The sequence below is a fragment of the Janthinobacterium amylolyticum genome, assembly GCF_051380655.1.
GTDB lineage: Bacteria > Pseudomonadota > Gammaproteobacteria > Burkholderiales > Burkholderiaceae_D > Janthinobacterium.
On the sequence record NZ_JBNYXL010000001.1, the window covers coordinates 1 to 54162 of the forward strand.

The 54162-nt window shown below is 63.0% G+C and carries 53 protein-coding genes, 1 tRNA gene and 2 pseudogenes (1 of these 56 only partly in view); 28 read left to right on the top strand and 28 right to left on the bottom strand.

What is annotated here, in order from left to right; all coding sequences use genetic code 11:
* A pseudogene (locus ACQ4WR_RS00005) lies at positions 1 to 139 on the top strand (IS3 family transposase); the annotation flags it as partial.
* Positions 140 to 447: 308 nt separating this feature from the next.
* On the opposite strand, the gene ACQ4WR_RS00010 reads toward ACQ4WR_RS00005, so the two are convergent.
* A complete protein-coding gene (locus ACQ4WR_RS00010; protein ID WP_436484432.1) occupies positions 448 to 1359 on the bottom strand; it encodes a LysR family transcriptional regulator in 912 nt (303 codons plus the stop codon).
* A 214-nt stretch (positions 1360 to 1573) separates the two neighbouring features.
* Here ACQ4WR_RS00010 and aceB point away from each other — a divergent pair, with 214 nt between their 5' ends.
* Entirely contained in the window at positions 1574 to 3172 is a 1599-nt protein-coding gene (gene aceB / locus ACQ4WR_RS00015) for a malate synthase A (RefSeq protein WP_102294786.1), read from the top strand.
* Positions 3173 to 3296: 124 nt separating this feature from the next.
* Here the strand turns inward: aceB and gloB are convergent, their stop codons facing one another.
* Positions 3297 to 4106 (bottom strand): hydroxyacylglutathione hydrolase, encoded by an 810-nt coding sequence (gloB, locus tag ACQ4WR_RS00020; protein ID WP_436484433.1) that lies wholly within the window; start codon positions 4104 to 4106, stop codon positions 3297 to 3299.
* 19 nt (positions 4107 to 4125) lie between these two features.
* Between gloB and ACQ4WR_RS00025 the strand changes: the two genes are divergently transcribed.
* The 4 genes from ACQ4WR_RS00025 to ACQ4WR_RS00040 all read left to right on the top strand — a co-directional run bounded on the left by ACQ4WR_RS00025 (position 4126) and on the right by ACQ4WR_RS00040 (position 6419).
* Positions 4126 to 4902: a class I SAM-dependent methyltransferase gene (locus tag ACQ4WR_RS00025; protein WP_102294789.1), complete on the top strand. Its 777-nt coding sequence runs from the start codon at positions 4126 to 4128 to the stop codon at positions 4900 to 4902.
* Entirely contained in the window at positions 4895 to 5344 is a 450-nt protein-coding gene (rnhA, locus tag ACQ4WR_RS00030) for a ribonuclease HI (RefSeq protein ID WP_102294790.1), read from the top strand. The genes ACQ4WR_RS00025 and rnhA overlap by 8 nt, the downstream gene beginning before the upstream one ends.
* A gap of 202 nt (positions 5345 to 5546) precedes the next feature.
* A complete protein-coding gene (gene dnaQ, locus ACQ4WR_RS00035; RefSeq protein ID WP_436484436.1) occupies positions 5547 to 6263 on the top strand; it encodes a DNA polymerase III subunit epsilon in 717 nt (238 codons plus the stop codon).
* A gap of 81 nt (positions 6264 to 6344) precedes the next feature.
* Positions 6345 to 6419: transfer RNA gene (locus ACQ4WR_RS00040), tRNA-Val, on the top strand.
* Positions 6420 to 7020: 601 nt separating this feature from the next.
* On the opposite strand, the pseudogene ACQ4WR_RS00045 reads toward ACQ4WR_RS00040, so the two are convergent.
* Positions 7021 to 7284, bottom strand: a pseudogene (locus ACQ4WR_RS00045) (IS3 family transposase); the annotation flags it as partial.
* 109 nt (positions 7285 to 7393) lie between these two features.
* A complete protein-coding gene (locus ACQ4WR_RS00050; protein ID WP_436484438.1) occupies positions 7394 to 8863 on the bottom strand; it encodes a hypothetical protein in 1470 nt (489 codons plus the stop codon).
* Positions 8864 to 9031: 168 nt separating this feature from the next.
* On the opposite strand from ACQ4WR_RS00050, the gene yddG reads away from it, so the two are divergent.
* Positions 9032 to 9937, top strand: a complete 906-nt coding sequence (gene yddG, locus ACQ4WR_RS00055) for an aromatic amino acid DMT transporter YddG (RefSeq protein ID WP_436484439.1) — start codon at positions 9032 to 9034, stop codon at positions 9935 to 9937.
* 17 nt (positions 9938 to 9954) lie between these two features.
* Here yddG and ACQ4WR_RS00060 read toward each other — a convergent pair whose 3' ends face one another.
* The 6 genes from ACQ4WR_RS00060 to vioA form a co-directional block, all read right to left on the bottom strand.
* Positions 9955 to 11121 (bottom strand): MFS transporter, encoded by a 1167-nt coding sequence (locus tag ACQ4WR_RS00060; protein ID WP_436484440.1) that lies wholly within the window; start codon positions 11119 to 11121, stop codon positions 9955 to 9957.
* A gap of 91 nt (positions 11122 to 11212) precedes the next feature.
* Positions 11213 to 11794 carry a violacein biosynthesis enzyme VioE gene (gene vioE / locus ACQ4WR_RS00065; RefSeq protein ID WP_436484442.1) on the bottom strand — a complete coding sequence of 194 codons (582 nt, stop codon included), beginning with the start codon at positions 11792 to 11794 and terminating at the stop codon, positions 11213 to 11215.
* 9 nt (positions 11795 to 11803) lie between these two features.
* Positions 11804 to 12922, bottom strand: coding sequence for a flavin-dependent violacein biosynthesis monooxygenase VioD (vioD, locus tag ACQ4WR_RS00070; RefSeq protein ID WP_436484444.1), 1119 nt, complete (start codon positions 12920 to 12922; stop codon positions 11804 to 11806).
* Positions 12922 to 14211 (bottom strand): NADP-dependent violacein biosynthesis oxygenase VioC, encoded by a 1290-nt coding sequence (gene vioC, locus ACQ4WR_RS00075; protein ID WP_436484445.1) that lies wholly within the window; start codon positions 14209 to 14211, stop codon positions 12922 to 12924. The genes vioD and vioC overlap by 1 nt, the downstream gene beginning before the upstream one ends.
* Position 14212: 1 nt before the next feature.
* Positions 14213 to 17236 carry an iminophenyl-pyruvate dimer synthase VioB gene (gene vioB, locus ACQ4WR_RS00080; RefSeq protein WP_436484447.1) on the bottom strand — a complete coding sequence of 1008 codons (3024 nt, stop codon included), beginning with the start codon at positions 17234 to 17236 and terminating at the stop codon, positions 14213 to 14215.
* Positions 17233 to 18540, bottom strand: coding sequence for a flavin-dependent violacein biosynthesis tryptophan-2 monooxygenase VioA (gene vioA / locus ACQ4WR_RS00085; RefSeq protein WP_436484449.1), 1308 nt, complete (start codon positions 18538 to 18540; stop codon positions 17233 to 17235). The genes vioB and vioA overlap by 4 nt, the downstream gene beginning before the upstream one ends.
* Before the next feature lie 588 nt (positions 18541 to 19128).
* Between vioA and ACQ4WR_RS00090 the strand changes: the two genes are divergently transcribed.
* Both ACQ4WR_RS00090 and ACQ4WR_RS00095 read left to right on the top strand, forming a co-directional pair.
* Positions 19129 to 19365: a hypothetical protein gene (locus ACQ4WR_RS00090; protein ID WP_102294820.1), complete on the top strand. Its 237-nt coding sequence runs from the start codon at positions 19129 to 19131 to the stop codon at positions 19363 to 19365.
* Between the two features lie 309 nt (positions 19366 to 19674).
* Positions 19675 to 21906, top strand: coding sequence for an NADP-dependent isocitrate dehydrogenase (locus ACQ4WR_RS00095; protein WP_102294822.1), 2232 nt, complete (start codon positions 19675 to 19677; stop codon positions 21904 to 21906).
* Positions 21907 to 22000: 94 nt separating this feature from the next.
* Here ACQ4WR_RS00095 and ACQ4WR_RS00100 read toward each other — a convergent pair whose 3' ends face one another.
* The 3 genes from ACQ4WR_RS00100 to ACQ4WR_RS00110 all read right to left on the bottom strand — a co-directional run bounded on the left by ACQ4WR_RS00100 (position 22001) and on the right by ACQ4WR_RS00110 (position 24421).
* The gene (locus tag ACQ4WR_RS00100) at positions 22001 to 22444 is read right to left on the bottom strand and encodes a DUF411 domain-containing protein (RefSeq protein WP_436484452.1); all 444 of its coding nucleotides are present in this window, start codon (positions 22442 to 22444) and stop codon (positions 22001 to 22003) included.
* A 152-nt stretch (positions 22445 to 22596) separates the two neighbouring features.
* On the bottom strand, positions 22597 to 23019 hold the full coding sequence (locus ACQ4WR_RS00105) for a hypothetical protein (protein ID WP_436484454.1): 423 nt from the start codon (positions 23017 to 23019) through the stop codon (positions 22597 to 22599).
* Between the two features lie 55 nt (positions 23020 to 23074).
* The gene (locus ACQ4WR_RS00110; protein ID WP_436484456.1) at positions 23075 to 24421 is read right to left on the bottom strand and encodes a sensor domain-containing protein; all 1347 of its coding nucleotides are present in this window, start codon (positions 24419 to 24421) and stop codon (positions 23075 to 23077) included.
* A gap of 258 nt (positions 24422 to 24679) precedes the next feature.
* Between ACQ4WR_RS00110 and ACQ4WR_RS00115 the strand changes: the two genes are divergently transcribed.
* Complete coding sequence (locus ACQ4WR_RS00115; protein WP_436484457.1) at positions 24680 to 26302, top strand: hypothetical protein; 1623 nt, start codon at positions 24680 to 24682, stop codon at positions 26300 to 26302.
* 80 nt (positions 26303 to 26382) lie between these two features.
* Here the strand turns inward: ACQ4WR_RS00115 and ACQ4WR_RS00120 are convergent, their stop codons facing one another.
* Complete coding sequence (locus ACQ4WR_RS00120) at positions 26383 to 27747, bottom strand: amino acid permease (RefSeq protein WP_436484459.1); 1365 nt, start codon at positions 27745 to 27747, stop codon at positions 26383 to 26385.
* A 183-nt stretch (positions 27748 to 27930) separates the two neighbouring features.
* On the opposite strand from ACQ4WR_RS00120, the gene ACQ4WR_RS00125 reads away from it, so the two are divergent.
* On the top strand, positions 27931 to 28614 hold the full coding sequence (locus tag ACQ4WR_RS00125) for a YoaK family protein (protein WP_436484461.1): 684 nt from the start codon (positions 27931 to 27933) through the stop codon (positions 28612 to 28614).
* On the opposite strand, the gene ACQ4WR_RS00130 is transcribed toward ACQ4WR_RS00125, so the two are convergent.
* Entirely contained in the window at positions 28611 to 29048 is a 438-nt protein-coding gene (locus ACQ4WR_RS00130; protein ID WP_436484462.1) for an acyl-CoA thioesterase, read from the bottom strand. The two genes, ACQ4WR_RS00125 and ACQ4WR_RS00130, sit on opposite strands and share 4 nt — an antisense overlap.
* 134 nt (positions 29049 to 29182) lie before the next feature.
* Here ACQ4WR_RS00130 and ACQ4WR_RS00135 point away from each other — a divergent pair, with 134 nt between their 5' ends.
* From ACQ4WR_RS00135 to ACQ4WR_RS00145, 3 genes are read left to right on the top strand one after another with little or no spacing between them, the layout of a single operon-like run.
* A complete protein-coding gene (locus tag ACQ4WR_RS00135; RefSeq protein ID WP_102296796.1) occupies positions 29183 to 29932 on the top strand; it encodes a GntR family transcriptional regulator in 750 nt (249 codons plus the stop codon).
* Complete coding sequence (locus tag ACQ4WR_RS00140) at positions 29916 to 30689, top strand: SDR family NAD(P)-dependent oxidoreductase (RefSeq protein ID WP_180979508.1); 774 nt, start codon at positions 29916 to 29918, stop codon at positions 30687 to 30689. The genes ACQ4WR_RS00135 and ACQ4WR_RS00140 overlap by 17 nt, the downstream gene beginning before the upstream one ends.
* 24 nt (positions 30690 to 30713) lie before the next feature.
* Complete coding sequence (locus tag ACQ4WR_RS00145) at positions 30714 to 31406, top strand: aspartate/glutamate racemase family protein (RefSeq protein WP_436484465.1); 693 nt, start codon at positions 30714 to 30716, stop codon at positions 31404 to 31406.
* A gap of 33 nt (positions 31407 to 31439) precedes the next feature.
* Here the strand turns inward: ACQ4WR_RS00145 and ACQ4WR_RS00150 are convergent, their stop codons facing one another.
* Positions 31440 to 31913, bottom strand: a complete 474-nt coding sequence (locus tag ACQ4WR_RS00150; protein ID WP_102296791.1) for a heme-degrading domain-containing protein — start codon at positions 31911 to 31913, stop codon at positions 31440 to 31442.
* A gap of 95 nt (positions 31914 to 32008) precedes the next feature.
* On the opposite strand from ACQ4WR_RS00150, the gene alkB reads away from it, so the two are divergent.
* A complete protein-coding gene (alkB, locus tag ACQ4WR_RS00155) occupies positions 32009 to 32671 on the top strand; it encodes a DNA oxidative demethylase AlkB (RefSeq protein ID WP_436484467.1) in 663 nt (220 codons plus the stop codon).
* A gap of 140 nt (positions 32672 to 32811) precedes the next feature.
* Here alkB and ACQ4WR_RS00160 read toward each other — a convergent pair whose 3' ends face one another.
* The 4 genes from ACQ4WR_RS00160 to ACQ4WR_RS00175 all read right to left on the bottom strand — a co-directional run bounded on the left by ACQ4WR_RS00160 (position 32812) and on the right by ACQ4WR_RS00175 (position 34341).
* Positions 32812 to 33252 (bottom strand): hypothetical protein, encoded by a 441-nt coding sequence (locus ACQ4WR_RS00160; protein ID WP_102296803.1) that lies wholly within the window; start codon positions 33250 to 33252, stop codon positions 32812 to 32814.
* 39 nt (positions 33253 to 33291) lie between these two features.
* Positions 33292 to 33549, bottom strand: a complete 258-nt coding sequence (locus ACQ4WR_RS00165; RefSeq protein WP_102296787.1) for a hypothetical protein — start codon at positions 33547 to 33549, stop codon at positions 33292 to 33294.
* Between the two features lie 11 nt (positions 33550 to 33560).
* Complete coding sequence (locus ACQ4WR_RS00170) at positions 33561 to 33890, bottom strand: ArsR/SmtB family transcription factor (RefSeq protein ID WP_436484469.1); 330 nt, start codon at positions 33888 to 33890, stop codon at positions 33561 to 33563.
* A gap of 94 nt (positions 33891 to 33984) precedes the next feature.
* Positions 33985 to 34341, bottom strand: coding sequence for a VOC family protein (locus ACQ4WR_RS00175; RefSeq protein ID WP_436484471.1), 357 nt, complete (start codon positions 34339 to 34341; stop codon positions 33985 to 33987).
* A gap of 176 nt (positions 34342 to 34517) precedes the next feature.
* Between ACQ4WR_RS00175 and folE2 the strand changes: the two genes are divergently transcribed.
* The 6 genes from folE2 to ACQ4WR_RS00205 all read left to right on the top strand — a co-directional run bounded on the left by folE2 (position 34518) and on the right by ACQ4WR_RS00205 (position 41401).
* Positions 34518 to 35438, top strand: a complete 921-nt coding sequence (gene folE2, locus ACQ4WR_RS00180) for a GTP cyclohydrolase FolE2 (protein WP_436484472.1) — start codon at positions 34518 to 34520, stop codon at positions 35436 to 35438.
* A gap of 23 nt (positions 35439 to 35461) precedes the next feature.
* Positions 35462 to 35644: a hypothetical protein gene (locus ACQ4WR_RS00185; protein ID WP_102296777.1), complete on the top strand. Its 183-nt coding sequence runs from the start codon at positions 35462 to 35464 to the stop codon at positions 35642 to 35644.
* A 91-nt stretch (positions 35645 to 35735) separates the two neighbouring features.
* Positions 35736 to 36557, top strand: a complete 822-nt coding sequence (gene blaOXA / locus ACQ4WR_RS00190; RefSeq protein WP_436484474.1) for a class D beta-lactamase — start codon at positions 35736 to 35738, stop codon at positions 36555 to 36557.
* The gene (locus tag ACQ4WR_RS00195; protein ID WP_102296773.1) at positions 36554 to 36949 is read left to right on the top strand and encodes a hypothetical protein; all 396 of its coding nucleotides are present in this window, start codon (positions 36554 to 36556) and stop codon (positions 36947 to 36949) included. The genes blaOXA and ACQ4WR_RS00195 overlap by 4 nt, the downstream gene beginning before the upstream one ends.
* A gap of 339 nt (positions 36950 to 37288) precedes the next feature.
* Entirely contained in the window at positions 37289 to 39748 is a 2460-nt protein-coding gene (locus ACQ4WR_RS00200; RefSeq protein WP_436484476.1) for a penicillin-binding protein 1A, read from the top strand.
* Between the two features lie 111 nt (positions 39749 to 39859).
* Complete coding sequence (locus tag ACQ4WR_RS00205) at positions 39860 to 41401, top strand: cryptochrome/photolyase family protein (protein WP_436484478.1); 1542 nt, start codon at positions 39860 to 39862, stop codon at positions 41399 to 41401.
* 261 nt (positions 41402 to 41662) lie between these two features.
* On the opposite strand, the gene ACQ4WR_RS00210 is transcribed toward ACQ4WR_RS00205, so the two are convergent.
* Positions 41663 to 41833, bottom strand: coding sequence for a hypothetical protein (locus tag ACQ4WR_RS00210; protein WP_180979507.1), 171 nt, complete (start codon positions 41831 to 41833; stop codon positions 41663 to 41665).
* A gap of 646 nt (positions 41834 to 42479) precedes the next feature.
* On the opposite strand from ACQ4WR_RS00210, the gene ACQ4WR_RS00215 reads away from it, so the two are divergent.
* Together ACQ4WR_RS00215 and ACQ4WR_RS00220 are read left to right on the top strand one after the other, a co-directional pair.
* Positions 42480 to 42821, top strand: coding sequence for a sigma-70 family RNA polymerase sigma factor (locus tag ACQ4WR_RS00215; RefSeq protein ID WP_436484480.1), 342 nt, complete (start codon positions 42480 to 42482; stop codon positions 42819 to 42821).
* Positions 42822 to 42894: 73 nt separating this feature from the next.
* Positions 42895 to 43266 (top strand): hypothetical protein, encoded by a 372-nt coding sequence (locus ACQ4WR_RS00220; protein ID WP_436484482.1) that lies wholly within the window; start codon positions 42895 to 42897, stop codon positions 43264 to 43266.
* Between the two features lie 17 nt (positions 43267 to 43283).
* Here ACQ4WR_RS00220 and ACQ4WR_RS00225 read toward each other — a convergent pair whose 3' ends face one another.
* The 4 genes from ACQ4WR_RS00225 to ACQ4WR_RS00240 form a co-directional block, all read right to left on the bottom strand.
* On the bottom strand, positions 43284 to 44018 hold the full coding sequence (locus tag ACQ4WR_RS00225; protein ID WP_436484484.1) for a hypothetical protein: 735 nt from the start codon (positions 44016 to 44018) through the stop codon (positions 43284 to 43286).
* A complete protein-coding gene (locus ACQ4WR_RS00230) occupies positions 44018 to 44584 on the bottom strand; it encodes a hypothetical protein (RefSeq protein ID WP_436484486.1) in 567 nt (188 codons plus the stop codon). Before ACQ4WR_RS00230 ends, ACQ4WR_RS00225 begins: the two co-directional genes overlap by 1 nt.
* An 80-nt stretch (positions 44585 to 44664) precedes the next feature.
* A complete protein-coding gene (locus ACQ4WR_RS00235) occupies positions 44665 to 44952 on the bottom strand; it encodes a putative quinol monooxygenase (protein WP_102296761.1) in 288 nt (95 codons plus the stop codon).
* 140 nt (positions 44953 to 45092) lie between these two features.
* Positions 45093 to 45665, bottom strand: a complete 573-nt coding sequence (locus ACQ4WR_RS00240; RefSeq protein WP_436484488.1) for an FMN-dependent NADH-azoreductase — start codon at positions 45663 to 45665, stop codon at positions 45093 to 45095.
* A 162-nt stretch (positions 45666 to 45827) separates the two neighbouring features.
* Here ACQ4WR_RS00240 and ACQ4WR_RS00245 point away from each other — a divergent pair, with 162 nt between their 5' ends.
* Positions 45828 to 46223, top strand: coding sequence for a winged helix-turn-helix transcriptional regulator (locus tag ACQ4WR_RS00245; protein WP_102296799.1), 396 nt, complete (start codon positions 45828 to 45830; stop codon positions 46221 to 46223).
* On the opposite strand, the gene ACQ4WR_RS00250 is transcribed toward ACQ4WR_RS00245, so the two are convergent.
* Together ACQ4WR_RS00250 and ACQ4WR_RS00255 are read right to left on the bottom strand one after the other, a co-directional pair.
* Positions 46220 to 46675 carry a GNAT family N-acetyltransferase gene (locus tag ACQ4WR_RS00250; RefSeq protein WP_436484490.1) on the bottom strand — a complete coding sequence of 152 codons (456 nt, stop codon included), beginning with the start codon at positions 46673 to 46675 and terminating at the stop codon, positions 46220 to 46222. The genes ACQ4WR_RS00245 and ACQ4WR_RS00250 overlap by 4 nt on opposite strands.
* A gap of 133 nt (positions 46676 to 46808) precedes the next feature.
* A complete protein-coding gene (locus ACQ4WR_RS00255) occupies positions 46809 to 48278 on the bottom strand; it encodes an efflux transporter outer membrane subunit (protein ID WP_436484492.1) in 1470 nt (489 codons plus the stop codon).
* Positions 48279 to 48371: 93 nt separating this feature from the next.
* Here ACQ4WR_RS00255 and ACQ4WR_RS00260 point away from each other — a divergent pair, with 93 nt between their 5' ends.
* From ACQ4WR_RS00260 to ACQ4WR_RS00270, 3 genes are all read left to right on the top strand, one after another.
* Entirely contained in the window at positions 48372 to 48992 is a 621-nt protein-coding gene (locus ACQ4WR_RS00260; protein WP_436484494.1) for a TetR/AcrR family transcriptional regulator, read from the top strand.
* A gap of 83 nt (positions 48993 to 49075) precedes the next feature.
* Positions 49076 to 50191, top strand: coding sequence for an efflux RND transporter periplasmic adaptor subunit (locus ACQ4WR_RS00265; RefSeq protein ID WP_436484496.1), 1116 nt, complete (start codon positions 49076 to 49078; stop codon positions 50189 to 50191).
* Positions 50188 to 53265, top strand: a complete 3078-nt coding sequence (locus ACQ4WR_RS00270) for an efflux RND transporter permease subunit (RefSeq protein ID WP_436484497.1) — start codon at positions 50188 to 50190, stop codon at positions 53263 to 53265. The genes ACQ4WR_RS00265 and ACQ4WR_RS00270 overlap by 4 nt, the downstream gene beginning before the upstream one ends.
* Here ACQ4WR_RS00270 and ACQ4WR_RS00275 read toward each other — a convergent pair.
* A complete protein-coding gene (locus tag ACQ4WR_RS00275) occupies positions 53262 to 53654 on the bottom strand; it encodes a winged helix-turn-helix transcriptional regulator (RefSeq protein WP_034755697.1) in 393 nt (130 codons plus the stop codon). The two genes, ACQ4WR_RS00270 and ACQ4WR_RS00275, sit on opposite strands and share 4 nt — an antisense overlap.
* A 41-nt stretch (positions 53655 to 53695) precedes the next feature.
* Here ACQ4WR_RS00275 and ACQ4WR_RS00280 point away from each other — a divergent pair, with 41 nt between their 5' ends.
* On the top strand, positions 53696 to 54162 hold the 5' portion of the coding sequence (locus ACQ4WR_RS00280) for an NADPH-dependent F420 reductase (RefSeq protein ID WP_436484499.1). It continues 337 nt past the right edge of the window; only the first 467 of its 804 coding nucleotides appear in the window; the start codon lies at positions 53696 to 53698; the stop codon falls past the right edge of the window.

Below are 54162 nucleotides of genomic sequence, written 5' to 3' on the forward strand. Positions count from 1 at the left end.
GACGGCACAAGAAGCACAACGGGACATCAGCCATTACCTGATGCACCGGTATAACTGGATACGGCCGCATCAGTTCAACCAGGGACTGGCACCGGCCGTCGTCGAAGAAAAACTTAATATAGTGTCCGGGATGGGTTGACCACTACATCACCGCGCTCGTCGTAGGTCGGCTTAGCGCTTGCGCGTAAGCCGACATGCAGGTGTTTGCAGGATGGTCGGGCTGGTGGCGGCTTACGCTGCGCTAAGCCGACCTACGCCGACCTGCGCCTACCTATGCCACCGGGCCGGTATGGTTTCGGTCGCTGACGTCGCGACGCCGGACCAAACCGTCGCGAGCGGAAGGCGGAGTTGGCCGAGAGGCGCAAGCGTACTCGGTACCACGGGCACCGAGCCGGTGCGCATCGCAGGCCGCCTGTGCCGACGCGCGGCAGGTTTGGTCCGATGTCTTCAGATTGCCCGTTCGCGCCAGTAATCAGCTTGCGCATAGCTGTGCCGTAAAAAATCCACAAATGCCCGTATGCGCAGCGGCAAATGCCTGCGCTGGGCGAACACGGCGTAAATATCATTGCCGGGTGCCGCAAACTGGTCCAGCACCGTCACCAGCTGGCCCGATGCGATCTCGGCGCCCACTTCCCACATCGAACGCCAGGCCAGGCCCTTGCCGGCCAGGGCCCAGTCGTGCAGCACTTCGCCATCGTTGCAGACCATGTTGCCCGTTACTTTCAGGGTCACGTTTTTGCCGTTTTCACGGAAGGTCCAGCCCCGCTGGCTGCCTTCGCTGCTGATCGCCAGGCAATTATGCTTCGCCAGGTCGGCCGGGATGCGCGGCGTGCCCGCGCGTTTCAGGTAGGCTGGCGAACCGACCAGCACGCGTTGGTTGTCCGCCAGTTTTGTGCTCACCAGCGAGGAATCGGACAGGCTGGCGATGCGAATGGCCACGTCGATGCCTTCGCCGATCAGGTCGACCAGGCGGTCGTTCAGGTTCAGCGATACCGTCACGTCGCGGTGCTCGGCGACAAAAGAGGGGATCAATGGTGCCACGTGCTGGCGGCCGAAGCCGGCCGGCGCGGAAATGAGCAAATGGCCGCTGGCCTTCACGCTGCGTTCGGCCACTGCCGCTTCCGCTTCTTCCAGTTCCCCCAGGATGCGCTGGCAATCTTCCAGGAAGGCGGTGCCTTCATTTGTCAGGGCCAGCTTGCGTGTCGTGCGCTGCAGCAATTTCACGCCGAGGCGTTGCTCCAGCGCGTCGAGGCGGCGGCCGATCATGGCTGGCGCGATGCCCTCCGCGCGCGCGGCGGCCGAGAGGCTGCCCTTGGCAACCACTTCCACGAAGGTGGATATTTGTCTGAACTGACCCATGGCATGCTCCCGTTACGCACTCACTTGTGATAAAAACGCATAGATGAAGTGATTATTAGTCTCGTTTCCATGCTTTATAGTGCAATACTATAGAGCAAACGTAGCGCCAGGCAGAGTGTTTTTTGTCCTCGCCCGGCGTCTTGCCGCCATCGATGCGCATATACTTTGATCACCAGATTACTTTTGCTTATATTTACTAAAAACGGAGAACTTCATGACGCAGACGCACATCGCACTTCCCGAAGGCATGCAAATCACGGGTGAAATCAAGCCCGGCTATGAGCAGATTTTGACGCCGGCCGCATTGGATCTGATTGCCAAGCTGACGCGCGCTTTCGAACCGCGCCGCCAGGAATTGCTGGCCGTGCGCGTGGAGCGGGCCAAGCGCCTCGACGCGGGCGAGCGTCCTGATTTCCTGCCAGAAACCGCACACATCCGCGATGGCGACTGGAAGATCGCGCCGATCCCGAAAGCGCTGGAATGCCGCCGCGTGGAAATTACCGGCCCGGTCGAGCGCAAGATGGTGATCAACGCCTTCAATTCCGGCGCCGACAGCTACATGACGGACTTTGAAGACTCGAACACGCCAAACTGGGATAATCAGCTGACTGGCCAGATCAATATGTTCGATGCCGTGCGCAAGACGATTTCGCTGGAGCAAAATGGCAAGTCGTACAAGCTGAACGACAAGATTGCCACCCTCGTCGTGCGTCCGCGCGGCTGGCACCTGGATGAAAAGCATGTGCTGGTCGACGGCAAGCGCATTTCCGGCGGCATCTTTGATTTCGCCCTGTTCATGTTCCATAACGCCAAGGAGCAACTGGCGCGCGGCGCCGGCCCGTATTTCTACCTGCCGAAGATGGAATCGCACCTGGAAGCGCGCCTGTGGAACGACATCTTTGTCATGACACAAAATGAGTTGGGCTTACCACAAGGCACGATCAAGGCGACTGTGCTGATCGAAACCATCCTGGCCGCGTTTGAAATGGATGAAATCCTGTACGAACTGAAAGAACACAGCTCCGGCCTGAACGCGGGCCGCTGGGATTACATCTTCTCGTGCATCAAGAAATTCAAGCTGGACAAGGATTTCTGCCTGGCCGACCGCGCCAAGGTCACCATGACGGCCCCGTTCATGCGCGCCTACGCCTTGCTGCTGTTGAAAACCTGTCACAAGCGTGGCGCACCCGCCATCGGCGGCATGGCAGCCTTGATCCCGATCAAGAACGATCCGGAAAAGAACGACATCGCCATGGGTGGCGTGCGCAACGACAAGGCGCGCGATGCTACCGATGGCTATGACGGCGGCTGGGTGGCCCATCCGGGTCTGGTGGAACTGGCCATGGGCGAGTTCACCAAAGTGCTCGGTGACAAGCCGAACCAGATCGACAAACAGCGTCCGGACATCGACGTGAAAGCATCGGACTTGCTGAACTTCCAGCCGGAAGCGCCGATCACGGAAGCGGGCTTGCGCTACAACATCAACGTAGGCATCCACTACCTGGGCAGCTGGCTGGCAGGCAATGGCTGCGTACCGATCCACAACCTGATGGAAGATGCGGCCACGGCCGAGATCAGCCGTTCGCAAGTGTGGCAGTGGATTCGTTCCACCAAGGGCGTGCTGGAAGATGGCCGCAAGGTCACGGCCGAGATGGTGCGCGCCATGATTCCGGAAGAGCTGGCCAAGGTGCAGCGCGATGCGCCAGGCGGCGATGGCCCGACCTATGTGCGCGCCGGCCAGATCTTCGAGGAAATGTCGACGTCGGCATCGTTCGCCGAATTCCTGACCCTGCCGCTGTATGAAGAAATCTGATCCTGATCAAATAGGGCTATAAAAAAATCCCGGCAGACGCTGCTTGCGTTGCCGGGATTTTTGGTATTGCGGCGAACATCGCAGGCTGCCTGTGCCGACGCGCAGCAGCTTTGCTCAAGCCTTGTCAGAAATTGTTCTTCCACATGCGCAGGGCGGCAAACGCTTCCACGGGCGAGGCATCGGTGGCCAGCTTGCCTTCCACCTTCAGGCTGTTCAGGATGGCCGGTTCGCGGTAGCGCAGGAAGGGATTGGTGGCTTTTTCCAGGCCGATGGTCGACGGCACGGTCGACATACCCTGCTGGCGCTTTTCCGTATCGACGGCGATGCGTTCCTGCAAGGCCTGGTTGCCCGGCTCGACGGCATTGGCAAAGCGCAGATTGGACAAGGTGTACTCATGCGCGCAAAATACCTGCGTATCGTCGGGCAGGGCGGCCAGCTTGCCCAGCGAGTCGGCCATCTGGCCCGGCGTGCCTTCGAACAGGCGGCCGCAACCGCCGGCAAACAGGGTGTCGCCGGAGAATAGCCAGGGCGACTCGCCTTGCTCCGTACGCTGCCGTACGTAGGCGATATGTCCCTTGGTGTGGCCAGGCACATCGATGACGGTCATTTGCAAGCCCAGGTCGGGCACATAGGCGACATCGCCTTCGGCAAGCGGTTCCGTGATGGCTGTGATAGCCTCATTGCGCGGGCCGAAGACGGGGACGGCGAAATGCTGCAACAATTCAGGCACGCCACCCGTGTGGTCAGCGTGGTGATGCGTGAGTAAAATGGCAGACAAGGTCAGCTGATGCGCCTTGAGCGCGTCGAGGATGGCCATGGCATCGCCGGGGTCGACCACGGCGGCACGGCTGCCATCATGGATCAGCCACAGGTAGTTGTCGGCAAAAGCAGGCACGGCAAGTACCGATAAAGCATGTTCAGGGGAGTGGGTCATGAGTAAAAGAGAAAACTGAATGGACAATGCGGCATCCGAAAAATCCATTATAGCGCTTGACGGCTGGCTGCAGACGCCGGCCGGTCTGTACGTGCGCGCGTGGGAGCAGCAATGCCTCGACAGCCTGACGGTCGACATCTTCGGCTTTAACGCCGTGCAGATCGGCTTGCCCCAACTGGACGCGCTGGCTGCCAGCCGCATGCCCAACAAATGGCTGCTCGATTCGCGCCTGCCGTCGCGGCCGCCCCTGGATAGCCGCCTGACCCTGGTGTCGGCCTTCGACGAGCTGCCATTCGATTCGCAAAGCCTGGACTTGGTGGTGCTGCCGCACGTGCTCGAATTTGCGGCCGAGCCGCACCAGGTCTTGCGCGAAGTGGAGCGCGTGCTGATCCCGGAAGGGCGTGTGATCGTCTGCGGCTTCAATCCGGCCAGCCTGTGGGGTGCGCGCCAGGGTCTGGGCAGGGTGACGGGCAGGCACTACCTGCCGCAGGCGGGCGAGCTGATCTCTATGCCGCGCATGAAAGACTGGTTAAAATTGCTGAACATGGGCGTGAGTGAAAGCCATTTTGGCTGCTACGCGCCCGCTTGCCGCACAGAAAAATGGCTGCGCCGCCACGCTTTCATGGACCGGGCAGGCGCGCGCTGGTGGCCATATCTGGGCGCAGTGTATATAGTGCAGGCGATCAAGCGTGTCAAAGGGATGCGTTTGATCGGTCCGGCGTGGACCAAGAAACCGGCGACGGCGCCCGCAGGCGCACCGGTCACGAATAAAAGGCGGGAACAGCAAGATGGATAAGGTTGAAACGAAGGTCGAGATTTACGCTGATGGCGCATGCAAGGGCAATCCCGGCACGGGCGGCTGGGGCGCCTTGATGGTGGCCGATGGTGCGAAGAAAGAGATTTACGGCGGGGAATTGAATACGACGAATAACCGCATGGAACTGAAGGCAGTGATAGAAGCCTTGACGGCGCTCAAACGTCCCTGCCAGGTGGTGATGTATACCGATAGCCAGTACGTGCAAAAGGGGATCAGTGAATGGATCCACGGCTGGAAGGCGCGCGGCTGGAAAACGGCGGCCAAGGCCCCCGTGAAAAATGTCGATCTGTGGCAGGCGCTCGACGCGGCCCAGGCCGTGCATGAAGTGGAATGGCGCTGGGTGCGCGGCCACAATGGTCATCCGGGCAACGAGCGGGCCGATGCGCTGGCTAACCTCGGTGTGGAAACCGTGCGCGCCTGAGAACGCCCAAGCCAAGCTGCTGCGCGCCGTGCTGTGCGGCCTGTGATGCTCGCAGTAGCTGAGTACGGTTACGCTTACCGAGCGCAAATCACTTGCGCCCGCGACGGTTTTGTCGGGCATTCGAACATGCATGGGTGCGATGACAGTACACGGATTTGCTATACTGTGCCCTTCGCTTTTTGCTTTTAAGACTGAATCTGCCATGCGTCAAATTGTTCTCGATACTGAAACCACCGGCCTGAACCCGCGCACGGGCGACCGCATCCTGGAAATCGGCGCGGTTGAACTGAACAACCGTATGCTGACCGGGAACAATTTTCACCACTACATCAATCCGGAGCGCGATTCGGAAGAGGGCGCGCTGGCCGTCCACGGCCTGACCACCGAATTCCTCAGCGACAAGCCGAAATTCGCTGAAATCGCCGACAAATTCCGCGCCTACATCGCCGGCGCCGAACTGATCATCCACAACGCACCGTTCGATATCGGCTTCCTCAACGCGGAATTCAAGCGCCTGAACCTGCCGCCCGTGCATGAGCAAGTGCACGGCGTGATCGACACCCTGGTGCAGGCCAAGGAAATGCACCCCGGCAAGCGCAACTCGCTCGATGCCCTGTGCGACCGCTACGGCGTCTCGAACGCCCACCGCAAACTGCACGGCGCGCTGCTCGACTCGGAATTGCTGGCCGACGTCTATCTGGCCATGACCCGTGGCCAGAACAGCCTGAGCATGGAAGAAGAAGTGGAAGTGGCCGCCGACGGCGCCGCGCTGGAAATCGTTCCCTTGGCCGAAGTCATTTTCCTGGGCGCCACGGCCGACGAACTGGCCGCCCATGAAGCCACCATCGCCGGCCTGGACAAGGCCGCCAAAGGCCAGTGTATCTGGAGCGCCGTGACGGCCCCGTCAGCGGCCGTCTGAAAAAAAAGCAGGGCGCGATAAATTTCCTCTCGCCAGCCCTTGCAGATGCCGCAACACCTATGCGATAATTCGCCTCGCTTCGGGAGGTTAGCTCAGGGGTAGAGCACTGCATTCACACTGCAGGGGTCGCAAGTTCGAAACTTGCACTTCCCACCAAATTTTTCGTTTGTATTCAATGACTTAAGATTTCTCATCTGGTCTGAATACGAGCTTGGGGCAAATCTGGGGCAACGGGGTTTTCGTCCATTGTCCAGCCCCAAACGATACGGCCGCTTTCTGCGGCCGTTTTCACATCTAGCTGGCTTAGCGCCTGAATCCATCTCACCTGAGATACTGGCATCACGCTTACCCGCGCCATTCCGTTTGCCTAACCCGAATAAGTTTTCGCTGCTTCTCCCAAGGGCGAGGGGGCCACTAAGGAGTGAGACACGAATGGGTTACTTGCGATTACTACGACGGCGGGATGCCATGACTTACACTGAGAGTGAGCGAGACGCTCTACTTTCAATATTTAGTGCATTTGCGGGAGTCTCTGCAGAGATCGACGGAACGCACATAAAAGGGGGATACCGCGTTAGCTGTTGCATGCCTGAACAGGCGTTCGACGCCGTCATATCGGAACTAGAGAAGAACGATTGGTTTCCCGCAATCTAAGCCAATGTCCCGTTGCAATGCGCGCGATCTTTTTACACAGCCTGGGCCAACAGCAGGCATTTAGATTTCTTGGGCCTGTGGTCTCTGAATTGCCACGAGTCCGCTAGACACCCGCAGGCCGTTCAGAATGCCTGCGCTCAAACTCTGCTGGCGAAAGCCGGTCATTAAATCCGTGACGACGCTTTGGATTGTAGAACATCTCGATGTAGTCGAAGGTGTCCTTCCAGGTATCGTCTCTGCTTGCATAGATCCTGCGTTTGATGCATTCACGCTTTAAAAGCTGGAAGAAACTCTCAGCGACAGCATTGTCGTGACAGTTGCCCTGCCGGCTCATGCTTGGCTCAAGTCGATGCGCCGTCAAGAAATCGCCGTATCTTTTTTGTTTTGCGATGCGAAAAGATCGCCACGGGAGGGCAACCTGACTGCCAGGATGCGCGACCCAACAGCAAGCCGCGCCTCGGCACTTTTTGCATGCGCTAGTTGGCCACCGCCCGATCCGGAATGATCCACTGGAAATCCGTGAGGGTGAACGGCGCCAGGCAGGAGCTTTTGGGGTTGAGTGAGGCGCGCAGGTTCGGGCATTGCGGATTCTGATAGCTGGTCACGCCTGGCGTCATGGCTTTAAAGCTGCTGGGCCAGCCGGCGTTGGCGTGGCAGGTGTAGCAGCTGGTGCCGACGGGGTGCGTCACCAGTTCGATGTAGGGGTTGGTGGCGACGGGGAGAAGGTCCGGATTGCCTTTTTCCGGGATGCCATAGGCTTCCGTCAGCAGATAGTGTTTCCACGGTCCGCTGGCCTGCATGTCCGCCGGGCGGTTGGCCGCGTAGGGCAGGCTGTCCGGACGGTCCGACCACCACACGCTTTGCAGGCCCCAACTTGGAATTTCCTTGGTATTGATGTGCATGGCGACCGTGACCAGGTAGTCGCCGGCGCCAAATGGCTGGCCGTTCAGCCAGTAGCTGGCGGCGTTGATGATGGCCTTGTCTCCATCGTCGAAACTGGCCCAGTCGGCTTCGCTTACCTTGTGGTGGTAAAAATCTTGCAAGCCGTACACCCTGGCCTGTTTGGTGATGGTGGGCCATGGCGTGGTGGCATCGTGCCTGTAGATTCCGTGCAAGTAGCTGACCTTGGACATCTGGCCCACCCGCTTGCCGTCGGGATCGATGGCAATGGCGGTGCGCCACTTTTCGTAGCCCGCATAGCCGGGAAAGGTAGCGCTGAAATCGTCATGCCACACGGGCAAAGCTGTCAGCCCCTTGGCCTTCACTGGCCAGTACATGTGCTTGGTCACCACATAGCTGGCGGGGGCATTCAGGTTATGCACGCGTTTGCTGGGATCATCTTTGCTGTACAGGGCGTCCAGGGTGCTTTGCTTGTAGACAGGTTGCCCGGGATCACGGATGAAATCGAGCGCTTCCTTGCTCAGCGATTCCGTCGCGATCATGATGTCGCCGTTGAAGGCGAAGTGGACGCCGTCCTTGATGCCGCTGACTTTCCCGTTTTTGTAGGTGATGGCTTGTGGATAGGCCTGGATGACCTGCGCCGGGATCGGGTAGGCCGGCGTATTTTTCAGGTTGACGGGAGTCAAAGTGCTGGCACCCAGGCGGCCCAGGCGGCGCTTCGGTGCTTTGCCTCCGGCCGTTACCTCGGCGGCATTGGCGGTCAACGGTGCCGCGTCGGCGAACGCATCGGTACCGTTGGGCCAGGTGTACCAGACTGGCCAGTCCATGCCGCTTGCCGGCTGCATGATGCCGGCCCACAGGCGCCAGCCATGTGCGCGCACGACGGCGTTATCGCCTTTCTTGACGGCTTCCTGCAAGGCACGCGTTTCGGCCGATTCCAGATAGCCATAGCCCTTGGGAAAGGGCTGGTAGGCTGGCGTGCCGGCGGCTGCGGTGGCGCAGAGCAAGGCGGCGAGACTGGCGCAGATTACCCTGGGGACGGACATAAATGCTCCTGCTTAAGTTAAGTTATCAGGATGTATAGTATCCGCAAATAATTGCCGGAATCTCAGCAATTGTCACCGCGCCCAACATGCCACACCATTGCCTTGGGGAGCGGCTCCGTGTATGGTCTGGCGGCCTCGATTTGATCGCATCACCTGAATACGATAAAGATGAAAAACACCAACAAGGCCACTCTGATCGGACTGGCCGCCATCCTGCTGTGGAGTTCCATAGTCGGACTGATCCGCAATGTCACCGACCTGCTGGGTCCCACGGGCGGGGCGGCGATGATGTACAGCGTGGCGTCGGTGTTCCTGCTGCTGTCGGTGGGCTACACGCGGCTGCGAGAATTCCCGCGCCGTTATCTGCTCTGGGGCAGCCTGCTGTTCGTTACCTATGAACTGTGCCTGGCACTGTCGATCGGCTATGCCGGCACGGCGCGCCAGGCCATCGAGGTGGGCATGGTGAATTACCTGTGGCCAACCTTCACCATTGTCGCGGCCATCCTGTTCAATGGGCAGAAGAGCAATTTTTTGATATTGCCGGGTTTCCTGCTGTCCGTGGCTGGCATCTGCTGGGTGCTCGGCGGCGAGCAGGGGTTTGACCTGGCAGGCAGCGTGGCGAATGTACGCAGCAGTCCGCTCAGCTATGGCCTGGCCTTCGCCGGCGCGCTGATCTGGGCTGCATATTGCACCGTGACGGCGCGCCTGGCGCAGGGCAAGAATGGCGTGACCCTGTTCTTCATCTTCGTTTCCATCAGCCTGTGGGTCAAATACCTGCTGCAAGGCGGCGGCCCCATGGTGTTTACCCCCGAGGCCGTCATCTACCTGCTGCTGGCGGCCGGCGCCATGGGTTTTGGCTATGGCGCCTGGAACGTGGGCATTTTGCACGGCAACGTCACGATCCTGGCGGGCGCCTCGTATTTCATCCCCGTGCTGTCCGCCGCGCTGTCGTCGCTGCTGCTGGGCACGCCGCTGTCGCTAGCCTTCTGGCAAGGCGCGGTGATGGTGGGCGGCGGCGCCATCCTGTGCTGGCTGGCAACGCGCGCAAGACGCATCAAACCAGTCAGCAACTAAAACCGCGCCGCCAGCCGCTAGTTGTGCGACAAAACCGAATCGCGCGACCGGTGCCCCAAGTAAGGCAGCAGGCTGATCAGGCCGAGCAGGGCCAGCGCGACGCCGACCCACAGCGGTGAGCGCAAGCCGTAGCCGGTGGCGATCCCAAGGCCGCCTAGCCAGGAACCGGCGCCCAGGCCGATGTTGATGACGGAGGTGTGCACCGTGTTGACCAGCGGCCCCGGATGGGCGGTCTTCATCACGCGGGCGATGATGGCAGGATTCATCGACATGCCGACCAGGCCCGTGACGACCAGCAAGGCGACGCTGATGGTCTTGTCGTGCGCAAAGACGGCGAACACCGCCAGGCTGATGCTCAGGATGACCATGCCCCAGACCATGATGAGGGTCGTGTAGCGGTCCGCATAACGGCCGACCACGCCATTGCCCACCACGTTGGCGACGCCGTAGACGCCCAGCAGCCAGGGGATGTCGGACGCTTGAAATCCTGTAATGTCCGTCAGGATGGCCGCGAAGTAGCTGAAGGCCGCGAAAATCGCGCCGATGATGAGGCCGCTGCTGGCATACGCTGCCCACAGGTGGCGATTGCGGAACTCGCCCAGTTCATTGCCGAGGCTGACGACTTCCGACGGTTTGCTACGCGGCACCAGCACGGCGATGAGTGCCAGACACATCAGCGCCAGCAGCACCACCAGCCAGAAGCTGGCGCGCCATCCCAGGTGCTGGTCGATGAGCGTGGCGACCGGCACGCCCACGACTGATGCGAGCATGAGGCCGCCGATCACGACGGCGGCCGCGCGGCCGCGCGCATTGGGGCTGACGAGTTCGGCACAGATCGCCAGCGACAGGCCAAAGCAGGTGGCGGCGGCCACGCCCGTGACCACCCGCGCGACGGCCAGGATGTCATAGCTGGTGGCGGAGGCGGCAACGGATTGGGCCAGCACATAAAAGCCCAGCAGCCACAGCAGCCCCTGCTTGTTCGGCACGCGCAGCTTGAGCAGGACGATGGTGCTCAGCGGCCCGCCGATGACCATGCCCATGGCATACAGCGAGATCAGATAGCCGATGCGTGTCACCGGTTCGTTCATGGCCTCGGCCAGCGACGGCATCATGCCCGCCACCATGAATTCGGAGGTGGTTAACGAAAAGATCGTCAACCCCAGAATGTATACAACCAGCGGCATAGCAATATCCTTCGAGAGTAATATCAAAAATACTGGTCAGGCGTGGCGTGGCGCGCGCGCCGCATGTGGCCCTGCGCGCGCCACGCCATGCTCAGGTGGCGCAAGACGCAAACACGCTGTCCGGAATATCGCCGACAGACAGATTGGGAAAGTCGCGTACGGAACGGTGCTGCGGGTCGTTGCCGGTGACCATGCGCAGCAGGCGGTTGCCACCGGCCTCCAGGTAAAAGACAGATGTCGGCTTGCCCGCTGGCTCGATTACCCAGGCGTCCGCCTCCCGGCCCAGCACGCTGTGGCGGCCGTCGTGACGGGCAGCGCCGTCGACCAGCACCGCCTGCGGCAGGAACAGCGCATGGAACGGCGTTACCTCGTCGGCCAGCGCCGTGCCCTGCAGCTGTTCGCCAGTTGGCGCCGCTTGCCTGGCGTAAGCCACTTTCTGCTTGCGGCTGTGCTCGCGCCTGGCGTCGCCGATTTCCGACATCCACAGCAAGTGTCCATGTTCCTTTTCCGACCAGGGGTTGAACAGGCCATCGATGCGGCAGATGTTGCGCGCATAGTCGAACCAGCAATAGCCGGACGTTACCTGGTCGTCCTCCTGCATCGGTGTCCAGTAGGAGATATAGGCGCTGCTCCATTGCAGCGGCAGCAGCGGCGGGGTGAGGGCGGCTGGCATGGCGTCTCCCTAGCGGCCCAGCGCATAGCCGAGGCTGGCCATCAGCGCTTCCTGTAGCGACGGCAAGTCCTTGCGGCGGGCGTCGAAGCTGGCGGTCAGCTCTTCATTGCTCAGCTCGATACGTTCGCCCACGCTTTCAAACCACAGGCGGCTGGCGTTGGCGTGGTCCTTGAACAATTGCATCAGGGGCACGGCGCGGGCATTGAAGCTGTCCAGGGCGGCAGCCGTATTGGCTTCGGTATTGAGGGTCTTGACCAGCAGCAGGGCCGCCACCACCGCCATGGTGGTGCCATGGCCGATGGAAAAATGTCCCGACTGCAGCGCATCGCCGAGCAGGACGAACTTGCCGTCGCTGGCCCGGTCGCGGCTGAGGGTCATGAAGTTGCGCCAGCCCTGGCCCGGTTGGCTCTGTAGCACGTGTTCGCCGAGTTCGGCTTTGAACGTGCTGGCGACAGTCGCGGCGGCGTCGCGCTCGGGCAGCGCTACCAGCCCGGCCCTGGCGTACGTCTCTTCGCTGCACTCGACGATAAAGGTGCTCATCGTGTCCGAGTATTTATAGGCATGGCCGATGAAAATGCCGTGCTCATTGCTGCGGAACACCAGGTTCATCTGGTCGAACAGCTGGGTGGTGCCGTACCAGATGTATTTGTTGCGGCCGAAATCGATGTGCGGCGCCAGCGCCGGCGGCAAGTCCAGCGATTTGTAATTGACGCCGTTCGCTACCACCACCAGGTCGTATTGCGCTTCCAGCTGCGCCTTGTCCGCTGGCGGTGTTTCGTAACTGATCGTGATGCCGGCCGCCACGCACTTGGCGCGCAAGGCCTGTACCAGGGCCTGGCGTCCGACGCCGCACAGGGTCACGCCGGTGCTCATCAGGTTGGGCTGCTCGTGATGCACGAGCTTGAATTCTTCCAGGAATTGCGCATTGAGCTGTTCCGGCTGCTCCAGGTAAGACAGGGGATTGGCCGGATGGCGCGGCGGGCGTCCCGGCAGCACCACGCCCCAGCCCAGCACTTCTTCCGGCGTGTTTTTTTCCGTAATGCGGATATTCCAGCCGGGCTGGGCCTGTTTCATCTGACTGGCGAAGAGCAGGCCTGCAGGGCCTGCGCCGATGACGAGAATGTTCATTAATTTACCCTTCCAAGTTTGTACCAAACGTTTTGTTTCTTCTGGATTTGCTGCAACTCATCGTAAGGAACCGATGTGAAGTACAGTTTCTCCGCCATGTCCGGCGGATAAACACGGGGGAATTTCTTGTGCATGTAGCGCGTGTAGCGCGTCTGCAGGAAGAAAATCAGGTTCGGATTGCTCAGCGCTTCATAGTTGGCGATCGCCATGTCCTGCATGGCGTCCGCCTGCACCTTGCGCTGCTGCGTGAACTCGGACAGGGCAGGGCCCAGGGCATTGCCGTGCTTTTCCAGCAGGGAAACGAAGACGTGGACGTCTTCCAGCGCCATGTTCATGCCTTGTCCGAGGAACGGGGCGGTGGCATGCGCCGCATCGCCGATCAGCAGGATATTGGCCTTGTAGTGGAAGGCGCTGGAACGGACATTGATGAGGTCGTTGCTGGGCAGCGCCATGAACTGGTCCAGCATGTCCTTGCGGCGGTCCGGCGGCAAGTTGCCGAAGTAGCGGCTGAAGAAGTCCGCCATGGTTTCCCGGTTGAGCGTGCCCAGGCTGGGCGTGCCCGTGTAGGGCAGGCACAGGGCAAAGCTGATGCTGCCGTCCGGAATGGTGGCTGCGCGCCCGGCAAACAGGCCCTTGGAATCCATGCCGAAAAAGTACAGCAAATCCTTCCGGAAACCCAGGTCGGCCGCATTCGGCAACACGAGCGTCTTGTAGCCGTGGCGGAAGTAGCTTTGCCTGAATTCGAAACGGCGCACGCCGCTTTGCATGGCGCGCCGCACGGCCGAGTGCGCGCCGTCGGCGCCAATGACCAGGTCGCCATGCAGCTGCTGCACGGCGCCGTCCGGGTCCTGTACCAGCACGATCTTTCTTTCCAGGTCGACATCCAGGCATTTATGCTCAAAGTAATATTTCAAGGCGTGCTTGACGGCATGCCGGTTCAGCAGGCGCTGGAAGGCCGTGCGGTCCAGCGACAGGGGGAACAGGCCTTCGAGCGGGGTCAGCTCGCGTATCCTGTGCCGACCGCCCACGCAAAAGGCCATGCCGACGATGGGTTCGCCGCACAGGTCAAGCTCCTGTTTGCTGATGCCCGCTGCCAGCACGGCCTTGATGCCGCGCACCGTCATGCTCACGCCGATGGCGCGCGAATTGACCGGATCGGCGTTGGCGGCAGTGTCCAGCAGCGGATCGCCGCGTTTCTCGATAACGTGGACATCGTGTCCGCGCTGCGCCAGATAAATGGCACCGAGGCTGCCTGCCAGGCCTCCGCCGACGATAATGATTTTATGCATTTCAAGCCTCTCTTGACATCTTTCCCCGAGATAAATCGGTAAGTTGCTGATTAAAAAACTCCAACATTTCTATCGGCGCCATGCCGATGGCATCGCTCTCAAGGCTGCGCGCGTACTGCGCCAGCGCCAGGCATTTTTGCGCCAGCATGTCGCAGCCCTGGCTGTAGTCGCTGCTGACCCGGCTGCTGACCGGCTCGGGCACGGGTGGCCCCGCATGGCGGCCGGCCACGCCCGATGGCATGTTCATCAGGGCGGCTGACAGGGGACGCAACAGGCCCGTCATGATGTCGATGGACGCATTCATCAGGCGCGAGCGGCGCAGGCTGCCCAGCGGCTGCTGCGCGAAATGGTGTGCCATCATCAGGAAGGTCAGTTCGTAGCAGCCTTGATACAGCTGCATCAGCGCGCGCGCCTTCCGGTCGGTCACCACGGTGCAGTCCGCGCGTGCTTCCAGCACGGGATTTTTCAGCGCCGGCAGCGCCGGCTCGAACGGTTTGCCGCAGGCGGCATACTTGCCGGCGACGGTGCGCAGGCGCTGGAAATGCGACGCGGCGAAATGCGGCGAATCGACGGCCACGCCTTCGCCCTGTTCCGTGACGAAGTCGATGGCGAACAGCGCGCTGTCGCGGTCGGATACTTCCAGCTGGTAGCCGGGGTAGGCGCGGTTGGTCAGTTCTTTCAGGAACAAATGGTGTTCGCCGCCGCGCTTGCCGTCGCCGCTGTCAAACAGGCCGGGCAGATCGGCCAGGGCCTGGCGGATTGCGATATAGAAGGTGGCAATCGACTTGCCCGGCGTGGGAAGGTAGTCGGGCCATTCGAAACGCACGAAGCGCGCCAGCACGTGTTCGGAAAATGGCTCGAACGCAAATTCCGTGTCCAGGCCAAAACGCTGGCGCGCCTGCTGGCCCAGCAGCGGTGTGCCGCTGTAAAACCCTTCGCCCAGCGCCATCAGCACATTGTTGACCAATAAATAGTGAATCATTTCTTCATGCGCGATTTCCAGCAGCACGCCGCGCGTACCGCTGTCGCGGCGCCGGTCTTCGGTGCCGCAGGCCAGCGCCAGCTCGGCAGGCAGCCAGCGGCCGGCCTGCACCAGCGCCGCCCCCTGCGCATAGTTGGGAATCGAATACGCGGCATACAGGTATTGCAGCATCAGCGACAGTTCCAGGTCGATGGCCTTTTTCAGTTCCCCGATCAGCCCGGCCTTGCTGCCGATGACAGGCGGCGCGGCCGCTTCCGGCACCGCCGCCCTGGCCGCGGCCGTCGCCTCGACCTGGGTCAGGTACTTGAGGAACAGGCGCGACTTTGGCAGCGACAGTTCGCGGGTGCTGGGCATGTAGTAGCTCTTGTCGCGGTTGCGCGGATCGCACATCTGCCACATCAGGCGCGAATACGTTTCGCATTTGCACTGGTCCGCCAGGCTGAAGACCTTGTCCGACATGAAGGGATACACGAGCTCGTAATAGCTCATCACATGCCGGTAGAGGAAGGCATAGTCGACCTGTGCGGCCGGCACCTCGTCGAGGTCCCAGTCGTCGGGCAGCACGCGCACGCCGAGGTACTGTTTATCCTGGCCTGTGCCCAGCACGACCCTGGTCGCGCCCGGCTGGCGCCCCGTCAGGGTCAGCATCGTGTAGCCAGGCCCCAGCGGTGATGGCTGCTGTTCCACGCCCAGCAGCACGCCGTCCTCGGCCTGCGCCGACAGGGGAGGCGGCGCCGCCAGCGCGCCGCGGTAGCGGCTTTGCACGGTGATGGTCTGCGGAAATTGCTCATGCTTGTTGCGGTTCGGCGCTTCCAGGTACAACTGGTTGCTGTCCGATTGCAGCACCCAGTCCGCTTCTTCCCACTGCGCCTGCGCGCTGCACAGGCTCAGCGAACCTGTGGCGTCGCCCGCGTGCTGCCGCGGCACGTCGAAAACGCCGTGATGGCGCCAGTGGTCGCGGTACAGCTGCTCGGGTATGCGCGCCAGCAAGGTGCCGGTGCCGTCGTGCAGTAGCAGGTCGCCGAGCGCCTGCTTGCCACCCAGCGCATGCGTGGGATGCTGTTCCGAAACGGCGCCCGCGCCGCGCGTGGTGAAGGCAACGGCGGTCGGCATGTTGAACGCGACCCGGTGCGCGTGCACTTGCACCAGCACCGGCCCCAGGCTCTGCTGGCGCGGCTGCAGCAGGCGGCCGGCCGGATAGGTGGCCAGCTCGCCGCGCCGCCACAGGCCGATGCTGCCGGCCAGGTCGTAGAACACGGGCGAGTCCGGTTTGAGCGGCGTCGACATATTGAACAAGGCATACTGCACCGTCAGGCCCAGCACGTCGTCGTCGGCCAGGGCGTGCCGCAAGGCCTGCATGCTGGCCGGCAGCGGCAGGTCCGCATTGAACAGGAAATGCGGGTCCTGCTTGGCCACCGAAAACTGGAACAGCCTGGCGCGGCCGAATTCCTCGTCCAGGAAATGCCCGCTGCGTTCCATGATATGGCCGCTGCCGAGCCAGCGCACCGAGTGCGCCTGCGCGATGTCGGCCGTGAACAAGGTGGGCGTGTTGGGCGTGGCCAGCTTGTCGCTCAAGGTGAACTGGCCGGCGTAGATCAGCGTGGTGTCGGGCGCGGCGGGATTGTTGTCGATCCACCTGGCGCGATTGAACGTGGTGCGCAGGTACTCGTTGTAGTGGCCCCACAGGCCCAGCCTGGCGCCCACCAGTGCATCCTGCGTGTCGACCTCGCCAGCGCCAAGCTGGACGCCCGTGATCCGCGCGTTCTCCCACGAGAAATGATTATTGCCGCCAAAATTGTAGCCTGCCGCCTGGCTGAAGATGCCGTCCGGATCGGGCTTGCCCTCGGCATTGAAGCGGGGGGCAAGCTGTTTCAGGTGTGCATGGAATTCGGCTGGCGGCCGGCTCAGGTCGACAGCATTGCCCGCCATCGATAGCGCATTCGTGGCGATATCGATGTTGCCGTGCGTATTGCGATTCCCCGTCGGCACATTGGCGCGGGCAAAACCCCGGAAATGCAGGCGGGGGAAGTCAAGTAGGCTCATGCGCGCTCGGTCGACGAAGTAATGAAGGTATCGTTGGCGGCGGCGCTGCCTTCGAGCTGATCGAGCCGTTGCAGCAGCAGGCCGCTGGCGTGCCGGGCGCTGATCAGGCTGCCTTCCATCCAGCCGCAGTGCGCCGTATAGGCATCCGAACAGGAGATGATGCCGTCCCGGTGCAGCAGCACGGCCGGGTGCTCGGCTTCCGGCTCCACGCAAAACTCGACGCCATGCGGCCAGAACTTGTGGAAGTGCGCCTTGATGCGCGGCAGCGGCCGGGCATCGAGGGGCAGGACTTCTTCCAGGTGGCTGCGGACACGTTCCAGGTACACGTCTTCGCCGAGTTCCAGGCTGTCGCGCCAGTAGGTGGCGCTTTTGCTGTCGGTATAGAACAGCACGTATTTATCCCCCTTGAAGTAGATCTTGCGCAGCGGGTTTGCCGCCATCAGCACCTTGTCGGTCAGCCCCAGCCCGTTCCACCAGGCCGTGTCGAAGGTGAGGAAGCCCTTGAACAGGGGCAGCGAGTCATACTGGAACGGACTCCAGGCGTGCGGGAAATCCAGGTTCAGGCGCGGCATGGCGGACGGCGGGATGGCCATCACCAGGTGGCGTGTCCGGTGCATCTGCGTGTCGCCCAGGTGGCTGAAGGCGAGCACGTGGTCGGCGCCCGATTTTTTCACGGACAGCAGACAATGTTCGAGCTGGAATTCGACGCCGGCGGCCTGTGCCTGGTGCTGCAAGCGGCACAGCAGCTCGTGATAGCCGTCGGTGGCATAGCGCCACTGGTTGGCGGCGTTTTCCGTAAAGTGCTGCGTTTCCGGGTGCTTCTTGATGATGTCGTAGGCCATGGCAGCCGACACCATCGGCAGCAGCAAGGCGTCATAGCCGGTGGCCTTGATGATGTGGGTCGCCTTGTCGGCGCCCAGGTAATGGCTGACGAACTCGAGGAAAGAGTGGTTCGGATGGGCTTTCAGCATCGGGTTCAGCTCGTCCAGCGTGGCCTTCAGCTCTGCCAGCACGCTATCGTGGGAAACCACCTCGGTGAACGGGTAGACCGCATGCGGCAGGCCGCTGCCCTGCATCAGTTGCTGGAAATGTGGATGCAGTTGCGGCGAGTAGCGGGCGGCGCCGAGTTCGGCGATTTCCTCGCCATCTATTTTGCGCGACTGGATGCGGCCGCCGACAGCGGGATTGAGGTCGAATACGCGGATGCGCAGCTTCCTGTTGCCGGCGGGATGGATCAGGTGGTTGGCGCAGGTCAGGCCGCCGATGCCGGCACCAACGATGCAAATGTCTGAATACGTGCTCATACGAAATTCCTTTTTAACGTTCATTGATCAAAAAGCTGCAAAATCGCTAGCAAAAGTCTCCCCTGCACCGCTGGGCGAGGGGAGGGACGCTGCATGTCACCGTACTTGGCGAGCGTTATCGGCTGGGGAATGAAGAGCCTGGCGAGAACTGGCGTTGGGTCTGGAATGGTCGATACTTGGCAGCGGAGTTTTTGTTTCAAACCAAAGATGGCACCGACAGTAGCCCAGGGATCGCGCGGTCAATTTGAGAAATATCAATGTAGTTGTCGTTCGGACAGCCGCAGCTGTTGATGCGGCGAGGCGCGCCCGCAGCTGGTGCCTGCGTGCCGAATCGCCGTGCCTGCCTGCGGCGCCAGCGTGACGGCGCGCCTGGGATATGGCGGAAAAGCGGGATGGCGGCCGGCAGCGTGCCGGGCCTTGGCAGCCATAATCTGGCTGCGGCGCGGGTTCTCCTGGCACTGCGCTGCGTCCCTGAGCCGCGGTCAGCTTTGCGCTTGCTGGCTTGCTGCCTGCCGCCAGGCGGGCACTGATAAAACGGCAATGTCGCTAAAATTTTCCGTACTGAAGTTCTTCGCAAAGGGAGGCGCCATGACCGACTTCATCGAACTATTGCAATGGCCAGCCATGGCCGCTTCGCTGCTGGCAGCCTGGCTGGTGGGTTCGCGCGCGGCCGCGCGGCGTTATGCCGGCTTCTGGGTTTTCCTGTTCAGCAATGTGCTGTGGGTATGCTGGGGCTGGCAAGACGAGGCCTGGGCCCTCATCGTTCTGAACCTCTGCCTGGCGCTGACGAATGTGCGCGGCATCGTGAAAAACGAGCGCGCGTGATTCTGTTTGTGCGAATATATTTCCAATACGACACTAGTTTTCGCTGCCTCAAACATGGCTTGCCAGCTCGCCTGCACCTATTTCCCGGCGGAAAACCGTGATATCGGCCAGTTGCTCCGGCATATTTGCTGTCTTATATAAGATTCCTCGCCATCTGATACACAAACACCTTCAGGACAGTCTAAAATACGTGGTGGGCAAGCACGGCGTCACCGCCGGCACACTAGCCGTCCAAAGCAAGGCTAACCGTCCTGTGTTTGGAATGAAGAAAGTTAACCACCAGGCATCACCGCATACAAGGGAATGAACATGGCAACACAAAAATCCAAAATCATCTACACGCTGACTGACGAGGCGCCGCTGCTCGCGACGTATTCCCTGCTGCCAATTATCAAAAAATTCACCGCGCCGGCCGGCGTGGACGTGGTGTCCAGCGATATTTCGGTGGCGGCACGTGTACTGGCTGAATTTCCGGAATTCCTGACGGACGCGCAAAAAGTCCCGAATACCCTGGCTGAACTGGGCAAGCTGACCCAGCTGGCTGACACCAACATCATCAAACTGCCGAACATCAGTGCCTCGCAAGGCCAGCTGATCGCCTGCGTGCGCGAATTGCAAAGCCGTGGCTACAAGCTGCCGGACTACCCGGAAGATGCGAAAACGGACGAAGACAAAGCCCTGAAAGCCCGCTACGGCAAGTGCATAGGCAGCTCGGTCAACCCGGTCCTGCGTGAAGGCAACTCCGACCGCCGCGCACCGAAGGCCGTCAAGGAATACGCGCGCAAGCACCCGCATTCGATGGGCGAGTGGAGCCAGGCTTCGCAAACCCACGTGTCGCACATGCACCATGGCGACTTCTACCACGGCGAAAAATCGCTCACCCTGGAAAAAGCGCGCGATGTCAAGATGGAACTGGTCACGGCCTCGGGCAAGACCATCGTGCTGAAACCGAAGGTTTCCCTGCAAGCCGGTGAAATCATCGACAGCATGTTCATGAGCAAGAAAGCGTTGCTGGAGTTCTACGAGAAGGAAATCGACGACGCCTTCAAGACCGGCGTGATGTTCTCGCTGCACGTCAAGGCCACCATGATGAAAGTGTCGCACCCGATCGTCTTCGGCCACTGCGTGCGCATTTTCTACAAAGACGCGTTCGCCAAGCACGCCGCGCTGTTCGACAAGCTGGGCGTGAATGTCAACAACGGCATGAGCAACCTGTACGACAAGATCGAAACCCTGCCAGCGTCGCAGAAGGATGAAATCCTCAAAGACCTGCACGCCTGCCACGCCAACCGTCCTGAGCTGGCCATGGTCGATTCGGCCAAGGGCATCACCAACTTCCATTCGCCGAACGACATCATCGTCGACGCATCGATGCCAGCCATGATCCGTATCGGCGGCAAGATGTGGGGCGCCGATGGCCGTCCGAAGGATGTCAAGGCCGTGATGCCGGAATCGACGTTCGCACGCATCTACCAGGAAATGATCGGCTTCTGCAAATGGCATGGCAACTTCGATCCGAAGACCATGGGCACCGTGCCGAACGTGGGCCTGATGGCGCAGCAAGCGGAAGAATACGGTTCGCACGACAAGACGTTTGAAGTGCCGGAAGGCGGCATCGCCAACATCACCGACCTGGAAACGGGCGAAGTGCTGCTGACGCAAACGGTGGAAGAGGGCGACATCTGGCGCATGTGCCAGGTCAAGGACGCGCCGATCCGCGACTGGGTCAAGCTGGCCGTCACGCGCGCGCGCAACTCGGGCATGCCTGCCGTGTTCTGGCTGGACAGCTATCGTCCGCACGAAAACGAAGTCATCAAGAAGGTACAGGTTTACCTGAAGGATCACGACACCAGCGGCCTGGACATCCAGATCATGTCGCAGACGCGCGCCATGCGCTACACCCTGGAACGCGCTTTCCGCGGCCTGGACACCATCTCGGTGACCGGCAACATCCTGCGCGACTACCTGACCGACCTGTTCCCGATCCTGGAACTGGGCACCTCCGCCAAGATGCTGTCGATCGTGCCGCTGATGGCCGGTGGCGGCATGTACGAAACGGGCGCCGGCGGTTCGGCACCGAAGCACGTCAAACAGCTGGTGGAAGAAAACCACCTGCGCTGGGATTCGCTGGGCGAGTTCCTGGCACTGGCCGTGTCGCTGGAAGACATGGGCATCAAGACGGGCAACGCGAAGGCGAAAATCCTGGCGAAGACCCTGGATGAAGCCACCGGCAAGCTGCTGGACAACAACAAGTCGCCATCGCCACGCACGGGCGAACTGGACAACCGCGGCAGCCATTTCTACCTGGCCATGTACTGGGCACAGGCGCTGGCAGCACAGAAGGACGACGCCGAACTGGCGGCGCACTTCGCACCAGTGGCCAAGGCCCTGGCCGACAACGAAGAAAAGATCGTTGCCGAACTGAAAGCGGTACAAGGCAAGGAAACGGATATCGGCGGCTACTACCTGCCGGATCCGGCGAAGACGGAAGCGGTCATGCGTCCGAGCGCCAGCCTGAACGCAGTGCTGGATAGCATCTGATGCCATCCTGATCGGCAGCGGCTTGTTTTGCGCTGACTGACAAAAAAACGCCGCCGGAAGCGATTCCGGCGGCGTTTTTCATTTCCCCGCAGTCTTACTTGTAGTGCTTGTAGACCTTGGTGCTGCCATTGTTTTCCACCAGCAGCACATCGTAGGCATCCTTGCGCGGGCCTTCCATGCCGGGCGAACCCATGGGCATGGCGGGCACGGCCAGTCCCCTGGCCTTGGGCTTGTCACGCAGCAACTGCTTGATGTCGCTGGCCGGCACGTGGCCTTCGATGGCGTAGCCGTTGATCATGCCCGTGTGGCAGGAGCCGAGCGCGTCGGGAATGCCGGCCAGCTTGCGGTATTGCGCCGGCATTTCCACGTTTTTCGCGCGCACCGTAAAGCCGTTCGCTTCCAGGTGCTTGATCCATTCGGAGCAGCAGCCGCAGGAAGCGGTTTTGAAGACTTCGATGACGGGCGCGGCCGCCATGGCGAGTACGGGCAAGCCCAGCATGCCGGCGAAGGCGCCGCGCAGTAACAGATGTTTGATCATGGTTTTACCTGGTCATTAAGAGAAATGCAAAATCGATGTGTAGGGATCAAGCGTGCCGCGCCGCATGCGCTGCTGGCGTGCCGCGTTGGCGACAGCGGCGGCATGCCGGCGGCAAACATGGGACGGGCAGGGAGCGCTGCGCTGGCGCAGCCTTAAGCGCGCAGGTGCCGGGGAGGCCGGCGCAAGCCGTCGGGGATGATGCCCGCGAGCAAAGGCATAGCGGCGATGTGGACGTTTTCCGCGCCAGCCAGAAGGGACAGGGCGCCCGGCACAGGCGGCGGCATGAAAGCGCCCAGGCACGCGGCGGAGCAGGCGCTGCAGGCGGCGTGCTGGCTTTGCGTGCCGCTGTCGCCAGCCTGCGCGGCGGTTTCAGCTGCCGCGGTGAGCGCCGGCATGGCGGCATGGCCGTGGCACGGGGCCATCGGCATGGCAGCGGGCGCCGAAGCGGCCAGGTTGGGCGTAGCAGAAGAGGCGGGGATGGATGCGCACGCCAGGCCGATGCCGGCCGTGGCCGCGTGCAGCGGGACCGCCGTGATCAGTAGCAGGATCAACCAGGTTTTGAAGAGTGTGAGCATCGGCGTGCAGTATACCATGGGCGATGGCGGCTTTTTCCTGCTGTCATCCCGTGCTTCAGCTGGCCGCGTGCCGGGATTTGGCGTCATACATGGCGCGGTCGGCGTGGCGCAGCAGCTGCTGCATGGTTTCGCCGTGTTCCGGATAATGCGCGATGCCGACACTGACGGCGACCGGTAGTTGCTGGCCATCGCCAAGTTGGATCGGCGCTGCCAGCGCCACGTGGATTTTCTGCGCGATGCACACGACGTCGCTGTCTGGCGTATGGTGCTCGACGAGGATGACGAATTCATCGCCGCCAAGACGGGCCAGGGTGTCGCTTTCGCGCAGGCAATCCTTGAACTTGCCCGCCACGGCTTGCAACAGCAAATCGCCGCAGGCATGGCCATGCTGGTCGTTGACCAGCTTGAAGTGGTCCAGGTCGAGGAAGAGCAGCGACAAACGGCCTTGCTGGCGCTGCGCGCGGGCGAACGCCGTGCGCAGGCGGTCATGGAACAGGCGACGGTTCGGCAAGCGGGTCAGTTCATCGTGCATGGCCATGAAGTGCATCCGCTGCTGCAGTTGCTGGCGTTCGATGGCGGTGGCCAGCTGCTTGGCGACGAATTGCAGCAAATCCTGGTCTTGCGCCGTGCAGGCGGCGCCGTCCTGCGTGCACTGCAGGGCCAGCGCGCCGATGCAGCCATGCGATGCCAGCAGCGGCACGGCAAGGCAGCTGGACGCTGTGGTGCCGGCGGCGGCCTGCAATGCCGCTGGCAGCCAGGCCATGCGCTCGGCAGGCAGCTGCAGCGCGGTGCCGCTACGCAGCACTTCCTCGCACAGCAAGCCGGCCAGCGACGTGGGTGGCGGCACCGCAGGGGCATCCACATCCGCCTGGCTGGACTGCCTGGCCGGCTGGCCGTCTTCCTCCCGCAACACCAGGCTCAGCGTCCCGCCAGGCAAATGTTCGCCGATGATGTGCTGCAGGCCAGAGAGCAAGTCGGGTAGCGCCTGCGCGGCATGCACGGCTTCCGAGATGGCGTACAGCGCAGCCTGTTTCGCCTGCGCCTGTTTCAGCGCGCTCACATCGCGTGCCACGGCCACGCGCAGCTGGTCGGCGGCGGACCAGCGGGCGGACCACATGATATGCACGAGCCGGCCATCCTTGCGCAGGTAGCGGTTTTCAAAGTGCGTCTGGGCATGGCCATCCATGATGGCCCGGGCCGCTGCCAGGGTGCGCGCGCGGTCGGCGGGGGCGACCAGGTCAAGCATCTGCATCCCCACCATTTCCTGCTGCGTATAGCCGAAGATGCGTTCGCATGCGGCGCTGACAAAAACAAAGCGCCCATCCACGTCGACCATGCACACGGCGTCGAGCAACAAGTCGGTAAAGCTGGCCAGCGGCGCGCGCAAAATCTTGTGTTCCATAGACTTTGATTCTGGGACATTCCCGGCCGTGGCGCAACTTCTTCGGGGCCGATGGGCTCGCCATCGTGAAAATGTTTCATTTCCCCGACGCTCATGTTTTACAGTTTGTTGCCGTTAATACAGTATTGCCATGCAGCGCAGGCCGCCATGCCGTACCACGGGGTGGATGATCTGCTTGCCGCCAGTTAATTACAAAATATTTAACGATATCGATATGTCATTCATGCACCCTCTCTTCCCTTGCAAGGCGACCGCGCCATGACCTCCATTTCCCCGCTCAACAGCTGGAATAGCCCTGCGGCGCGCGCTTCCGCCACCGCCACCGCCCCCCACCGTGCCGATGCGCCGGCGGCGACAGCCAGGTCCGCTACATCGTCCATCGTTGCCCTCAGTCCGGAAAGCGCGAAAGGCGAGGGTGCGGCCGCAGTGCAGCCATCGCCGCTGGTGTGGGAAAGCGGCACGCGCGACAAGGTGAGCGAGGCGATGACGAAAAGTTTTTCCTCGTATGCGTTCGGCGGCCGCTTCAGCGGCGTGGGCGCGGCCATGCTGGGACAGGCCAAGCTGGGCAACTACAACTTTTCGCAGGCGATGCGCCAGCCACCACCGAGCACGACGGCGAATGTCTACGCGGCGTCCGCCATTGCTCCGGGCGACCTGCATGGCTTCGGCGAAGATAATGTGTCCCTCAGCATCACCACCAGCAGCGGCGTGGAAGTCAAGCTGTCGCTCGACAGCCAGGGCGACGGCCTGGCTGTGCGCATGACGGCCAGCGGCGAGCTCAGCGATGCTGAAACGCGCGCGCTGGGCGAGCTGGCTGAGGGCTTCCAGGACGCCATCGACGGCATGGGACAGAGCACGCCGAAAATCAAGCTGGATGGCTTGATGCAGTTCGACCAGAAGGTGCTGGCGTCCGTCAAGCTGCATGCGGAAGTGAAGGTGCGCGGCGAGCCGGAAAGCGTGCAAACCCTGGATTTCCAGGCCGATGGCACGCAGCGCTCCGTCAGTTTCAGCGGGGTGGCCGGCACCCTGGACCTGAAGGTCGATGCCAGCGCGCTCAACACCCTGGGCAGCAAGGAGCGCCAGGCCAAGGCGCTGGGCAGTTATATGCAGCAGTTCGACCAGGCTGCCTCGCGCGGCCATGGCGACGCGGGCCTGGTGGCCATGCTGAAGGACAGCTTTACGGCTTTGCACAGCAACACCAGCGCGCCTCAGGCGGCGGATGCCCCGCCCGGGACGGGCAAGTGGCGCCTGGCGCCCGAAGACAAGGCCATTTTGTCGGGACTGGCCGATTTCACGGCCAGCGTGTCGCAAGCCGTCAACTTCAGCAATCCCATGCGCGGTTCGGAAAAGGATAGCTTCAACTATGAGGTGTCGCAGAAAACGGCACAGGCCGGTGCCAGCCAGGACGACCGGTCGGTCAGGCAGCAGCAGCAATCGAAGCTGAGCGCCAGCTTCCATGAGTCGCTGGTCGCCGGCGTGCCGCTGCGCCTGACGACCAACACGGAATCGCAGAACTATACGTATCACCAGATCGAGGACTCGGCCAGCAGCGATGCGCAGGTGGGCTACAAGGACGGCAAGCTGGTGAGGGCCAGCCTGCAGCAGGAGGCCAGCCAGTCCACGCGCGTCATGAAGTATTTCCTGGGCAAGCTGGAATCGGACAAGAGCACGCCGGGCAATTACTCCGTGCTGCGCGACCTGCTGCCGGTGCTGGGGCCGTACCAGACGGGCGCGAAAGAAACGACGCCCGAGGCGCGCATCGAACAGCGCAAGCAGGCGCTGGCGGCGCTGAGCGACGACGTGCTGCTACGGTCGTATCCGGGCCAGACCATCAGCCTGTGGCAGGCCGATGTGCTGCCGGCCGAAGAGGTATCCAGCTAAGTGGCTGCCGGCTCATGGCCATGAAAAAGCCCGTCTTCCTTTGCGAAGACGGGCTTTATTTTTGATGCGGGGCGAACGGTTTACGCCTTGGCCTTGCTTTGCTTGATCCAGTAGCCGATGCCCAGCGCGGCCAGCCATACGGGGATCAGGTAGACGGAGATGCGCAGGCCCGGGGTCAGGAACATGATCGCCAGGATGCCGGCCAGGAACACCAGGCACAGGTAGTTCGTGAATGGATAGCCCAGGCTCTGGAACAGGGTGGTCTTGCCTTCGAGTTTCTTTTGCGCGCGGAAGCGCAGGTGGATCCAGCTGATCATGGCCCAGTTGATGATCAGCGCCGACACCACGAGTCCCATCAGCACTTCGAACGCTTCGCCCGGCATGAAGTAATTGACCACCACGCAGGCACCCGTCGCCAGGGCCGATACGCCCAGCGCCACCAGCGGCACGCCGCGGCGGTTCAGGTGCAGCAGCGCGCGCGGCGCATTGCCTTGCTTGGCCAGGCCGAACAGCATGCGCGTGTTGCAGTACACGCCGCTGTTATACACGGACAGGGCGGCCGTCAGCACCACCACGTTCAGGGCCGTGGCCACCAGGTTGCTGTCGAGCGCGTGGAAGATCAGCACGAAGGGGCTGCCGCCGGTGACGACGTTCTGCCATGGATACAGCGACAGCAAAATGCCCAGCGCGCCAATGTAAAAGATCAGGATGCGGTAGATGGCCTGGTTGGTGGCGCGGGGAATCGTCGTGCTGGGGTCGTCCGCCTCGGCCGCCGTGATGCCCACCAGTTCCAGGCCGCCGAACGAGAACATGATGACGGCCATGGCCATCACCAGCCCTTGCCAGCCATTCGGGAAGAAGCCGCCGTGCTGCCACAGGTTGGCGACGGAGGCTTGCGGACCGGCGTCGCCGGAAGCGAGCAAGTACGCGCCGAAGACGATCATGCCGATGATGGCGACCACCTTGATGATGGCGAACCAGAATTCCATCTCGCCAAACGCCTTCACGTTCAGCAGGCTGATGGCGTTGATGGCGCAAAAGAAGATGAGCGCCGAAACCCAGGTGGGCACGCCCGGCCACCAGTACTGCACGTAGATGCCGACGGCCGTCAGTTCGGCCATGCTGACCAGTACATACAGCACCCAGTAATTCCAGCCCGACAAAAAGCCGGGCAGGTGGCCGCAGTATTTGTCGGCAAAATAGCTGAAGGAGCCGGCGACGGGTTCATCGACCACCATTTCGCCCAGCTGGCGCATGATCAGGAAGGCGATGACGCCGGCGATGCCATAGCCGAGCAGCACCGAGGGGCCGGCCATCTTGATGGTTTGCGCGATACCCAGAAACAGGCCGGTGCCGATGGCGCCGCCCAGGGCGATGAGCTGGATGTGGCGGCTCTTCAGGCCGCGCTTGAGCTCTTGTGGCTCGGTGTGTCCAACTGCCGTCATAGTGTGTGATCCTGATGTGCGGGGATAAAGTCGCTGATTCTAATGCATGGTTGCGCAAAGCAGGAGCTAAATGCATGTTGCACTGCGGGGGCGCAAACAGCGGGCGGGCCTTCCTGCCTGCGCTGGCGCTGCCGGCGGCCGGCGCGGCGCGGTATGATGGCGGCTCATTCTCGAGGAGACCCCATGAACCTGGCGCAGCGCAGCCGCATGCAAGGCATCAGCCTGGGCTTTTTGGCCGGCTATGTCGATACCCTGGGCTTTGTCGCCCTGTTTGGCCTGTTTACGGCCCACGTGACGGGCAACTTCGTGCTGATCGGCGCGGCGCTGGCGAATGCCACGCATGCGTCGATCGCCCTCAAGCTGCTGGCCTTTCCCGCTTTTATCCTGGGCGTGGCGGCGGCGCGATTGCTGAGCGTGGCGGCCGAACGGCGCGGCGGCCCGGCCCTGCGCCTGGCGCTGCTGCTGGAACTGGCGCTGCTGCTCGGCTTCATGGTGTGCGGCATGCTGGCCGAGCCGCTGACGGCGGAGCCGGGCGCGCTGGCCATGGCGGCCGGCCTGTTCGGCGCGGCCGGCATGGGCGCGCACAGCGCCATCAGCCGGTTGCTGCTGGCGCACCTGGCGCCCACGTCCATGATGACGGGCAATGTCACGCAAGTCGTCATCGACACGGTCGACGTGCTGCGCGGCGCGGCCGACGGCGCCACGCGCGAGCGCTGCGTGAAATTCTTCTGGCCCTTGCTGGGCTTTGCCGCGGGCGCCATCCTCGCCGCCTTTGCCTATCTGGCCGTCGGTTTCGCCGCGCTGGCCGTGCCGCTGGCGATTTTGCTGGTACTGATCGCGCTGGAACCGGCGCGCCTGCCAGCCTAGATCTTCGCGACGATGGCCGGTTCGTACACGGCCAGGAATTCCGGTGGCAGGCGGCGCGCGCGGCCGCTGCTCAATTCGATGCAGATCAATTCCCAGCGCCCGCGCACGACGGTGGCGCCGTCGCTGTCGCGGGCCAGCTGGAAGCGCCGCTCCATGCTGGAGCGGCCGTCGCTGGCGCACAGCCAGGTGGCCAGGGTGAGCGCCTCGCCGGCCCGGGTGGGCAGCAGGTAGTCGTACTCGCCGCGGCGTATCGCCATGGCCCGGTCCAGGCGCCGGTAGTCACCCAGGTCCAGTCCCAGGGTCGCCGAATGGTGCCAGGCGATATGCTCGCACCAGCGCACATACACGGCGTTGTTCGTATGCTGCAAGCCGTCGATGTCACCCGGCTCGGGCGTGACGGGCAGGGTGCAGGCGTGTGGATAATCCCAGTTCAATTGGCGTCCTTTTGGTAAACAAGCGGCAGATTGTACGTGCTGGCGGCCATTCCTGCCGTGGCCGCACTGCTGGCAAAACACTGTTTTTCCTCTTGATGTATGATGCATCATAAATTAAAGATCCCACGCCGCGCATGAATACTCCATTCGAAAGCCTCTCGCACGTCAACCTGGGCAAGTCCGTGTATGCCATGCTGCGCGAGGCGCTGGCGGCAGGGCGCTTCAGGCCCAACGACCGCTTGCGCATCCGCGAACTGGCACTGCAGCTGGGCACCAGCGTCACGCCCGTGCGCGACGCCATGCTGCAACTGGTGCAGGAAGAAGCGCTGGTGCTGCGTTCGCCGCGCGACTTCCGCGTGCCCGTGCTGAGCGTGGCGCGCTACCTGGAAATCCGCGCGCTGCGCGTGGAACTGGAAGGCCTGGGCGCGGCGGAGGCGGCGCAGCGCATCGATGCTGCCACCCTGGCGGACCTGGAACGGCTGCTGCAGGCCAACGAAGACGCCATCGCCCGGCACGACCTGGCGGCCGCCCTGCAGTGCAACCAGGCGTTTCACCTGGGCCTGGCGCAGGCGGCCGGCATGCCGACATTAAAGCGCTTCGTCGACCATCTGTGGATGCAGACGGCGCCCCTGATCGCCGCCGGCTATGCGGCCTTTACGCCCGACATGCGCGTGGGGCACCACCGCGAAATCATCAGCGCGCTGCGCCAGCGCGACAGCGCCGCGGCCCGCCGCGCGATCGAACAGGACATTCTCGACGGCGGGGCGCAGATGCTGGCGTATGTGATGCGCCTGGAGCGCGTGCATGCCGGCGCGGTTGAGCAAGACATGGACGAACAGGACATGGACGAACAGGACAAGGAACAATATGAGCAATCACTGTAGCAAGGACAGCGGCGCAAACATCGCCGAACAGAAAACCGCCATCGTCACGGGCGCCAGCCGTGGCATCGGCCACGCCGTGGCCGAGCGCTTCCGCAGCCTGGGCTGGCGGGTCATCACCGTGTCGCGCAGCCCGATTCCGGGCGGCTGCCCGCGCAGCCAGGAGCACAACACGCACTTTTGCATGGATCTGTCGGACCTGAGCCAGATCGGCCAGATGGTCGACATGCTGCGCCCCATGCTGGGCGAGGGCAAGCTGCACGCGCTGGTGAACAATGCGGGCGTGTCGCCGAAGGGGCCGGGCGGCTCGCGCGTCAATTCGCTCACCACCGACATGCAGACCTGGCAGGAAATGTACAACACGAATTTCTTCGCGCCGCTGGCGCTGACGCGCGGCTTCGCGCAGGAATTGTCGAACGCCGGCGGCTCCGTGGTGAACCTGTGCTCGATCGCCGGCTACCGCGTGCATCCGTTCGCCGGCTCCGCCTACGCCAGCTCGAAGGCGGCGCTGGCCTCGCTGACGCGTGAAATGGCCAACGACATGGCGCCCATGAATGTGCGCGTCAACGCCATCGCGCCGGGCGAGATCGACACGGCGATCCTGTCGCCGGGCACCTCGCACATCGTCGACACGCAAATCCCGTTGCGCCGCCTGGGCACGACGGCCGAAGTGGCGGACCTGGTGGAGTTCCTGTGCAGCGAGCGCGCCTCGTACATCACGGGCGCGGAAATTCCCATCGACGGCGGCCAGCGCATTTAAGCGCATCGAACAAGGAGCATCACGATGACGCAACATATCGGTATCGTCGGCTGTTCGGCCGAAGGCGCGGCGCTGTGCTACCGCACCATCGGCGAGGAGGGCGCGCATGCGTTGGGGCCGTACGCGCATCCTGAAGTGTCGATGCACACGCCGTCGCTGGCGCGCTATGTGGCTTGCCTGAACGCGGGCGACCTGGCCGGCGTGGCCGAGCTGATGCTGGCCTCGGCGCACAAGCTGGCGGCGGCGGGCGCCGATTTCCTGATCTGCCCCGATAACACCATCCACCAGGCGTTTGAGCTGGTGGCGCCCCGTTCGCCGCTACCGTGGCTGCATATCGCCGACGTTGTGGCCAGCGAGGCGCAAGCGCGCGGCTTCCAAAGAGTGGGCTTGACGGGCACGCGCTGGCTGGTCGACAGCGCCGTGTATCCGGACATGCTGGCCGCGCGCGGCATCGCCTGCGTGCGCCCTGGCGAAAACGAACGCGGCGATATCGACCGCATCATCATGCAAGAGCTGGTGCCGGGCGTGGTCAAGCCGGACAGCGTCCAGCGCTTCCAGGCCATCATCGGCGGCTTGCGCGAGCAGGGCTGCGATGCCGTGATCCTGGGCTGCACGGAAATCCCCCTGATCATCAGCGACGCCAATTCGCCGCTGCCGACCCTCGATTCCACGCGCCTGCTGGCGCGCGCGGCCCTGTGCAAGGCGCTGTCCGCCTAGCTGTATCCTGGCTGGATAGCCGCGCCTGCAACCTCAGTGCGCGTCCAGCTGCATCTGCAGCGCCGCCACTACCAGCGCGTGGTCGTCGGCCTGCGCCAGGCCGGAAACCGTGACGGTGCCGACCAGGCCCACGCCACGGATCAGCAGGGGAAAGGCGCCGCCGTGGCCCGCGTACTCGATGTCGTCCAGGTATTTGACGTCTTCGAAGGTGCTGCCCCGGCTCTTGTAGGAAATGCCCATGTAATAGGAGCTGCGGCAAAAGCGCTGCACCGTGTTGTTCTTGCGGCGTATCCAGTCCGCCTGGTCCGCCGTGGCGCCCGTCATGGCGTGGTGGAACAGCACCTGGCCGTTGCGCGTGATGTTGACGGTGACGGCCTTGCCCCGCTTGCGTACTTCCTCGACGATCCACAGGCCGACGGCCAGCGCGGTATCGTTGTCGAAGCGGTCGAACTGCAGGGATTCTTCCTGCTGTGCCAGGGTGTGCAGCAAATCGGCGTAGTGATCCATGTGAATAAAAGGCAGGAGTGGCTGGAAGCGCTACTGTAGCGCACCGGCACGGCTGCGCGCGCGCTTTTTGCGCGGCGCGGCGTAAAATACGCGGCATGAACCTGTCCCTGTTTGCCGATGAAGAGCAGGCGCCAGCCGCTCCCGCGCCGCTGGTGCCCGGCACGAGCGCGTCGTTGCTGCTGCGCGGTTTCGCGCTGCCGTATGTGGCCGGGCTGCTGCCGGCGCTGGACGCCATCGCGCACGCCGCGCCCTTGCGCCACATGCTGACGCCAGGCGGCTTGCCGATGTCGGTTGCCATGAGCAGCTGCGGGCTGCTCGGCTGGGTGACGGACCGGCGCGGCTACCGCTATGCGGCGCTCGATCCCGCCAGCGGCCAGCCCTGGCCGCCGATGCCGGCCGTCTTCCTGCGCCTGGCGCAGGAGGCGGCGCTGGCCGCCGGCTACGCGCATTTCAACCCCGATGCCTGCCTGGTCAACCGCTATGCGCCCGGTGCGCGCATGGCCCTGCACCAGGACCGCGACGAACGCGATTTCACCGCGCCCATCGTTTCCGTTTCGCTGGGTTTGCCCGCCACCTTTTTATTCGGCGGCGCCGCGCGCGCCGACAAGGCAGCGCGCATTCCACTGCTGCACGGCGACGTGGTGGTGTGGGGTGGCGTGGACCGCCTGCGCTTTCACGGCGTGGCGCCGCTGAAGGAGGGCGAGCACGCGCTGCTGGGCGCGCAGCGCATCAATCTGACTTTTCGCAAGGCTTCCTGAGGCCACCTGCAAAACCTGCTGCGTGTCGGCATGGGCAGCCTGCGACGCGCACCGGCTCGGCGGCCCCGTACTGTTCCTACGGTTGCGCTTCCAGGCCAGCGCTTCCTTCCGCTCGCTACGGTGTTGTCAGGTGCTGGCCATCAGAGCGCAGGTGTTTTATTCGCCTGCACATGGCCGGCTGCACGCCACGGCGTTCCCGCTTGCAGCACATATTGCGCGTAGACGTAGCGCCAGGGGATGGCCAGGTACACCAGCACCACCAGCGAGCATTCAAACGCCGTGGCCGTGGTGGCGGGATCGGCCTGGCCATTGAGCCACTGCGGCAGCGGCACCAGCAGCAGCCAGATGGTTTTCCACAGTGCTTCCCATAGCAGCACGGGCAGCATCTGCAGCGGATAGCGCACGCCCAGCAAACACAGCAGCGAGAACGCGGCCAGCATGCAGTTGACGGTGCCTTGTGCCAATCCCCATGGCTGATGCGGCATGATGATGCCGGGCCACAGCACGCTGCCCAATCCCAGGACGACCAGCAGATACATGGCGCGCAGCGCATACAGACGGATGGTCGAAACGGTGTTCATGGTCATGGCTCCCGGGCTTGAGGTGGCAGGCAGGCGACGTTACTCGACTTCCTTGAGGATTTTTTCCAGGCCGCCCATGCGCGTTTCGATGTGCGCCAGGGTGGCGCTCAGCGCGGCCAGGGCGGCGGCCGTTTGCGCCTGCGAGACGGCCAGTGACTGGGCCAGTTCCTGATAGGCGCTGTCCTGCGCCAGGCGCGCGCGGGCTTGCGCCACGCTGGACGCATACTTGAAAGCGTAGATGAGGACGGCGGCGGTGCAGGTGAAAAAGAACGCCGCGAAGAATGCATTTTCAGTCATGATGGTCTCGATTATTCAGGGTTGGGGGTAAGCGACGACACTGCCGCGGCAATGCTGGCTGGCGTGAGCAGCAGTTGAAACGCACTGGCTTCAAAGAAATTCAGGGCCTTGCCATCGTGCGACAGTTCCAGCTGGCTGGTGACCAGGCCCGCGTTTTCCAGTTTTTGCAGGTGCAAATGCAGCAGGGGACGGCTGATGCCCAGGTCGCGTGCCAGCTGGCTGATGTAGTTGCGTCCGCCACTGGCCAGCGCCGCGACGATGCGCAGCCGGTGCGGATTGTCGAGCGCCGCCAGCATGGCCAGCAGGCGGTCACCCGTCGGTGATGTGTTTGGATCTGTCATGTGTCAATATTATCTGACACATGACAGCGAGTCAAGCGAAATATGCGCGCGGAAAAAGGGCCGGGGCCGGGGCCGGGGCCGCGCCTGCGGGCGGCTAGCGCGCCATCGCGTGCTCCAGCGCCTGGGCAAACGCGATATGGTTGCCGTCCGGGTCGGTCAGCATGATGGTGTGCACCTTTGCCGCCTTCGTCAGCGCGCCATGTGCCACGTTCAGCTGCTGCAAATGCGTGGCCAGCAGTTCGATATCGTCGACGGCCAGGGTCACGGAGCCGCCGCCGGCCCGCTCAGGCTGCTGGTACAGCTGCAGCCAGCCGCCCCGGTCAAACCTCCATTCGGCCACTTCCGGCATGGGCCGCGAGTCGGCTTCCTTGTCCAGCAGGCTGGCATACCAGGCGCTCGCGGCGTGCAAGTCGCGCACGGCCAGGCTGGCGATGGCGTTCAAAATGGGCATGGTATTGCTCCTTGGTCGAGGTTGAACCTGACGATAACGCCAGGACGTGCGCCGTTTCCGTGCGGGCGCGCACCGTGGCATTTTTTACAGGCGGCTTAGGCTTAGATGCAAGGCACTTGCAAATATGGCGGGCTTTCTTCATCATATGCAATTCAATTGCATATTGAAGGTATTTCATGAAACGCGATCAGCACGCCACACCCTTGCCCGATGTTGCCGCCAGCGGCAATGCGGACAATCTCTTGCCCCTGGAATGGGTCGGCATGCAGGGCATCGCCTTGCCCTTGTGGCTGGAGGGGGGAGGCCAGGCGCAGCAGGTGCATGCCTGGGCCGACGTGCACGTGGACTTGCCCGAGCCGCGCGTCAAGGGCATCCACATGTCGCGCCTGTATCTGCTGCTCGATGCGTTTGCCGCCGCCGGGCCGCTCGATGCCGACGAGCTGGCGTCCCTGCTGCGCACGATGGTGGCCAGCCATGCCGATTGCGCCAGCACGCAGGCGCGCCTGGCGCTGTCTTTTTCCTTGCTGCGACGCCAGCCGGCGCTGCTGACGGCCGGCCTGTCGGGCTGGAAATCCTATCCCGTGCGCCTGCAGGCCACGCTGTCGCCGCAAGGTTTTAGCTTGTCCCTGACCGTGGAAGTTGGCTATTCGTCGACGTGCCCGTGTTCGGCGGCGCTGGCGCGCCAACTGCTGGCCGATGGTTTTGCGGCGCAGTTCGGTCCGGGCGGCATCGATGGCGCGGCCGCCCGCGACTGGCTGCTGCAGCACGCGAGCCTGGCCACGCCGCACAGCCAGCGCAGCACGGCCAGCGTCACCGTGTCGCTCGATGAAACGGCGGAGCTTGATGTGTACGCCCTGATCGACCTGGTCGAGGCCGCGCTGGCGACGCCGTTGCAGACGGCCGTGAAACGCGCGGACGAACAGGCCTTCGCGCGCCTGAATGGTGCTAATCTGATGTATGTGGAAGATGCAGCGCGGCGCGTGCAGGCGGCACTGGCGCGCCACTACGCGCAAGCGAGCGTTGCCGTGCGGCATATGGAAAGCCTGCATCCGCACGACGCCGTGGCACAGGCCGGCGACTTTGCCGGTGCTTTTTAGTCAAGCCCCTGGAGGAGAACAGCATGCCGGAAAAGAATGAGCGCGGTGCCGAAGAAGGCACGCTGGAGCTGGAACAGGAGCTGCAGCGCGAACGGCGTGAACATGCGCTGATCGATGAGGAAAAGCTGGGCATGGATGAGCTGGAAGAGGAGCGGCTCCGGCGCGATCTGGCGCATGAGTCTGCCGGCACGCCAGCGAAAAAATAGCCTTGTAAATTTGAAAACATTGCTGGCATCGGGACGCGCTGGCCGGTACAATTTCGCTTTGCCTAGCTATCGTCCCCGTACCAGGAGGCCCATGAAATTCAGCGTCGCTTTATTACAGTTTGCATTCGGCATTTCAGCCGGCACCTTGGCCGTCACTTCTGCCCAGGCCGCCACCATCTGCACCGCCATGGCCGACGCCAAGGCGGGTACTGTCCTGCTGCAGGAAGGTAACTGCTTCGACCGGGTGACGCCCGCGTCCACCTTCAAGATCGCTCTCAGCCTGATGGGCTATGACGCCGGCTTCCTCAAGGATCAGCACAAGCCGGTCTTGCCCTACCGCCAGGGGTATGTGGACTGGGGCGGCGAGGCCTGGCGACAGGATACGGACCCGTCGCGCTGGATGCAGTATTCCGTTGTCTGGTATTCGCAGCAGATCACGCAGGCGCTGGGCGCCGAGCGCTTCCAGAAATACGCGAAGGCTTTGCGCTACGGAAACGCGGATGTGTCTGGCGACCCGGGCAAGGACAACAGCCTGGAGCGTTCCTGGATCGCCTCATCGCTGAAGATTTCGCCGCTCGAGCAAGTGGGTTTCTTGCGCAAGCTGGTCAACGACCAGTTGCCCGTCAGCAAGCAGGCGATGGAACAGACGCGCCGCCTGACACGCCTGGAAGACGTGGGCGGCTGGCAAGTGCATGGCAAGACAGGCGCGGCCTTCCCGCGCAAGGCCGATGGCAGCTTTGACGAGGAGCACGGCTACGGCTGGTTCGTGGGCTGGGCCAGCAAGGGCGAACGCACCATCGTCTTCGCGCGCCTGGTGCAGGACGAGCAGAAGGGCGAACAGTCGGCCGGCATCCGCACGCGTGCCGCCATGCTGAAAGAATTGCCGGCATTGCTGGAGCAGGCGCAGAAGTGAGCTCGAAAGCGGTGACGGCGACCTTCATCGCCACTGAAGGAGAGTACCTGGAAGCCATCATCGAGGTGGACGGCCAGCGGCTGCACGTGATGGACGAGTTCGATGGCTCGCAGCTGGCCGCCGGCACGCCATTCCAGGCGCAACTGTGGCCCATGGCCAGCGGCAGCGATGACTGGGATGCGATCTTCAGCGCCAATCCCGGTGCGGTAAAAGGCTTGCGCCGGCTCGATGGCTGGCGCTACCTGGCGCTGGGCCAGGTGATCAGCGTCGCTCCCGTCGTCTGCGACTGCGGCTTGCTGCTGGTGGAAGACGCTTTTTACACGCAGGACGCGCGCTGCGTGGGCGCGTATGTGGGCGTGACATTGGCGCGCCTCGATGCCTGCCGTGCCTGAGCAGGGGGGGGCTTGCGCTTTTTACCGTGTCATGGCGGACACCAGCTGGTAGCCCAGCCTGATACCCAGGGCAAAGACGGCAAAGCCGCTGGCAGCAAGGAAAATGGCGTGCAGCTGCTGGCGTGCTGGCAGGGTAGGCATGGCGGCGTCCGGTAGTGAATGGGGTGATGGTGGAGCTGAGTATAGTCCATGCCTTTCAAGATTGGCAATAATCAGGGTGTCTTCCTTACTTACGCTTACTTACGCTTACTTATTTCCAGCCGGCCACATAGTCCGCCCTATATACTTGCTGAAACGGATCATCCGGCATCAGACAAGGTTACAGGAATGGCATCAGGCATGGAGCAGTTTCAGGAAAAAGCACGGCAGGCGCTGGCAGTGGCGCGCACGCAAACCGTTCGCGTAGCGGGCGTGGCGTGGACAAAAATGGTGGCGCTGTACCGGCGCGGCCATGCCCATTTGATGACCTTGCCGCCCGTGCGGCGCGCGCTGGTGCTGGGCCTGTGGTCATTCCTGGCCCTGCTGGCGCTGCTGGTTGCCTACATGCTGCTGCTGATCCCCTTGACGCCCAGCATCCACGACCTGCGCCAGGCGCGCGCCGCCGCGCCCAGCACCATGGTCAGCGCGGATGGCAAGGAACTGGTGCGCTTCGACCAGGGCTTGCAGGAGCGCGTCACCTTGCAGCAAATCTCGCCCAACGTCATCAGCGCGCTGATCTCGACAGAAGACCATCGTTTCTATGACCATCACGGCATCGATTTCACGCGCACGGCCGGCGCTATTTTGCATAGCGCGCGGGGCAATCCCCAGGGCGGCTCGACCATCACGCAGCAGCTGGCGCGCAATATGTTCCCCGAGGAAATCGGGCGTTCGCGCAATCTGAATCGCAAGCTGAAGGAACTCATCACGGCGCTGAAGATCGAAGCTACTTACAGCAAGACGGAAATCCTCGAAGCCTACCTGAACACGGTGCCTTTCCTGTACAACACCTACGGTATCGAAATGGCGGCCCGCACGTATTTCGACAAGCCGGCCTCGCGTCTCGATATACTCGAAAGCGCCACCCTGGTGGGCATGCTCAAGGGTACGAATTACTACAACCCGGTGGGCAATCCCGAACGCTCGCTGCAGCGCCGCAATGTGGTGCTGGGGCAAATGCGCAAGCACGACGTCATCGACGAAGCGCGCTACAAGCAGCTGGTGAAGCGGCCGCTGCGCCTGCATTTCGAGCGCCAGAGCGAACGGGCGCAGTCGGACAGCCATTTCACGGCCTACGTGCGCAAGTGGCTGATCGACTGGGCCGACGAAAACGACTACAACCTGGAACGTGACGGCCTGGTCGTGCACACCACGCTGGACCACGATCTGCAGCAGGCGGCCGAGCGCGCCGTCGAGCGCCAGGCGAATGCATTGCAGGCCATTGCCGACGTGGAATGGAGCCGCGCCGGCGTGCCATCGTCCACTTCGACAGGCATGTATGCGGGCATGCAGGCGGGCAGCGTGGCGTTTGATTATTTCTGGAAATCGCACCCGGGCTTGCTCGACAGCTTCGTGCGCGAATCGGCCGACTACCGCAAGCTGGCGGCGGTCGGCGGCACGCCCGATGAAGCGCTGGAAAAACTCAAGGGCGACCGCGCCTTCATGGCGGCCCTGCGCAAATCGAAAACGCGCCTGGAAGCGGGCTTTACGGCCATGGACCCGGCCACGGGCGCCGTGCGCGCCTGGGTGGGCAGCCGCGACTTTGCGCGCGAGCAATTCGACCACGTGGCGCAGGCCGCGCGCCAGCCCGGCTCCACCTTCAAGCCCATCGTGTATGGCGCGGCACTGGAAAAGGGCCTGAGTCCCGACCACGTCTACCGCGATGCCGTGATGGATATCAAGGCGGCAGACGGCAGCAAATGGCGCCCGACGGACATGAGCGGCACCACGGGGCGCGACATGACCATGCGCGACGGCCTCGTGTACTCGAAAAACACCATCACGGCGCAAGTGATGCAGGACGTCGGCTTGCCGCCGATCATCAAGCTGGCGCGCGCGCTGGGCATCCGCGACAGCAAGCTGGAAAAAGTGCCGTCGCTGGCGCTGGGCACCAGCCCCGTCACTTTATTGGAAATGGTCAATGCCTATGCCAGCATCGCGGCGCAGGGCGAGGCCCGCATGCCGTTTGTCGTCACGCACATCACTGACCGCGAGGGCAAGATCATCGCCCGCTTCGGCGACGCCAAGCCGCAGCGCGCCATGAAAGCGGAGTCTGCCGCCACCCTGACGGACATGATGCGCGGCGTCATCGACCGGGGCACGGGCACGGCCATCCGCAGCCGTTTCGGCATCCGTTCCGACGTGGCCGGCAAGAGCGGCACGACGCAAAACAATGCGGACGGCTGGTTTATCCTGATGCATCCGGAACTGGTGGGCGGCGCCTGGGTGGGTTTCAACGATGCGCGCGTCACCATGCGCAGCAACTACTGGGGCCAGGGCGGCCACAACGCCGTGCTGGTGGTGGGCGACTTCTTCAAGACGGCGCTCGATACAGGCAAGATCGCGCGCGACGCCATCTTCCCCGGTGGCAAACCGCCAGCGCCGCTGCGCCATGTGGAACCGGTCGAGGAACCGCAGGATGAGCCGGTGGAAGAGCCGGGCGACCTGCTGCAGGAAGGCGCGCCGCCGGCGCCGCTGGCCATGCCGGCCGAAGCGGCCGATGGACAGGAAGCGCATGGCAAGGCGGTGCCGGAGCCAGCCCCGACGCCGGCACCTGCGCCGACGCCGCAACCCGCCCCGGCACCCGTGCCGCAAGGCTGACGGGCAGCGCGTGGCGCCTGTCCCGAATTGAACCGCTGAACCGTTGCATCGCGTCCTGCGCTGTGTTTATGGGCGCCGCGCGGCAGCCGCCATGGAGATCACAAAACAAACATGAGTCCGATCAAACCCACGCTGCGGCTGATACTCGGCGACCAGCTTAATCCCCGGCATCGCTGGTTGACCGACGTCGACGACGCCACCGTCTATGTCTTGATGGAAGTGCGGCAAGAAACCGATTATGTGCTGCACCACGCGCAAAAAATCCTGGCGATCTTTGCCGCCATGCGCGACCTGGCGCGCCAGCTGCGCCAGGCCGGGCACCGGGTGCACTATATCGCCATCGACGATGCCGAAAGCGCGCGGCCGATGCCGGAGAATATCGAAGCGCTGATCGCCCGCTACGACGCCGCCGCCTTCGAATACCAGGCGCCCGACGAATGGCGCCTGGACCAGCAGCTGTACCAGGCCGGGCGCCGCTCGGCCATCCCGTGGATGATGGTTGACAGCGAGCATTTCTACACGGCGCGCCACGAAGCGGCCGATATTTTCGCGGGCCGCAAGCAATGGCTGATGGAATTTTTCTACCGCCAGATGCGCGTCGCGCACCAGGTGCTGATGGCAGACGCGAAGCAGCCCGTCGGCGGACAGTGGAACTTCGACCACGACAACCGCAAGCCCTGGCGCGGCACGCCCGCCGAGCCGCAGGATGCGCGTACCCTGCATGACCATTCCGCGCTATGGCAATCCATCGTCGCTGCTGGCGTGAAGAGCTTTGGCGCGCCCCAGGCCGACCGGCTGGCCTGGGCATTGAACCGCGAGGAAGCGCTGCGCCAGCTCGACGCCTTCATCGAGCATGCGCTGCCGCATTTTGGCGACTTCCAGGACGCCATGAGCGTCAAGGCCTGGCGCTTGTTCCATTCGCTGCTGTCGTTCGCGCTGAACGTGAAAATGCTCAATCCGCGCGAAGTCGTCACCCGGGCGCAGGCGGCCTACCATGCGGGCCATGCGCCGCTGGCCGCCGTGGAAGGCTTCATTCGCCAGATACTGGGCTGGCGCGAATACGTGCGCGGCGTTTACTGGGCCAACATGCCCGGGTATGCGGAAAAGAATTTCTTTGGCCACCAGCGTCCGCTGCCGGCATGGTTTTGGGACGGCAAGACGAAGATGCATTGTGTGTCAACGGCAATCACCCAGTCGCTGGAACAGGCGCATGCGCATCACATTCAGCGCTTGATGGTGATTGGCAATTTCGCACTGCTGGCCGGCCTTGATCCGGCTGAAGTGCATGGCTGGTACCTGGGCATTTATATCGACGCCTTCGAATGGGTGGAATTGCCCAACACCGTCGGCATGAGCCAGTTTGCCGATGGCGGCTTGCTGGCCACCAAGCCATATGTGTCCAGCGCCGCGTATATCGACCGCATGAGCGATTATTGCAAGGGCTGCCACTACGACAAAAAGGCGCGCATCGGCGAGCGCGCCTGCCCATTCAACGCCCTGTACTGGGATTTTTTCCAGCGCAATGCGGACAAATTGGCGCGCAATCCCCGTATCGGCATGGCATATCGGCAACTGGAGAAGATGGACGAGGCGACAGTCGCGGCTTTCCGGCAGCAGGCCGCCACGATACTGGCCGGACTTGATTCCCTGTAATGCCGGGTCCTATGGCCCGTGACACGCTTACACGGCATGCTACCTCAACGCCGCGTCACGCAGGAACACTTGCAGCACCGCAAGGCTGAGTACCTGGCTGATTATGGCGTTGATTGGTTTCGGAAATACCTCGGACTGCCGGATGTTCACGCTGGCAGTCCGCCTGGCAGCTGGCGGCTGGCGGCAGCGGTTGCAGATTTCTTTATAAGAAACTGTAGCAGGGAAGGCCGGAAACAGTGCCGGGTGGCGCCCGCAGTCTGGCTACCATTTGGGCTCACGTGACCAGCGCAGCACCGTGGCAAGCCTGATTTTCACCGTATCTTCCTCCCCCGTTTCATGCTCCAGCCACAGGATGCCGTCTTCGATGCTGACCCAGGCATCGACGATTCGCGTGTCGAACGGCATCGCCGTGTCTTTGATATCGATCTTCATACGTACAGACTCAACATTGAGCGACCTTAATACCCGCGTCGTTCGCTGCGTAAACTCGATGATGTATGAAGTGCTTGTTTTTTTGATCATCAGAAATGCTCACCAAAAATGCTTTGAATATTTTTTAATATTACTACATAAAAATTTTCCTAAGCGTACGCTGGAAAACATGTGAAAAGTTTCATCAGAAAATTCTGATTCAAATACATTAAAATTTCCCTATGGAAAAAATATTTCTATGCTTATATTAAAATATTCAAAATAAATTATTTCCGAGGGAAAAAAATAGTTTAATTTTTGATATGGCATTCATGCGCGTTCTGGTACTTGATCTAAATCAATATATTTCTGTGTATTAATTTGGCGATGTATTCTTGCTGCTAGGATATGGGGCAACGTTGGCTTGAGTGAGTCATCCATGCATATTGGAAATGAAAATTTCGTTATGGAAAATTCTTGTGCGCATGCTCTACAGGCATTTAATGTATTGCGTAAAAGATATCGCACGCGGCTAAGAAATTTGATTTGTCATCATATTCAGCGCGAGGAAGATATTGATGACAGGCTTCAGATTGTATTTCTTAACGGTTTTCAATGTTTTAAAAGAGGTCGCAGGCATTTCATGTTTTATTCGACCTGATATTCAATGGCCATGAATGGCATAAAAAACCATTATGGCAGTGCCAGAGAAATGCAATCGGATTTCCTTGATTTGTTTGATGGCATGGATTATTCCAGTGATGCATTGAACATGTTACATGAAGATCGTCCGGAACAGATATGTAGTGCAATGGAAACCGGAATGGAAATTATTCGCTTGATGGCGAATTTGCCGCCTCCCTTGAAAAATGCACTGTTGTTGCGTGAGGAGGAAGGCATGCGTTATGACGAGATTGCGGCAAGGATGGAATGCCCGGTGGGAACAGTGCGAAGCCGTATCCACAGAGTCAAAGCAGAGATACGCAAGCTACTGGAAAAGGATCAATGAATGCGGCTTGCCGAATTGCGGTAGCCCGAAGCGGGAGCATATGGTGCTTGCCCCACATTTGACTTGAATTTACATGGTAAATAAAAATGACATCGGTGGCATGGTACAGGTGGAACTTGGTCATCCCAGGCGGATCGATGCGTTGACCGCGCAAAAAATAGATGTGGCGATTATTTTCCAGGAAATGCTTGGTACCGCTGTGGCAGCAAAATATTTGCAAACAAATGGCGTGGCGCTCGCTGTCGCATTGCGCGTGTTGGTACACGCGCGCAGAAAAGAGCCGTCGCCGCCAAAAATGATCGGCATCGAATCAGTATCTGCCAATTGCCAGCTTTCCAGCCGGGCCAAAGCAGGCGATGAGCCCCGCTTAAAACACAGGCATAAGCTGCTGTGCCTGGAGATAGAGTGGCATTGGCTCTTGCAGGCATGCGGGCGTTTCCCCTGAAAAAGCCCGACCGGACGTCAGAGCGTATTGCGCCTCAATCCCGCTTCCCGCACGAACACCTGCAGCGCCGCCAGGGTCTGCTGGTGCAGCGTTTTCAGTTCCTCCCTCAGCGCCGGTGTAATGGTGAGGCTGCCATCGGCTTGCCGGTGCAGTGGCAGGCCCAGCGCTTGCGCCATTTCCACCGGGTAGTTCGTGAAGTTGCCGTAGGGCCGCTTGCCGTCGACGGACGGCGTGGGCCAGTAGCCTTCGGCCAGGTATTCCTCTGCCGCGCTCATGCCCAGCATGTCCAGCGGCAGCCACGACTGCTGGCGCAGCAGTTTCACATGCCGCGTGGTCAACGTGAACGGCGTCTTGCCATTGGCGTAGCTGCCCGGTTTCAGATTTGCCATCTGCACGAAATGCGGCAGCAGCTGCGCCGCTTCCATCAGGCGCTGGGCGGCCAGCGCCGCGTCCTTGCTGTCGATGGCCTGCATGGCCAGCGCCAGGGTGTCGCCCTTGCCCAGCGGGTAGGCGGGATTGAGCATGGGCGCGCCGTTTTCCACGGGCGACCAGCCAATATTGAAACGCCGTATCAGCGCCAGGTGGTGCACGTTCAGCACTGTGGGCAGCGGTGCATCGAGCGTGGCCAGGATGCGCCGACGCACGGCGCCGGGCAGGGAACGCTCGGCCGCGCGCACCAGCATGGGCGAGCACAGCACCGTGCCCAGCAGGCGCAGCAGGTGGCGGCGCACGGGATGGAGCAGGCCCGTCATCACGGCGCCGTCAAGTCCTGGCGCTGGAACTCGATGCGGTTTTTCTCGTAGTCCCACTTGTCATGGGGGCCGAAGACGCGCCGGTTTTCCTTGCTGTTGGCATTCGACACTTCGCGTTTCATGCGCCGCACCAGCGCCGCATCCGTGAGCGGCGCCGTGGTGGCGCTGAAGACGTCATGGCGCACGCTGGCCTTGGCATCGGCGCCGCGTGAAATGATGGTGAGCTTGCGCGAGGCCGGATCGAAATACAGGCGCATGGCAAAGGTATTCATATCCTGCAGGTACAGGCCGTCGTCGCGCTGCTGGGCATAGAAATAATCGCCGCAGACGGCTTTCGGTTCGCGCTTCCACTCGCATGACAGGACGATCAGCAGGTGCTTGGCGTCGAGCGGCTGGATGGAAATACGCCCCTTGGAATAGCCCCAGCTGCTGGCCGGCACGGTCGCCGACGAGGCAAGGTTGTAGTCGCCCACCAATGTGGACATCGGCACTTGGGCCAAGGCGCCCGTGCAGAAAATCAAGGCGGCAGCCGCAATGGCGCCGCGCAGCGTGGAAAATGGTGTCATGATGGCCATTAAAAAAAAGTTGCCATATTATAAGTGGCAACTTTCTTTGGGGAACGCGCGATTGAACGCGCCCGTGGCCGTTACTTCAGCTTGCTCAATTCCGCCACCTCGACCTTGACGACCTTGCCGTCCGTGGCCGCTAGCAGCGCGTGGAAGTGGGGCGTCGTTTCATGCGCCCTCAAGGCGGCCACGTCGGTCCATTCTTCCAGCATGATGAAGCGCGTGGGAATTTTGTTGTCGACATGCAATTCGTAGCGCAGGCAGGCGCTTTCCGCGCGGCTGGGCGGCACGACGGCTTCGAAGGCGGCGCGCACGGCGTCGACATGTTCAGCTTGGGCATCGATGGTGGCGACGACGATCAGGGTCATGGTGGTCCTTGTGAAGTAGTGGGGCGGGTGCAGCTTAGCGCAGTTTGCCCTTTCTTGCCGGCCAGTCACAGTCTGGCTGGGCCGAAACACTTTCCGTCCCAGCCAGAAAATCCGCCGCCGCCTTATTTCGCCTTTCTCGCTTATGCCGCCTGCAATGCGCTGATCTGTGCAAACGCGGCGCTCAAGGCCTGGGCCCTGGCTTCGTCGCTGACCTTCACGCCTTCGGCGCGCACGATCTCGATCTGCGTGATGCCGAGGAAACCGAGGAAACTGCGCAGATGGCTTTCCTGGTGCTCGAGCGCGGCCATCGGCGTGTCGGCGCCATAGTAGCCGCCGCGCGTCGAGGCGATGATCACGCGCTTAGCGCCCAGCAAGCCTTGCGGCCCGTTGGCCCCATATGCAAAGGTCTTGCCCGGCACGGCCAGCGCGTCGAGCCAGGATTTGAGCTGGCTGGGGATGGCGAAGTTGTACATGGGCGCGCCGATGACGATGACGTCGGCGGCCAGCACTTGCTCCAGTGCCGCGCCCAGCGCGGCGCTATCGGCATCGCCGGGCGCGGCCGTGAATTGCGGCAGCGGCTGCGCGGCAAGGTCGCGGTAGTGGACGCTGGCGCCCGGCGCGGCCGCCTGCAGGCGGGCGGCGATGGCGGCCGTCAATTGGCGGCTGATGGAATGTTCGCCGAGTATGCTTGAATCAATGTGCAGGATGTTCATGGGGGCCTTCTTGGGTGATATGATCGGGTGGTATGTTTTTGTAACCGAGTTAAATATAGTGACTATCAAATGAACGCACAAGAAGGCACTTTTTCCACACTGGGGCACACGGATGTGACCATGGACGACATGGCCGCGCGCGGGGCCGAGTTGGAACGGCGCATGCGCGACCAGGGCGGCCATGCGGGCGTGGCGGACTCGTGCCGTCCGATCACGGACATCCTCACGCGCGTGGGCGACAAATGGAGTGTGATGGTGGTGATGTTGCTTGGCAACGGCACCAAGCGTTTCAACGAGATGCGCCGCGTGATCGGCGGCATTTCGCAGCGCATGCTGACCTTGACCCTGCGCGGCCTGGAGCGCGATGGTCTCGTCACGCGCACCGTGTTTCCCACCGTGCCGCCGCGCGTCGACTATGCGCTGACGGACCTGGGGCGCTCCCTGCTGATCCCCATCAGCGCGCTGGGCGTCTGGGCGTATGGCCACCGCGACGCCATCGATGCGGCGCGGCAGGCATTTGACGCCAGAGCCGATGCGGGTGCAGGGCCGGATACTTAAGACAGTTCGATGACGGCCAGCATGTCGTTGCCATCGGCATCCATGCCTTTTTCCACGAAGCCCATGCTGGCATAGAACTGTTTCGCGTTGGCATTGCCTGGCTTGTAGCAAATCTCGATGCTGCGCGCGTCCGGCCGGGCGCGGATTTCCGCCAGCGCCAGGCCGAGCGCGGCCCGGCCAAGGCCTTGTCCCTGGCGCCGGTGATCGACCATGAAGCGCCATATCTGGTAGTAGCCGGGCGGGTCTTCCTCGTCGGGCGAGACGAACATCAGAAAACCGATCACGTCCTCATCGCAATACACGGCGCGCGTATGCATGGTGGCGGGGTGGAAGCTGGCCTGCGCCATGGAGTAATCGTTGCTGGCCAGATAGTCGCGCTGCTCAGGCAGCAGCGGCAGTTCGCTGACGATGTCGAAATTGTCGGCCGTGACGGCGCGCAGGCTGATGCTCATGGTCGGTGGCAATAAAAGCAGGGCCTGGCAGTATGCGCAAGACTTAAGCAATTGGCAAGGCTATTTCACCGCGTGCGCCAGACAGCGGTGGAGTGATGAGGGCGTGGCGGCCGTGGCGGGCCGCCATCGGCATTTACCGGGCCGCCACCGCTTCAGTTTCCGCCTGCGGCCCCTGCCAGCCGCCGCCGAGCGCCCGGTAAGTGGCCACGGCGGCGCGCGCTGATGCCGTTTGCGCCTGCGCGCGCGCGTCCGCGGCTTGCAGCAGCCTGGTGTCGGCCTGCAGCACTGCAATGCGGCTGGTGACGCCTTTGTCGTAGGCGTCCAGCGCGGCGGCGCGGGCGCGCTCGAGCGCTGTCACGCCCTGTGCCAGCAGCGCGGCCTGCTCTGCGTGGCGCAACAGGGCCGAGCAGGCGTTTTCCACGTCTTCGGCGGCATGCAGCGCGGCCAGCCGGTAGGCCGCCAGCAGCTCGGCTTCCCGGCCCCGGGAAGCTTCGATCTGCGCGTCGATGCGGCCGAAATCGAACAGGCGCCAGCGCATGCCCAGCATGCCGGCGGCCTGGCCGGAGCCGCTGCCGAACAGGGTGCCGCTGGCCGTGGCGCTGCCAAGCAGGGCGCCCAGGCTCAGTTTCGGGTAGTACTCGGCGACGGCCGCGCCCGTGCGCGCGCTGGCGGCGGCCAGGCGCCGTTCAGCGGCGATCAGGTCGGGCCGGCGCCGCAGCAATTCTCCCGGCGCGCCGCCGGCCGTGATGCGCGGCGCGCGTGCCATCGCGCCGGCGGCTGCCATCTCGGTGCCGTAGGTGCCGGGCGCGGCGCCCAGCATCACGTCGAGCGCATGCAGTGCCACCTCGCGCGCCGTGTCCAGGCCGGGCACGGCGGCGCGCGCCAGCGCCAGCGACGCTTCGGCCTGCCGCAGCGCCGGCTCGTTCAGCAACCCCTTGCCATGCAACAGCGTGGCGATCTCCAGCAGCGCCGCGTCGGTGTCGACCTGGCGGCGCGCCAGATCGAGCCGCGCCTGCAGGCCCTGGATGGCCAGGTACAGGTCGGCCGTTTGCGCCGCCACCGCCAGGCGCGTGGCGGCCCATGCCGCGTCGCTCGCTTCATAATCGGCGCGCGCCGCTTCGCGCTCGCGCCGCAGGCCGCCGAACAGGTCGAGTTCCCACGATGCCTGCAGGTTCAGTTCGCGCGCGCTGCCGGCGCGCTGGTAGCCTGGCGTGGCATTCAAGACCTGGCCCAGCGGCGTTTGCACCGACTGGTAGGCGCGCGCCGCCTGGCCGTCCACGCTGGCCGACGGCAGCAGCGCGGCGTCGGCCGCACCGGTGGCCGCGCGCGCCTGCGTGACCCTGGCCTGTGCCTGCGCCAGGTCGAGGTTTTGCGCCAGCGCCACCGTCACCAGACGGGTCAGGCGCGGGTCGCCAAAGCTGGTCCACCATTGCCGCAGTTCGGCGGCGTCGTTGGCCTGGCGCGCGCCAAGCGCCGCCTGGTGCCGGTACTGCGCCGCTTGCGGCAGTTCGGGCCGGCGGTAGTCGGCACCGGCGGTGCAGCCGGCGGTAGCCAGGCTGGCGGCGATCAGCATGAAGGGGAGGCGCGGGCGGGGCAGTGGCATGATGGCTTTCCAGTTCAAAAGAGAATAGAGTGTGACTATAATACACTTTGGTCACTTATTGTGCATTCTGGCGCGGCGCGTTAAGCTGTCGCCATGAATTCCACCACACCTGCTACACCCAGCCCTGCGCGCGGCCCCGCCGGCCATGACGTGCGCGACCAGATTGTGGCCGCCGCCACCGAGTATTTCAGCCTCTACGGCTATGAGAAGACGACCGTTTCCGACCTGGCCAGGGCGATCGGCTTTTCCAAGGCCTACATCTACAAGTTTTTCGAATCCAAGCAAGCCATCGGCGAGCATATCTGCGGCAACTGCCTGCGCCAGATCGAAACCGAGGTGAGGGCGGCGGTGGCGGCGGCCGGCCAGCCGCCCGAGCAGCTGAGACGCATGTTCAGGGCCAGCGTCGAGTCCAGCCTGCGGCTGTTTTTTCAGGACCGCAAGCTGTACGACATCGCCGCCTCGGCCGCCACCGAACGCTGGCCCGCCGTGCTGGCCTATGAGCTGGCAATGGGCGCCTTGCTGCTGGATATCTTGCAGCAGGGGCGCAAGACAGGTGACTTCGAACGCAAGACGCCGCTCGACGAGACCGCCAGCGCCATCTACCTGGTGATGCGCCCCTACGTCAATCCCTTGCTGCTGCAACATGGCGTCGACAGCAGCGATACGGCCGTGGTGCAGCTGTCCAGCCTGGTGCTGCGCAGTTTGTCGCCATAGCCGCTTGCATGATAAGTGACGATTGACTTAATTGGTCACTAGTACCAGAATGAGAACCCTGATCACTCGTTCATGGGATTCTTATGCGCTGGCGCCGCCTCGCTTCATCTGTTGTTATCTCCTCTTTACCCCTGGTATTGGGCGCTTGCGCCGACAAGACGCAGGCCGATCCGCGCACGGCCACGCCGCTGGTGCGGGCCGTCGCGGTGCAGGGCGCCGAATCTGGCGCGCGCAGCTTTACGGGCGTGGTCGCGCCGCGCGTGCAGAGCGATCTCGGTTTTCGCGTGGCCGGCAAGGTCAGCGAACGCCTGGTCGATGCCGGCCAGGCCGTGCGCCGTGGCCAGCCCTTGCTGCGCCTGGACGCCGACGATCTGCAACTGCTGGCGCAGGCGCGCCAGGAGGCCGTCACGGCCGACCGCGCCCGCGCGCGTCAGGCGGCGGACGAAGAAGCGCGCTACCGCGACCTGCGCGGCACGGGCGCCATCTCGGCATCCGGTTACGACCAGGTGAAGGCGGCCGCTGACGCGGCAGCCGCCCGGCTCAAGGCCTCGGAAGCCGAGGCGGAGGTGGCGCGCAATGCGCTGCGCTACGCGGTGCTGCTGGCCGATGCCGACGGCGTCGTGATGGAGACGCTGGCCGAACCGGGCCAGGTGGTCGCGGCCGGGCAGTCGGTGGTGCGCCTGGCCCATGACGGCCGGCGCGAAGCGGCGATCCAGCTGCCGGAAACCTTGCGTCCGGCGCTCGGTTCCACCGCCCAGGCTACCTTGTTCGGCAGGCCGGGAGCCAGCGTGCCGGCCACCTTGCGCCAGCTGTCGCAGACGGCGGACCGGCAAACGCGCACTTTCGAGGCGCGCTATGTGCTCGACGCGGCGCTGTCAAGCGCGCCGCTGGGCGCCACCGTCACCTTGCGCCTGGCCGGCGCCCAAGCCGCCGGCGACAGTGTGCAAGTGCCGCTGGCGGCGCTGCATGATGCAGGCAAGGGGCAGGGCGTGTGGGTGATCGCCGGAGAGCCGGCGCAGGTCAGCTGGCGGCCCGTCAAGGTCAGCCGGCTGCACGAGGACGGCGCCGACGTCAGCGGCCTGAAGGCGGGCGAGCGCATCGTCGCGCTGGGCGCCCACCTGCTGCATCAGGACGAGCGGATCAGGGTTGAAACGGCGCCGGTCGTGCCGCTGGCCGCCGGCGCGGGAGCGCGTCCATGAGCGCGGCCCGCTTCAACCTGTCCGCACTGGCCGTGCGCGAACGTTCCGTCACCCTGTTCCTGATCTGCCTCATTTCCCTGGCCGGCCTGCTGTCGTTCTTCAAGCTGGGGCGCGCGGAAGACCCGGCCTTCACGGTCAAGGTGATGACGATCGTCACCGCCTGGCCCGGCGCCAGCGCGCGCGAAATGCAGGACCAGGTGGCCGAAAAGATTGAAAAGCGGCTGCAGGAACTGCGCTGGTATGAGCGCGCCGAAACCTACACCACGCCTGGCCTGGCCTTTACCACCCTGACCCTGCTCGATAGCACGCCACCGGACCAGGTGCAGGCCGAGTTTTACCAGGCACGCAAGAAGGCGGGCGACGAGGCGGCCAATTTGCCGGCCGGCGTGATCGGTCCGATGATCAACGACGAATACGCCGACGTCACGTTTGCCCTGTATGCGTTGAAAGCCAAGGGCGAGCCGCAGCGCCTGCTGGTGCGCGAGGCGGAAACGCTGCGCCAGCGGCTGCTGCACGTGCCGGGCGTAAAAAAGGTCAATATCATCGGCGAGCAGGCCGAACGCATCTACGTCGAGTTTTCGCAGGAGCGCCTGGCCACCTTGGGCGTGCGGGCGCAGGACGTGTTCGCCGCGCTGAACGGCCAGAACGCCTTGACGCCGGCCGGCTCGGTCGACACGCGCGGGCCGCAGGTGTTCATCCGCCTTGACGGCGCGCTCGACGCGCTGCAAAAGATCCGCGACACGCCCGTGGCGGCGCAGGGGCGCACCCTGGCCCTGTCCGATATCGCCACCGTGCGCCGTGGCCAGGAAGAGCCGGCCAGTTTCCTGGTGCGCAATGGCGGCGAGCCGGCGCTGCTCCTGGGCGTGGTCATGCGCGACGGCTGGAACGGGCTGGACCTGGGCAAGGCGCTGGACCGCGAAGTGACGGCCATCGGCACCGCCATGCCGCTGGGCATGAGCCTGGCCAAGGTCACCGACCAGGCCGTCAATATCGGCGCGGCCGTCGACGAATTCATGCTCAAGTTCCTCGCCGCGCTGCTGGTGGTGATGCTGGTGTGCTTTGTCAGCATGGGCTGGCGGGTCGGCATCGTGGTGGCCGCCGCCGTGCCATTGACGTTGGCCGTGGTGTTCATCGTGATGGCGGCCACCGGCAAGAACTTCGACCGCATCACCCTCGGTTCATTGATCCTGGGCCTGGGCCTGCTGGTGGACGACGCCATCATCGCCATTGAAATGATGGTGGTGAAAATGGAAGAGGGCTACAGCCGCATCGCCGCCTCCGCCTATGCCTGGAGCCACACTGCCGCGCCCATGCTGGCCGGCACCCTGGTGACGGCCGTCGGCTTCATGCCCAACGGCTTTGCCCGCTCCAGCGCCGGCGAGTACACCAGCAATATGTTCTGGATCGTCGGCATCGCGCTGATCGCCTCGTGGGTGGTGGCGGTGGTGTTCACTCCCTACCTGGGCGTGAAACTGCTGCCGGAACTGAAACACGTCGCCGGCGGCCACGCTGCGCTGTACGACACGCCGCGCTACCAGCGTTTTCGCCGCTTGCTGGGGCGTGTGATCGCGCGCAAATGGCTGGTGTTTTCCACCGTGATCGGCCTGTTCGTGCTGGCCGTGCTGGGCATGGCCGTCGTCAAGAAGCAGTTTTTCCCCATCTCGGACCGTCCTGAAGTGCTGGTCGAAGTGCAGCTGCCGTATGGCAGCGCGATCGGCCAGACCAGCGGCGCGGCGGCCAGGGTGGAAGCGTGGCTGGCGCGCCAGAGCGAGGCGAAGATCGTCACGGCCTATGTGGGCCAGGGCGCGCCGCGCTTTTACCTGGCGATGGGGCCGGAATTGCCCGACCCGTCGTTCGCCAAGATCGTCGTGCGCACCGACAGCCAGCAGGCGCGCGACGCCTTGAAGCAGCGTTTGCGCGTGGCGGTGGCCGCCGGACTGGCGCCCGAAGCGCGCGTGCGCGTGACGCAGCTGGTGTTCGGCCCGTACTCGCCGTTTCCCGTCGCCTACCGGGTCAGCGGCCCGGATTCCGAGGTATTGCGCGGCATCGCCGGCCAGGTGCAAGCCGTGATGCAGGCCAGCCCGCTGATGCGTACGGTCAATACCGACTGGGGCACGCGCACGCCTACCCTGCATTTCAGCCTGCAGCAGGAGCGCCTGCAGGCGATGGGCCTGACGTCCGCCGCCGTGGCGCAGCAACTGCAGTTCCTGCTGCGCGGCGTGCCTGTCACCGCCGTGCGCGAAGATATCCGCACGGTGCAGGTGGTGGCGCGCGCGGCCGGTGACGTGCGGCTGGACCCGGCGCGCATCGCCGACCTGACCCTGGCCGGCGCGAATGGCGAGCGCATCGCGCTGTCGCAGGTGGGCAGCGTGGAAGTGCGTTCGGAAGAACCGGTGCTGCGCCGGCGCGACCGCCAGCCGACCATCACCGTGCGCGGCGATATCGCCGACGGCCTGCAGCCACCGGACGTCTCGGGCACCATTACGGCGCAGCTGCAAGCCATCATCGACAAGCTGCCGGCCGGCTACCGCATCGAGCAGGCCGGCTCCATCGAGGAATCGGCGAAGGCGACGCAAGCCATGCTGCCGCTGTTCCCCATCATGCTGGCGCTGACCCTGCTGATGATCATCCTGCAGGTACGGTCGATCTCGGCGATGGTGATGGTGTTCCTGACCAGCCCGTTGGGCCTGATCGGCGTGGTGCCCACCTTGCTGCTGTTCCAGCAGCCGTTCGGCATCAATGCGCTGGTCGGCCTGATCGCGCTGTCGGGCATTTTGATGCGCAACACGCTGATCCTGATCGGCCAGATCCATCAGAACGAGGCGGCCGGGCTGGCGCCGTTCGACGCCGTGGTGGAAGCGACCGTGCAGCGCGCGCGGCCCGTGATCCTCACGGCGCTGGCAGCCATGCTGGCCTTCATCCCGCTGACCCATTCGGTTTTCTGGGGTACCCTGGCCTACACCCTGATCGGCGGCACGTTTGCCGGCACGGTGCTGACTTTGGTCTTTCTACCGGCCATGTATGCGATCTGGTTCCGCATACGGCCGCAGGCAAGGGCAGTGCCGCCGGTTTAATCTGGTGCGGCAGGGTCGGCAGCGGCGTGCGCCAGGCGTGCGCGCCGCAGTTCGGCCCACTCGATCAGCGCCTGCATCGACGGCCCCAGTGCATGGCCGATCTCGCTCAATGCATATTCCACCCTGGGCGGCACCTGCGCGTAGACCTTGCGCACGACGATGCCGTCCTTTTCCAGCTGCTTGAGCTGCTGGATCAGCATTTTCTGGTTGACTTCCTCGATCAGCCGCTCCAGGTCGGAAAAGCGCAAGGGCGCCTTGGCCGCAAACAGCTGGCACAGGATGATGATCTTCCATTTGCCTTCGAGTACGCGCAAGGTCTCGGTGGTAGCGTCGGCCCAGTCGCGGCGATTCTGCGGATCGCCACAATTCCATTCCCGTTGTTTTGTCATGATATGTTGGTTACTTACTTTTTGGTGGGTACTTCCCATTATTGCATAAGGCTCCTAAAATCACAGCACATTGGACAATCAACGACACGGAGCTCATGAACATGAAGATAGGTATTATTGGAACGGGAAATATCGGCGCAACCCTGGCGCGCAAGCTGCTGGCCGCCGGACATGAGGTGAGGGTGGCCAATTCCGGCGGCGTCAAAGGCGTGCAAAGTCTGGCCGACGACATCGGCGCGGTGCCGGCCGATGTGCATGGCGCCGTCGACGGCGTGGACGTGGTGGTACTGGCCATACCACTGCCGGCCATGGACAGCCTGCCTGCTGGCCTGTTCGACGCCGTGCCGCCGCAGGTCACGGTGATCGACACCAGCAATTACTATCCAGGCATGCGTGACGCGGCGATTGCGCAGATCGATGCGGGAATGGCCGAAAGTGCCTGGGTGTCGGCCCAGCTGGGGCGTCCGGTGGTCAAGGCCTTCAACAATGTGCTGGCGCATACGCTGGC

Excerpts from the sequence above, each read along its gene's own strand:
- ACQ4WR_RS00010 (WP_436484432.1), bottom strand. The coding sequence starts at position 1,359 with ATGGGTCAGTTCAGACAAATATCCACCTTCGTGGAAGTGGTTGCCAAG.
- aceB (WP_102294786.1), top strand. The coding sequence starts at position 1,574 with ATGACGCAGACGCACATCGCACTTCCCGAAGGCATGCAAATCACGGGT.
- gloB (WP_436484433.1), bottom strand. The coding sequence starts at position 4,106 with ATGACCCACTCCCCTGAACATGCTTTATCGGTACTTGCCGTGCCTGCT.
- ACQ4WR_RS00025 (WP_102294789.1), top strand. The coding sequence starts at position 4,126 with ATGGACAATGCGGCATCCGAAAAATCCATTATAGCGCTTGACGGCTGG.
- rnhA (WP_102294790.1), top strand. The coding sequence starts at position 4,895 with ATGGATAAGGTTGAAACGAAGGTCGAGATTTACGCTGATGGCGCATGC.
- dnaQ (WP_436484436.1), top strand. The coding sequence starts at position 5,547 with ATGCGTCAAATTGTTCTCGATACTGAAACCACCGGCCTGAACCCGCGC.
- ACQ4WR_RS00050 (WP_436484438.1), bottom strand. The coding sequence starts at position 8,863 with ATGTCCGTCCCCAGGGTAATCTGCGCCAGTCTCGCCGCCTTGCTCTGC.
- yddG (WP_436484439.1), top strand. The coding sequence starts at position 9,032 with ATGAAAAACACCAACAAGGCCACTCTGATCGGACTGGCCGCCATCCTG.
- ACQ4WR_RS00060 (WP_436484440.1), bottom strand. The coding sequence starts at position 11,121 with ATGCCGCTGGTTGTATACATTCTGGGGTTGACGATCTTTTCGTTAACC.
- vioE (WP_436484442.1), bottom strand. The coding sequence starts at position 11,794 with ATGCCAGCCGCCCTCACCCCGCCGCTGCTGCCGCTGCAATGGAGCAGC.
- vioD (WP_436484444.1), bottom strand. The coding sequence starts at position 12,922 with ATGAACATTCTCGTCATCGGCGCAGGCCCTGCAGGCCTGCTCTTCGCC.
- vioC (WP_436484445.1), bottom strand. The coding sequence starts at position 14,211 with ATGCATAAAATCATTATCGTCGGCGGAGGCCTGGCAGGCAGCCTCGGT.
- vioB (WP_436484447.1), bottom strand. The coding sequence starts at position 17,236 with ATGAGCCTACTTGACTTCCCCCGCCTGCATTTCCGGGGTTTTGCCCGC.
- vioA (WP_436484449.1), bottom strand. The coding sequence starts at position 18,540 with ATGAGCACGTATTCAGACATTTGCATCGTTGGTGCCGGCATCGGCGGC.
- ACQ4WR_RS00090 (WP_102294820.1), top strand. The coding sequence starts at position 19,129 with ATGACCGACTTCATCGAACTATTGCAATGGCCAGCCATGGCCGCTTCG.
- ACQ4WR_RS00095 (WP_102294822.1), top strand. The coding sequence starts at position 19,675 with ATGGCAACACAAAAATCCAAAATCATCTACACGCTGACTGACGAGGCG.
- ACQ4WR_RS00100 (WP_436484452.1), bottom strand. The coding sequence starts at position 22,444 with ATGATCAAACATCTGTTACTGCGCGGCGCCTTCGCCGGCATGCTGGGC.
- ACQ4WR_RS00105 (WP_436484454.1), bottom strand. The coding sequence starts at position 23,019 with ATGCTCACACTCTTCAAAACCTGGTTGATCCTGCTACTGATCACGGCG.
- ACQ4WR_RS00110 (WP_436484456.1), bottom strand. The coding sequence starts at position 24,421 with ATGGAACACAAGATTTTGCGCGCGCCGCTGGCCAGCTTTACCGACTTG.
- ACQ4WR_RS00115 (WP_436484457.1), top strand. The coding sequence starts at position 24,680 with ATGACCTCCATTTCCCCGCTCAACAGCTGGAATAGCCCTGCGGCGCGC.
- ACQ4WR_RS00120 (WP_436484459.1), bottom strand. The coding sequence starts at position 27,747 with ATGACGGCAGTTGGACACACCGAGCCACAAGAGCTCAAGCGCGGCCTG.
- ACQ4WR_RS00125 (WP_436484461.1), top strand. The coding sequence starts at position 27,931 with ATGAACCTGGCGCAGCGCAGCCGCATGCAAGGCATCAGCCTGGGCTTT.
- ACQ4WR_RS00135 (WP_102296796.1), top strand. The coding sequence starts at position 29,183 with ATGAATACTCCATTCGAAAGCCTCTCGCACGTCAACCTGGGCAAGTCC.
- ACQ4WR_RS00140 (WP_180979508.1), top strand. The coding sequence starts at position 29,916 with ATGAGCAATCACTGTAGCAAGGACAGCGGCGCAAACATCGCCGAACAG.
- ACQ4WR_RS00145 (WP_436484465.1), top strand. The coding sequence starts at position 30,714 with ATGACGCAACATATCGGTATCGTCGGCTGTTCGGCCGAAGGCGCGGCG.
- ACQ4WR_RS00150 (WP_102296791.1), bottom strand. The coding sequence starts at position 31,913 with ATGGATCACTACGCCGATTTGCTGCACACCCTGGCACAGCAGGAAGAA.
- alkB (WP_436484467.1), top strand. The coding sequence starts at position 32,009 with ATGAACCTGTCCCTGTTTGCCGATGAAGAGCAGGCGCCAGCCGCTCCC.
- ACQ4WR_RS00160 (WP_102296803.1), bottom strand. The coding sequence starts at position 33,252 with ATGAACACCGTTTCGACCATCCGTCTGTATGCGCTGCGCGCCATGTAT.
- ACQ4WR_RS00165 (WP_102296787.1), bottom strand. The coding sequence starts at position 33,549 with ATGACTGAAAATGCATTCTTCGCGGCGTTCTTTTTCACCTGCACCGCC.
- ACQ4WR_RS00170 (WP_436484469.1), bottom strand. The coding sequence starts at position 33,890 with ATGACAGATCCAAACACATCACCGACGGGTGACCGCCTGCTGGCCATG.
- ACQ4WR_RS00175 (WP_436484471.1), bottom strand. The coding sequence starts at position 34,341 with ATGCCCATTTTGAACGCCATCGCCAGCCTGGCCGTGCGCGACTTGCAC.
- folE2 (WP_436484472.1), top strand. The coding sequence starts at position 34,518 with ATGAAACGCGATCAGCACGCCACACCCTTGCCCGATGTTGCCGCCAGC.
- ACQ4WR_RS00185 (WP_102296777.1), top strand. The coding sequence starts at position 35,462 with ATGCCGGAAAAGAATGAGCGCGGTGCCGAAGAAGGCACGCTGGAGCTG.
- blaOXA (WP_436484474.1), top strand. The coding sequence starts at position 35,736 with ATGAAATTCAGCGTCGCTTTATTACAGTTTGCATTCGGCATTTCAGCC.
- ACQ4WR_RS00200 (WP_436484476.1), top strand. The coding sequence starts at position 37,289 with ATGGAGCAGTTTCAGGAAAAAGCACGGCAGGCGCTGGCAGTGGCGCGC.
- ACQ4WR_RS00205 (WP_436484478.1), top strand. The coding sequence starts at position 39,860 with ATGAGTCCGATCAAACCCACGCTGCGGCTGATACTCGGCGACCAGCTT.
- ACQ4WR_RS00210 (WP_180979507.1), bottom strand. The coding sequence starts at position 41,833 with ATGAAGATCGATATCAAAGACACGGCGATGCCGTTCGACACGCGAATC.
- ACQ4WR_RS00215 (WP_436484480.1), top strand. The coding sequence starts at position 42,480 with ATGGCCATGAATGGCATAAAAAACCATTATGGCAGTGCCAGAGAAATG.
- ACQ4WR_RS00220 (WP_436484482.1), top strand. The coding sequence starts at position 42,895 with ATGGTAAATAAAAATGACATCGGTGGCATGGTACAGGTGGAACTTGGT.
- ACQ4WR_RS00225 (WP_436484484.1), bottom strand. The coding sequence starts at position 44,018 with ATGACGGGCCTGCTCCATCCCGTGCGCCGCCACCTGCTGCGCCTGCTG.
- ACQ4WR_RS00230 (WP_436484486.1), bottom strand. The coding sequence starts at position 44,584 with ATGACACCATTTTCCACGCTGCGCGGCGCCATTGCGGCTGCCGCCTTG.
- ACQ4WR_RS00235 (WP_102296761.1), bottom strand. The coding sequence starts at position 44,952 with ATGACCCTGATCGTCGTCGCCACCATCGATGCCCAAGCTGAACATGTC.
- ACQ4WR_RS00240 (WP_436484488.1), bottom strand. The coding sequence starts at position 45,665 with ATGAACATCCTGCACATTGATTCAAGCATACTCGGCGAACATTCCATC.
- ACQ4WR_RS00245 (WP_102296799.1), top strand. The coding sequence starts at position 45,828 with ATGCGCGACCAGGGCGGCCATGCGGGCGTGGCGGACTCGTGCCGTCCG.
- ACQ4WR_RS00250 (WP_436484490.1), bottom strand. The coding sequence starts at position 46,675 with ATGAGCATCAGCCTGCGCGCCGTCACGGCCGACAATTTCGACATCGTC.
- ACQ4WR_RS00255 (WP_436484492.1), bottom strand. The coding sequence starts at position 48,278 with ATGCCACTGCCCCGCCCGCGCCTCCCCTTCATGCTGATCGCCGCCAGC.
- ACQ4WR_RS00260 (WP_436484494.1), top strand. The coding sequence starts at position 48,372 with ATGAATTCCACCACACCTGCTACACCCAGCCCTGCGCGCGGCCCCGCC.
- ACQ4WR_RS00265 (WP_436484496.1), top strand. The coding sequence starts at position 49,076 with ATGCGCTGGCGCCGCCTCGCTTCATCTGTTGTTATCTCCTCTTTACCC.
- ACQ4WR_RS00270 (WP_436484497.1), top strand. The coding sequence starts at position 50,188 with ATGAGCGCGGCCCGCTTCAACCTGTCCGCACTGGCCGTGCGCGAACGT.
- ACQ4WR_RS00275 (WP_034755697.1), bottom strand. The coding sequence starts at position 53,654 with ATGACAAAACAACGGGAATGGAATTGTGGCGATCCGCAGAATCGCCGC.